The sequence below is a fragment of the Pseudoblastomonas marina genome, from assembly GCF_014641655.1.
GTDB classification, from domain to species: Bacteria; Pseudomonadota; Alphaproteobacteria; order Sphingomonadales; family Sphingomonadaceae; genus Alteriqipengyuania_A; species Alteriqipengyuania_A marina.
Genome location: NZ_BMID01000001.1, coordinates 1,553,992 through 1,607,532 on the forward strand (window position 1 = coordinate 1,553,992; position 53,541 = coordinate 1,607,532).

Consider the following 53,541-nt stretch of genomic DNA (forward strand, 5'->3'; position numbering starts at 1 on the left):
GTTTCGCGCACCTCGGCCACCGGGGCCTCGGCGCTTTCGGTGAAGGTCGCGCGCACTTCCTGGCCGCCGGCGAAATCGACCCCGTAATTGAGGCCATTCGTAGCGACCAGCGCCCAGCTCGCGACGATCAGCAGCACGCTGACCACGTAGAACGGGATGCGGTATTTCAGGAATTTGATGTTCGTGTCGTCGGGGACGAGCTTGAGCAGTTTCATGGGGCCGTCCTCCTTAAATATGCAGGTCGCTGGGGCGCTTCTTGCGCAGCCACATCGCCACCCACATGCGGGTGAGGACGACGGCCGTGAAGACGCTGGTGAAGAGGCCGATCACGAGCACGACGGCGAAGCCGCGCACCGGGCCAGAGCCGAACAGGAACAACAGCACGCCGGCGATGAAGTTCGTGACGTTGGCATCGTAGATCGCACGGCTCGCTTCCTTGTAGCCGTTCTCGACCGCAGCGACGACGCGCCTCCCTCGCTTGCGCTCCTCCCGGATACGCTCGTTGATAAGCACGTTGGCGTCCACCGCGGCACCGATTGTCAGGACGAAGCCGGCGATGCCGGGCAGCGTGAGCGTGGTGTTGAGGATCGCCATGATGCCGAGGATCATCACCACGTTGATCGCGAGAGCGACAGTCGAATACATCCCGAAGCGGCCATAGGTGACGACCATCAGCAAGATCACGAGCAGCGACCCGATTCCCATCGCGAGGATACCCGATTCGATCGAATCCTGGCCGAGGTCGGGACCAACGGTGCGTTCCTCGACGATCGCGAGATCGACCGGCAGCGCGCCGGAGCGGAGCGAGATCGCGAGGTTGTTGGCGCTTTCGACGGTAAACCCGCCCGAGATCTGCGCCGTCCCGCCGAGGATCGGTTCGTTGATGTTCGGAGCCGACAGCACCTGGTCGTCGAGGATGATCGCGAATGGCCGGTTGACGTTTTCGCGCGTCAGCTTGGCGAAGCGCTGGCCGCCCGAGCTGTCGAAGGTGATGTTGACCACCGGTTCGTTGGTCTGCGGATCGAAGCTCTGGCGCGCATCGGTGAGCGTGTCGCCCTTGATCCCGCCGAGACGGCGCACGGCGAGCGTCGCGCCTTCGTAATCGCTGCCCGGTGCGCCGGGGAGGATCTGGCTGCCCGGACGGGCGATGCCGGCCTGCGTGTCTGCGGCCGAGGCCTCGACGTCGACGAGCTTGAATTCGAGGCTCGCGGTCTGCCCGAGCAGTGCCTTCAATTCGCCCGGGTCCTGCAGGCCGGGGACCTGCACGACGATGCGGTTGTCGCCCTGGCGGATGATCGTCGGCTCGCGCGTGCCGAGCGCGTCGATACGCTTGCGCACGACCTCCACCGCGGTTTCCATCGCGTTATTGACCGCCATGTCCATCCCCGCCTCGGTCGGCGTCAGGATCATGCGCTGGCCGTCGACCACGCGGATCGTCCAGTCGCGCTGGCCGGTGAGGCCCGCGCCGGTAGTGAGTGGCTCGATCAGGTCTCGCGCCCGGTCGACGTCGACCGGGTTTTCGATCATGAAGCTGAGCCGCCCGTCACGACGCGAGACGTCGCCGATGCGGATGCGCGGATCGGCGCGCCGCATCTCGGCGGTCACGCTTTCCTCCATTGTCTCGAGACGCTGCGCGGCGACCTGGCTGCGCTCCGCCTCGAGCAGGATGTGGCTACCGCCGGCAAGGTCGAGGCCGAGATTGACCGACTGGTCGTAGGTGGCCTTGAGCGGATCGGGATAATCCTGCCCGGTAAGCGCGAAGAAACTGGGCACCGCGGCGAGGCATGCGACGAGCGTCAGCCCCCATAGCCAGATGCGCCTCCACTGGGGAAAATCGAGCATTCTTCGGTCCGTCCCTTAGTCGTTCGCAGCTTTGGCGCCGCCCGGGGGCACGATGTCGGCGATGGTGTTGCGCACCGCCTTCACCTTCGTGCCGCCGCCGAGATCGATATCGACGTAGTCGTCGTCGACCTTGATAACCTTGCCGACGAGCCCGCCGGCGGTGACGACCTTGTCGCCCTTCTTGATCGAGCTGACCTTGTCGTAATGCGCCTTCTGCTTCTTCATCTGCGGGCGCAGGATGAAGAACCACAGGATGCCGAACATCAGGATCCACGGCACCGCCGCGACGTACCAGGGCGGATCGCCCGCAGCACCGGCGGTGGCCACGAGCAGCGACAATTGATCGGAAAGCATGAAGGCTGGGCTCCCTGGCTCAGTTCTAGTCGGGTTGGACGCCGAAGCGGTCGAGCAGGGATGTGGGTGGCACGCCATCCCCTGCCAAGCCCCGTCCCGGCGAAATTTCGTGGGCCGCGACTAGCAGCATTGCCAATCGCCTGCAACGCGCTGACACACGCGTCGAGAAGCGGCGCTTGAAAAGGCGAACGACCCGGTCTAGAGGCGCGCTCGTTCCAGGTCGGGACGTAGCGCAGTCTGGTAGCGCACCACACTGGGGGTGTGGGGGTCGCTGGTTCGAATCCAGTCGTCCCGACCATCGGAACCCTCCCCCTCCCTTATTCCTGTCTCGTCATTATCCCAGCCGAAGGCGCGTGCGCGCGACCTTGCACGCTTTCCGGACCCGCCATCCACCTGACGCGTTGTGTGGGCAAAAAAGCGAACGAGGAACCGGGAATGAGCAAGACCGCGCCGAAGCTGGAAACCTTCATGGAGGGGCTGCGCGAGCGTAATCCGGGACAGGACGAATTCGTCCAGGCGGTGCACGAAGTCGCGCACGACATCTGGGGCTGGATCGCGGACAAGCCCGAATATCACGAGGCCGAGATCCTGCGCCGGATCGCCGAGCCCGACCGGATCGTATCGTTCCGCGTGTGCTGGGAGGACGACGAGCACAATATCCGGGTCGAGCGCGGGTGGCGGGTGCAGAACAACAACGCGATCGGCCCCTACAAGGGCGGCTTGCGGTTCGACGAATCGGTCAACGAAAGCGTGCTGAAGTTCCTCGCCTTCGAGCAGACCTTCAAGAACTCGCTCACCGGGCTGCCGCTGGGCGGCGGCAAGGGCGGCGCGAACTTCAACCCCAAGGGCAAGTCCGACGCCGAGGTGATGCGGTTCTGCCAGAGCTACATGACCGAGCTGTTCCGCCATATCGGGCCGCATACCGACGTGCCGGCGGGCGATATCGGCGTCGGCTCGCGCGAGATCGGCTACCTGTTCGGTCAGTACAAGCGGCTCACCAATCGCTGGGAAGGCGCGCTCACCGGCAAGGCGCTCGACTATGGCGGCTCCGAATTGCGGCCCGAGGCGACCGGCTACGGCGCGATCTATTTCCTGCGCGCCGCGCTCGAACAGGCGAAGGACGGGCTCGACGGCAAGACCGCGGTGATCTCCGGCTCGGGCAACGTCGCGCTCCACGCCGCGCGCAAGCTGGTGAGCGAGGGTGCGAAGGTGGTCACGCTGTCCGATTCGGACGGCTACATCCACGATCCCGACGGGTTCGACGACGCCAAGCTCGACTTCGTGTTCGACCTCAAGCTCGAACGGCGCGGGCGGATGTCCGAATATGTCGACCAATTCAAGGGCGCGAGCTTCCACGAGGGGGAGAACCCGTGGAACGTAGCATGCGACCTGGCGCTACCCTGCGCGACGCAGAACGAGCTCGACGAAAACGACGCCAAGACGCTGATCGAGAACGGCGCGGTCGCGATCTGCGAGGGCGCCAACATGCCGAGCACCACAGCGGCCACCGACCGCTTTCGCGATGCCGGGCTGATTTTCGCACCGGCCAAGGCCGCCAATGCCGGCGGGGTCGCGGTGTCGGGCCTCGAGATGAGCCAGAACGCCGAGCGCGTCAGCTGGGAGAGCGAGAAGCTCGACCGGATGCTCACCTCGCTCATGTGCGACATCCACGACAAATGCGCCGCCTACGGCGAACGGGACGACGGCAGCGTGGATTACGCCAGGGGCGCGAACATCGCCGGGTTCAAGAAGGTCGCCGACGCGATGCTCGCCTATGGCGTGGTCTGACGGTTAAATAGTTTTCCTACATGAACCGTTTTGGTTATCTGGTGCGCTTTTGCATTTCAGGAGCAGCACCATGGGTATCATCGAATCGCTGATCGGTCCGATCGCCGCCATCATCGACAAGGTCATCCCCGACAAGGAAGCGCGCGAACGCGCCAAGCTCGAACTTATCAAGCTCGAGGGGACGCAGGAGATGGACCTAGTGCGCGCGCGGCTGGAGGCGATCGTCGCCGAGGCCAGTTCGCGCGATCCCTGGACCAGCCGCGCGCGCCCGTCCTTCCTCTACGTGATGTACACGCTGATCCTGTTCGCGCTGCCGATGGGGATCCTCAGCGCCTTCGATGCGCGCATCGCGCTCGATATCGGCAACGGCATCGCCGCCTACCTGCGCGGCCTTCCCGACGAGCTCTACGCGCTCTTCGGCACCGGCTATCTCGGTTACACGGCCGCCCGCCAGTGGGGGAAGGTCAAGGGCGTCGAGCGCTAGCGCCCCCGCCTCGGTCCGCGCTCAATCGCAGGTCGGGGCATCGGCTTCGGGCATAATCGACACCCGCTTGCTGCGCCAGTCGACGCGGACGGTCTGCCCGGCCAGCCCCTGCGACCCGAGCTGCCCCGAATCGTAGGCCCCCGGCCACCGCACGGCGGTGATCGGCAAGGTCGTATCGCCGTATCGGACGGCGCCGGCGAGGCGGCCTTCGATCACTTCGAACGCGCCAGATACGGTCATCGCGCGGCCCTTCACCTCGGGCTCGCCCACGATCGCGAGCTTGCCGGCGGTTTCGGCGGTGACGAACAGCCGGCTCGCCAAATTGCCGGTATCGAGATGCACCTCGGCGGGCACGCCGCCGATATCGAGCGTCAGGACGGGGATGCCGTATTTGTCGAAGGGAACCGTGCTCCCCTTGTCGAGCTTTAGATCGGTCGCCTGCAGGACTCCGCGCTCGTAGTCGAACGCCGCCTGCATCTCGGCGAAGAGTCCGTTGCCGATGATCCCGTCGAACATCTGCCCCTTCGGGCCGATCTCGGGCATTTCACCCAGTCGCCGATCGCTGAAGGTGATCGCGCCGAGCGTGAACGACGCCGCGCCGTAGAACGGCACACCGCCGGTCGGGTCGTCCTCGCCTTCCGAAGGGACCGAACCGACGACCGGCAGGCCCAGTTCCTGCGCGATTTCCGGCTTGATCCAGCCATCATATTCGGCACCCGTATCGACCAGGAAGGTCAGTTCGCGTCCGTTCACGCTGGCGCGCACCAGCGGCTTGCCGGCTTCGAGCCAGGGCACTGTGGTGCAGCGGTAGGCGGTCGGCTCGACCGGGACGGTTTGCGCGGAAATCGAGGTGCAGGCGGCGAGCGCGACGAGCGCGGCGGAACTGGCAATCGGCTTCATCGACCGAACTCCGTGGTTGTCCGGAGCCGATTATGCGTGGGTCGATCGACAGGCACCTGCAATCCGCCGAACCGTCGCCGCGGGGCGACCAACCGCCCGTCCGGCGCGCGGCGGGTTTTTTGCCGACGGCCGGACGTTACCGGGGTTGTTCGACCTCGACGACGAGGTCGGTCTCGAACATCATCCCTTCGGTCGATGTCGCAACCCCGGGCTCGATCGTCGCAAGCCGATAGGTGCGGGTCTGTCCGTCCGGCAGGACGATCTCCCCATCCTTCGCGAACAGCAGGTTCAATTCGCCCTGCGCGATCTCCCGCGCCAGTTTCTCGAAGGGGATCGTGAACCCGACGGTGAACCATTGGAAATGCCCGCGCATTTCCAGCCCGATCCGATCGGGCGAGACCAACGCGATGCGATAGCGGGGAAGGCCGTCGGGTCCCTCGATGAAGGTCACCCGGGTCAGGATCGAAGGGCGCGCAGTGGCCGTGATCCCGATATTCCCGCCCACGCTTGGTCCGCAGGCGACCCGGTAATTGCCGGCGACCTGGGTTCGCCCGTCGATTTTCAGGTCGGTGCGCAAATCGAGGCCCTGTTTGGTCGGATCGATCGCAAAGCGGCCGATCTCGAGATCGACCTTGGTCGAATTGGCCTCATGGACCCATGCGCGCTTGCCGTCGCGTCGACGCCAGCCGCCGGGAATGGTGAACCGGCATTCGTGCTCGACCTCGTACACGTCGCCGTCGCGTGAGGTCTGGCGAAATTCTATCGTCCGCTGATCGCCCGGGCGTGCCGAAAAGCTCTCCGCCCAACTGACGAGCGGCCGGTAGCGCATTCGGGCCCTGATATCCTTGCCAGCGCCCCCGATATCCGCCGTCGCCTCCGTGATCTCCCGTTCGACCGACTGGACCCGGGTTTCGATACTCGCGATTTCGCGCTCGAGGCCGCCGGTGGAAGCACAGCCGCCCAGCACCGGCGCGAGCGACAAGGTGAGGACCATCAACCGTCCAGACATCTCAAATCCCCTCCACATTGGCGAATAAATGGATCCCGTTTTCGAGGAACAGGACGTTGTGAACCACGAACCGCCCCCGGATTTCCGTTGAGGGAAACGACAGGTTGCCGCGTATCCAGCTGTCACGGGTCGTCTTGATCTGCCCCGAATCCACCGAATTCGCAGGCTTGCCGAAGGCGAATTCGCGGGCCAGCGGGAGCCGGGCGGCAGGCAGCCTCTCGGTAAAGCGCGCGGCCTCCAGCGACAGCAGCGATCGCACGAACTTGCGCTTGGTGAATTCGAACGGACCCCAGCGGACCCGCGGCACGATACGGGTCGCGACAATCCGGGCCAGCAATTCGTCGGGCCGGGCAGGATCGCCTTCGATCACGAGTCGGCTGTCCATTTCCAGCTCCGCAATCAATCCGCTGCCGACATCGCGTGCCTTCGCCGCCAATTCGATTTCCGGGCTGCCCGGGCGGAAGGTCATTTCGACCTTGTCGACGGTCAGCTCGATCGGGCGGTTCGACGCGACCACCTCGACGGTATTGCCCTCAACCCCTTCCAGCAGGCGGGTGAAGACATCGGCATCCAGCGTAAGATAGAGGTCGTAGCGCGTCGGGTCGAAACTGCCCTGTTCGACACCGCCCCTGATCGACAATGCCTGTTGCTCGATCTGCAGCAGCCGATCGCGCTGCAATTCCAGCAATGCTCGATCGGTCGAACAGCCGGCCAGCGCCAATGCCATTAGGCAAATGCCAAATCTCATGCCCCATCCCCCGTGCCTGCAGGCATCGTCGCCACCTGCCCGGCCACCCTATTTCGTCTCGCATCGCCCGCCAGACGAGATCGAACCATTTCGGATCGGGAAGGCACCGCCAGATCCGCTTCATTCGGCAGAAAGCGACCGGATCACCGATGTTTCGTCTGGCAAGCTCGGGATCAGGGTAGCGCCGATCCGATATGGAACGACCGGAGATCGAGCTTTCGGCGCTGCCCCTGTTGCTTTCGCGGCGATCGGGATAAGGGACCGCATGACCAACCTCGTCTACGTCCTCAACGGACCCAATCTGAACCTGCTCGGCCTGCGCGAACCGGAAATCTACGGCTCGGACACGCTCGACGATATTGCCGGGATGCTCGAGGACCGGGCGCGCGAGCTGGGGCTCGAAATCGAGGTCCGCCAGACCAATCACGAGGGCCACCTGATCGACTGGCTGCACGAGGCGCAGGCCGAGGGGGCTAAGGCGGTGCTGCTCAATGCGGGCGGCTACACCCACACCTCGATCGCGCTGCACGACGCGATCCGCGCTATCGAAACCCCGGTGATCGAGGTCCACCTGTCCGACCCGGCAAAGCGCGAGGAATTCCGCCATCGCTCCTATGTCGGCATGGCGGCGCGCGCCTCCTTCGCCGGGAAAGGCGCGCGCTCCTATCTCGAAGCGCTGGATTCCGTAGCGGAATTCTAACCCTCCATCGGGCACGATCCGGCTCGCCCCTCTTGCCAGCACGGCGCGCACGGCGCATAGCGCCCCGCCTATCGCAGCATCCTATCGCAGCAAACAGGGACATACATGGCGAACTCCAAGCAGAGCGGCATGAATATCGACAGCAAACTCGTCCGCGAACTCGCGGAATTGCTGGGTGAAACCGGCCTGACCGAAATCGAGGTCGAGGACGGCGAACGCAAGATCAAGGTATCGCGCGGCGGCATGGTCGCCGCGGCCCCGCAGCACTTCGCCGCGCCAGCCCCGGCACCTGCACTCGCGCCCTCTTCCGCCCCGGCGGCGAGCGACGCGCCCGCGCCGGCCACCGATGGGGCCCCCGCGCACGCGATCAAGTCGCCGATGGTCGGCACAGTCTACCTCGCGCCCGAGCCCGGGGCGGACAATTTCGTCAAGGTCGGCGACAAGGTCGAAGCCGGCGACACGCTGCTGATCGTAGAGGCGATGAAGGTCATGAACCCGATCACCGCGCCCGCATCGGGTACCGTCAAGCAGCTGCTGGTCGACAATGCCCAGCCGGTCGAGTTCGACCAGCCGCTCGCCGTCGTCGAGTAAGCGATTATGTCCGTTACCCGCATCCTGATCGCCAATCGCGGCGAAATCGCGCTGCGCATCCACCGCGCCGCGCACGAGATGGGCATCGAGACGGTAGCAGTGCACTCCACCGCCGACGCCGACGCGATGCATGTGCGCCTGGCCGACCACGCGGTGTGTATCGGCCCGCCGCCCGCGACCGACAGCTATCTCAACGTCGCCAACATCATTTCCGCAGCCGAGATCGCCGGGGCGGATGCGATCCATCCGGGCTATGGTTTCCTGTCCGAGAACGCCAAGTTCGCCGAGATCGTCGAGGCGCACGACATCACCTGGATCGGGCCCAAGCCCGAACATATCCGCACGATGGGTGACAAGGTGCAGGCGAAGAAGACCGCGGGCGAGCTGGGCCTGCCATTGGTCCCGGGCTCCGACGGCGCCGTCTCCGACTACGACGAGGCGAAGAAGATCGCCGCCGAGATCGGCTATCCCGTCATCATCAAGGCCGCATCGGGCGGCGGCGGACGCGGGATGAAAGTCTGCGAGGAAGAGAGCAAGCTCGAGACGCTGATGAAGCAGGCCGGGAGCGAGGCCAAGGCCGCCTTCGGCGACGCCACCGTCTATATCGAAAAGTATCTCGGCAATCCGCGCCACATCGAATTCCAGGTGTTCGGCGACGGCAACGGCAATGCGATCCATCTGGGCGAACGCGACTGCTCGCTCCAACGCCGCCACCAGAAAGTGCTGGAAGAGGCGCCTTCGCCCGTCATCACCGATGCCGAGCGCGCGCGCATGGGCGAAGTCTGCTCGAAGGCGATGCGCGACATGGCCTATCGAGGCGCCGGCACGATCGAATTCCTGTGGGAAGACGGCGAGTTCTACTTCATCGAGATGAACACCCGGCTGCAGGTCGAACACCCGGTGACAGAGGCGATCACGGGGGTCGACCTGGTGCGCGAACAGATCCGCATCGCCGCGGGCAAGGAGCTGTCGCACACGCAGGACGAGATCGAGTTCCGCGGCCACGCGATCGAGTGTCGGATCAATGCCGAGGACCCGTTCACCTTCGCCCCTTCGCCGGGCAAGGTCACGCATTACCACCCGGCCGGCGGCATGCATGTGCGCGTCGATAGCGGTCTCTATGCCGGCTATTCGATCCCGCCCTATTACGACAGCATGATCGCCAAGCTGATCGTCTACGGTCGCTCCAGAGACAAGTGCATCATGCGCCTGAAGCGCGCGCTCGAGGAAATGGTGATCGAAGGCGTCAAGCACTCGGTCCCGCTGCACCAGGAACTGCTCAACCAGCCCGACGTGCTGACCGGCGACTATTCGATCAAGTGGCTCGAGGAGTGGCTCAAGGAGCGCGAGGGCTAGCCGAGAGAGTCCCCCTCCAGGGGGAGAGCCGCCTCAATCCAGCGGCACGCCCGGTTCGTGCTTGGTGGTCCGGATCGTCAGGCTGGTCTTCACGCTCGCCACGTTGGGGGCGTTGACGAGGTAGCCGGTGAGAAAGCTCTGGAAGGTCTGGAGGTCTTCGCTCACCACCTTGAGGATATAGTCGATCTCGCCATTGAGCATGTGGCACTCGCGCACTTCGGGCAGTGCGCCGACATGGCTCTCGAACGCTTGCAACGCTTCTTCGGACTGGCTCTTCAGGCTGACCATCGCGAACACGGTGATGCCGTAGCCCAGCGTGCCCGGATCGAGATCGGCATGGTAACCGCGAATCACGCCCGCATTCTCGAGTGCGCGCACGCGGCGCAGGCACGGCGGCGCCGTCAGCCCGACCTTTTCGGCCAGCGCGACATTCGTGATCCGTCCGTTGTCCTGCAATTCGGACAATAACTGGCGATCGATTGGATCGAGATTGGTGACCGGCTTGGTCATGCACGATTCCCCCTATTACACGGCGGCGACACATAAACGCGCTTTCGAACAATTTCCAGCAATAATATTAGCGCTCGTCAAGGTTAACGTCCCGCATTGCTACGTCGGCAAGTGAACGATCCGTCCGATGGAAACCTCATGATAACCCGCGGCGTTGCATAATCGACGCGAAGGCGTGGATATGCGCCAGATTTGATCGCAAGGACCACGCTGAAACCGCGAATGCATTTCGACGACCGCCTCGACACGGTGATGCGCACGCCCCTGCGCAGCGATGCCGCGCGGCTGACCCAATTTCGCCAGCTGATCGACATCCTCGCGCAGAAGCATGCCGAGCGGATCGATTCGGCACGGCTCGACGAGGCCTACGTCCTGCTGGCCGAGCTGAGCCAGAAGCTGCCGGTCGAGCAGCGGGCGCAGGTCATTACCGAAACCGGCTACCGCATCGAGACGCCGCGCCTGCTGTCGATGCTCGCGCTGCACGAGCCCGAGATCGCGCGCCCCGCGATGCGTGGAGCGCGGCTCGACGATGCCCAATGGCTCGCGCTGATTCCGACGATCCCGCCAGAGGTTCGCGACCATTTGCGCGGGCGCTCGGGCCTGTCGCGGCAAGTCAGCGAACGGCTCGCCCGGATCGGGGTCGAGGCCGAGGCTCCGGCGCTGCCGCCACCACCTGCCGCGCCAGAAGGAGAGAACGAGCCCGGGCCAGGCACGACCGCGGCGGAAACGCGCGGATTGCAGCTCGCCGACATCCCGCCGCCGCCGTTCATAACCCCCGCCGCGCTGGGCCTCGACGAGGAACCCGAGGACGAGCCGCTCGAACTCGACGACCCGATCGACGAGGAAGCCGCGCCCGAGCCGCAAGCCGAGGCCCCGCGTCCCGCTCCTGCCGAACCCGCGCCCGCCCAACCCGCGCCCCGGGAGGAGCCCATCCCGCTCGCACCGGTGAGGCCGGACCCGGCGCAGAATATCGGCGAGCTGGTCAAGCGGATCGAGAGCTTCCGCAAGAACCGCGAGGATGCGGGAGATGGCGCGGACCGTTCGGCCCCCGCTGCGCCGCGCCTGCCGCTCGACGAGATGCAGGGCGAAGAGACCCGCATCACCGCGATCGATTTCACCACCGATCGGGTCGGCCGGATCGTCGACGCGCCGCGTTCGGTCGCCCCGATGCTGGTCGGCTATTCGCTGTCGGGCGCGAGCGAGCGGATCGGGCGCAGCGTGCGCCGCCGCCTGCCGATCGTGGACGAGATGCTCGACATCTCGGGCGCCCCGGCGGTCGCGGGCCGGTGGCGGCTCGACGCGATGCCGGTGTTCGATCCCGATGGCGGTCGCTTCATGCATTTCCGCGGGCGCCTGCGCCGCCCGGGCAAGGTCGTCACCCGCGCGACCAAGCGCGCCGAAAAGCTGCGCCAGCTGCTCCACGAGCTGCGCACGCCGGTCAACGCGATCCAGGGGTTCGCCGAATCGATCCAGCAGCAGATCTTCGGCGACGTCCCGCACACCTATCGCGCCTTCGCCGCGACCATCGCCTCGGACAGTGCGGCGATGATGGCCGGGTTCGAGGAGCTCGAATTGTTCGCCCGGCTGACCGGGGGCGAGATCGATCTCGCGGGCGAGGGATGCGACCTGTCGACCACGATCTCGCAGACGCTCGACCAGCTCGCGACCTACACCCAGCCGCGGGTCAGCGGCTTCAAGAGCCGGATCGCCCGGCCACCGGTCCCGATCGCGATGTCGCGATGCGACGGGGAACGGCTGGCGTGGCGCCTGCTCGGCACGCTTGCGGGGGAGACCGCCCCGGGCGAATTCCTCGCCTTGCGCCTCACCGTCCAGGGCGACACCGCCCAGTTTTCGGCCGGGATTCCGCGTCGCCTGGCCGAACGCGAAGGCGAAAAGCTGTTCGAGGGCGGGATCGCCAACGGCCAGAATGCGATCAGCGCGGGCATGTTCGGGAGCGGCTTCGCGCTGCGCCTCGCCCGCGCCGAAGCACGCGCCGCGGGTGGCGATCTCCAGCGCGACAGCGACGAACTTGTCCTCAGCCTGCCGTTGACCGCCACCACATCGCCCAATAGCGACGACGAGGTGGAAGGAACGGAAGGAGCTGCCGGCAACGACGGCGGCGCCTGACGCAGCGGGAATTCAAGGGGGGAATCTTGCCGACCGACGAACATCCTGCGGTGCGTTTTCGCGACGGGTTCGGCCCGGCCTTCCTCGTCACGGTCGACGTCGAGGAGGACTTCGACTGGACCCAGCCGCTCGCACGCGAGAATACCGCGGTCGATTCGGTCGTGCGCCTGCGCAAGTTCCAGACCTTCTGCGAAGGTGCCGGGGTAATTCCCTGTTACCTCGTCGATTATCCGGTCGCCAATTCGTCGATCGCGCAGGATATCCTCGGTGGCGCGTTCCGCCGCCGCAAGGCCGATGTCGGGCTCCAGCTCCATCCCTGGGTCACCCCGCCGCACGACGAGGAGGTCAACTGCCGCAACAGCTTCGCCGGCAACCTCCCGCCCGCGCTCGAACGCGCCAAGATCGCGACGCTCGCCAAGACGGTGCGCGCGCGCTTCGGCGTCGATGCGAAGATCTATCGCGCCGGGCGCTATGGCATCGGGCCCAACACGATCGCGCTGCTCGGCGAAGAAGGTATCGCGATCGACAGCTCGGTGCGCGCCTATCACGATTACCACGCCGAGGACGGTCCCGATTTCAGCACGCGTGATTCCAGTCCGGCCTGGGTCGGGCGCGACGTGCGAATCCTCGAATTGCCGCTGACCACCGTGTTCACCGGACTCCTGCGCCGCCATGGCCCGAAGCTCTATCGCCGGTCCGGCCGGGTCGCCGCGCTGCGCGGCGCGGCGGCGCGGCTCGGCCTCCTCAACCGCGTACCGCTCACCCCGGAGGGCGTCAGCATCGACGAGGCCAAGGCCGCGATCGACCACGCGCTCGGCGACGGGCTGCCGATCCTCAACTTCGCCTTCCACAGCCCCTCGCTGGTGCCCGGCAACACCCCCTATGTGCGCGACAACGACGATCTCGACGCATTCTACGACTGGTGGCGCGAGATCCTCGCCCATCTCGACCAGCGCGGCGTGCGCGCGACCGATATCGGCGACATCATGGGTGCCGTCGAGCTCGATTAGCCTCGCGCGTACAACCGCGCTTGAATACTCAATCGGGGCGCGGTAACCGCCAGTCCAGGCGGGGGCCTGTAGCTCAGTTGGTTAGAGCTGGCCGCTCATAACGGCTTGGTCGCGGGTTCGAGTCCTGCCGGGCCCACCACCGCCGCGGTCCGCAGGCCTCAGGCAGCGAAGCGGTGGGCCGGGATTGGCCGCACGCAGCGAAGCGGTAGGCCGAGTAAAGTGTCGGGGAGTAGCGCAGCCTGGTAGCGCATCTGCTTTGGGAGCAGAGGGTCGCAGGTTCGAATCCTGTCTCCCCGACCACTTGCACCGGTCAGGAACCGGTTTCTTTCCGCACTCCCTCGAGCAAGGCTTCGTCGAGCGTCTCACCATGGAGCACGGAGACGTCTCCCGTGGTCTCGAGTACCGCCGCCCGCACCTGCGAATAGTCGGTCACATTGGCCTCGCGCAGCTTGGCGATCAGGTCGCTGCGGGCGACCCGCGTCTTTTCGAGGGCCTCGTCGAGAATTTCGCCGTCGCGCATCAGCAGGACGGGTTCATTCTGCATGATCCTTTCCATCCAGGCCGAGTTCTTGCGGATCCTCGCGCTCCCCCATTGTGCGACGAACAGCCCCACCATCCCCGCAAGCGGCTGGAGGAACTTGAGCCAACTCTCGGCCTGCGATGCCCCCGCCACGAGGCTGCCCAACGCGACCGTCATGACGAAATCGAAGCTCGTCATCTTCGACAGCGAGCGAAGCCCGTTGATGCGGATGAGCACGACGATCCAGAGCAAGGCGATGGTCGCGAGGATCACGCCGCGCAGAATCGTATCGAGAATTTCACCGGGAATGATCATCGCGCCGAATGGACCATCGCGCGACCGAGATTGCAAGTCGGGGCCGAGCCGGCCCGGCGTCAGGCGGTGGCGATCCCGCGGACGCCCGAGCGCCGATCGCCCGGCTGGTCGTCCTCCTGGCGCGCGGCAAATTCGGCCACATCGACCGTGGCGTCGACGGGATTGTCCCAGCCCTCGCCGACCACGCGATTGCGGCCGTTCTCCTTGGCCGCGTAAAGCGCCGCATCGGCGCGAGCGAACAATTTGCCGTAGCCTTCATGCGAATCCCACGCGGCCACGCCGAAACTCGCGGTCAAGCGGACGTCGCCCGAAATTCCCTCGATCGGGAGCCGTTCGAAGCGGCTGCGGATGCGTTCGGCGAGCCCCGTGGTCGGATCGGATTCGCAATCCCAGACAAGGACGCAGAATTCCTCTCCGCCGATGCGACCGGCAAGGTCGGTGGTGCGGATCGTCGAGCCGAGCAGGTCTCCGAAGGCGGCGATCGCATTGTCCCCGACCTGGTGGCCCCAGATGTCGTTGACCTGCTTGAAGTGGTCGATGTCGGCGACGATCGCCCCGACCTGTACGTTCTGTTCCTTGGCGCGGCTGAGCATGGCGATCGCCGCCTCCTCGAACGGTCCGCGCATCTTGAGCCCGGTCAACGAATCTCGCTGCGATTCCTCGCGCATGGCGTTCATCTGGTCGGTCAGCGCGGCGGCGAGCAGCGCCATCGCCATCAGCAGCGACGCGAGTGCCAGCCACACGACCATCAGCGCGTAGAACGGCGTTTCGCGATATTGCTCGGCGGTCATCGAGCCTTCGACGATGATCGCCAGCATCGGCCGGACGAAGAACTGGAACGCGCCCATGGCGAGCAGGAACAGGATCACCTTGTCGAGGAAATCCTTTTCCACCTTGCGCGCCGCGGTCTGCGTGCCGAGCGCGAGGATCAGGCCGTAACTGGCATTGGCCGCGTAGAGCCTGGCGTTGTAATCGCTCCCGTAGGTCGCGCCGACGATCAGCGCGAGGCCGAGCACGGAAATCAGGAGATAGGTCTTGAGGTCTGCCGATTGGCGGTTGCGCGCGCAGATGGCCCAGACGATCGTGATCGCACTGACCGAGTAGAACACGTGCATGGTGACGATCGCCGCCACCCCGTTCGGATTATCGGTAAAATGGAAGACGAAGAAACCGACCGCGCGCGAAGCATAGGTCGCCGCGAGGATGACGATCCAGGTCGCGCTGGTCTCGCGCCGCCAAAGCACGAAGAACGCGACAGCGAACACTGCGCACAGCATTGGATTCGCCATGGCCAGGATTTTTTCGCTCATCGACTACCCCACTCCTCCAGCGATGCCGTATAGTTAAGCGGGGTTAAAATCCCCTTTAGTAAACTCCACTGGGTCGGGGAAAACCGACCGATCGTGTCAGGGTTTGATCGGCCCTTGCTCGTTGGCGAGGATTCCGACCACCTGGGTCCACACCGCGACGTTCTGGCGCAGCTGTGCGCGGTCGATCCGGTCGAGCGTATCGTTGGGCGTGTGGTGGATGTCGAAATAGCGTGTCCCGTCCTGCTGCAGGTCGATGATCGCGGTTTCCTGGTCGCGCGCGATGTTGATGTCGGCCCCGCCGCTGGCGACTGCGGTGCTGTCCGAAACGCCGAAGCGGGCGACCGCGCGCGCGAGCCTGGCATGAAGGTCGGGATTGGCCTCGCGGAAATTGCTCTGGAATTGCCAGATGCGATCGGCGCCGAAATCGCTCTCGAGCCCGACCGCGATCGGCTCGTCGATATGCGCGTCGGAATAGGCGCGGCTGCCCCACAGCCCGGTTTCCTCGGCGCCCGCCATCAGCACGCGGATCGTGCGCAGCGGCTGCCCGGTGGCGGCGACGTGCTTGGCCGCGGCGGCGACGATGCCGCAGCCCGCCCCGTCGTCGAACGCGCCGGTGCCGTTCCACCAGCTGTCGATGTGGCAGGCGACGAGCACCGGCGGCAGCGAGGGATTGCGACCGACGATCTCGCCGACGACATTGCCGCTCTGCGTCTGGCCGAGGCGGCGCGGGGTCAGCGTGAGCTTCATCGTGATCGGCTTGCCATCAGCGCGTTCGAACATGCGTTCGAGGTTGATTGCATCGGGCACCGACAGCGCGCCCGCCGGGGTCGGCGCGACCCCTTCGGGGAAGGAGGTCCCGCCGACATGCGGCAGGCGGTTGCGATCGGTGCCGACCGACTTGATCACGGTCGCGACTGCGCCCTTGCTCGCGGCGATCCCCGCGCCGACCCAGCGCGCCGGCCCGGCGAAGCCGTATTGCGACCCATCCTGCGTCGGGGTCATCGCATGGCTGACGAAGGCGATCTTGCCCTTCAGGCTGCCGTCGGGCGCCTCGCGCAGTTCGGCGACGGTCGGGAAATAGACCACCTCGGCGGTGATCCCGTCGGGCCCGGTCGAAGCCGAATTGCCGAGCGGCTGGACCACCAGCGGCTGCGCGAAGGGGGCGAGGATCTCGGCCTCGTGCGTGTCGCCCGGCACCCAGGTGTCCATCATGAAGGGTTCGTCGGCGACCTTGGTGAAGCCCTGCGCGCGCAGCCAGGCCATCGCCCATTCGCGGCCGCGTTTCTCGGCCTCGGTCCCGGCCTGGCGCGGTCCGACCTCGGTGGTGATCCCTTCGACGAAGTCCCACGCCAACTGGTCGCCTTCGAGCGCGGCATCGGCGCGCTGCTCGAGCGTGCAGCTGTCCTCGCACGGTCCAGGCCCCGACTGGGCGGCGGCGGGTGTGGAGAGCGCGAAATGCGGGAGCGAAAGCGCGGCGAGCGCGAAGAGCGTCTTGTTCATGGCGCGAGGGGCTACCGCGCTCCCCGCGCTTTGTGAAGTCCGGTTAGACGAACTCCACCGGCGTGCCTGTTTTCAGCGCCTTGGCGAAGGCCGCCGCATCCCAGTTGGTCAGCCGCACGCAGCCGTGGCTCGCTTCCTTGGCGACCATCTGCGGGTTGGGCGAGCCGTGAATGCCGTAGCCATCCTTGCCGAGATCGATCCACGTCCCGCCGACCGGGTTGTTCGGCCCCGGCGGGAGGATGAAGGTCTCGTCCGGGCCCCAGTCCTGGTCGTCGGGATCGAAGGTGTAATTGGGCTCGGGCGCGATCGCGGCGACCTTCATCCGGCCGCTCGGGCTGGGAAAGTCGGAACTGCCGATCGTCGCCGGGAAGCTCACCAGCACCTTGCCCGCCTGGTCGAGCCCGACCACGGTGGCTTCGCCCTTGCGGACCTCGACCTTGGCGATATCGGCATCGATCCGGTCGTCGCCATGGCTGACGATCACCAGCTTGGTGCCCGCCTTGGCAAAATCGGCATCGGGGTTGAGCGCGGCGAGGAAATCCTCGTCCATGTGGAACCGCTCGGCGAGCATTTCGCGCGCGCTTTCGTAGCCCAGCGCGTCCTTCTTCGCCATGTCGGGGAATTCCTCGGGCACGTCCGAAAACTCGGTCGCGGCGTCCTTCTCGGTGACCGTGTAGGTGCGGAAGACGTCGCCACCGTGATTGTCGAGCAGCGCGGAAATCAGCTCGCCGTCGATTCCCTCGCCCGCAGGGAGCCCGTTGGCCTCGCGGTAGTAGCGGATCGCGCGATTGGTGTTGGCGCCCTCTCGCCCATCGATCACGCCGGGCGAATGGTTGCTCTTGTCGAGCAGCACCTGCACCGCGATCATCCGCTTGGTCCGCTCGCCCAGCATCGCCTGGGTCACGCCGTCGGGCAGCGTCAGCGAGAGCGTGCCGCCCTGCTCGCTCGCTTCCTCGCGGCTCGCCTCGGCATCGCTGTCGTAGCCCTCACGGCTTGCCCAGTTGGCGCCGATCTCGTCATCGGCGGAGGTATCGACCGCGGCGGTGCCGGTCTCCGTCGCGGCGTCGGTTTCGGCATCGTCCGAGCCCGAGCAGGCGGTGAGGGTCAGCGCCGAGACGGCGAGCGAGGCAAAAAGCAAATGTTTCATGGTCTTTCGAACGCAAGCCGCGTGCGACATGTTCCCCGTTGTCACGCCCGCTTGCCCGCGCGCGCCGCAACGCCTATCTCGCGCCCGAACTTTTCTTCCACATCGCCCGATTCAAAGGACACGCTCGATGTCAGCGCAATACGCCTTCGTCATGAAGGACATGACCAAGACCTTCCCCGGCGCCAGCAAGCCGGTGCTCAGCAATATCAACCTGCAGTTCTACCAGGGTGCCAAGATCGGCATCGTCGGTCCCAACGGCGCGGGCAAGTCGACGCTGATCAAGATCATGGCCGGGATCGACACCGACATCACCGGCGAGGCCTGGCCGGGCGAGAACATCACGGTCGGCTATCTCGAGCAGGAGCCCGAGCTCGACGAGAGCAAGACCGTGCTCGAAAACGTCAAGGACGGCGCGCGCCACATCGCCGACAAGGTCGAGCGGTTCAACGCGATCAGTGCCGAAATGGCCGAGCCCGACGCCGACTTCGACAAGCTCGGCGAGGAAATGGCCGAGCTCCAGACCGAGATCGACGCGGTCGACGGGTGGACGCTCGACAACCAGCTCGAGATCGCGATGGAGGCGCTGCGCTGCCCGCCCGGCGAGGCGAGCGTCGAAAACCTCTCGGGCGGCGAGAAGCGCCGCGTCGCGCTCACCCGCCTGCTGATCCAGAAGCCCGACATCCTGCTGCTCGACGAACCGACCAACCACCTCGACGCCGAAAGCGTCCAGTGGCTCGAAAACCACCTCAAGGAATATGCCGGCGCGGTGCTGATGATCACCCATGACCGCTATTTCCTCGACAATGTCGTCGAATGGATCCTCGAATTGGATCGCGGCTCCTACTATCCCTACGAGGGCAATTACTCGACCTACCTGGAAAAGAAGGCCAAGCGCCTCGAACAGGAATCGCGCGAGGAAAGCGGCAAGCAGAAGGCGCTGCAGCGCGAACTCGAATGGATCCGGCAGACGCCGGCCGCGCGCCAGACCAAGTCGAAGGCGCGTATCCGCAAGTTCGACCAGCTCCAGGAAGACATGGGCAACCGCAAGCCGGGCAAGGCACAGATCGTCATCCAGGTGCCCGAGCGCCTCGGCGGCAAGGTGATCGAAGCCAAGAACATCACCAAGGCCTATGGCGACAAGCTGTTGTTCGAAGACCTCTCCTTCATGCTGCCCCCGGGCGGCATCGTCGGCGTGATCGGCCCCAACGGCGCGGGCAAGTCCACGCTATTCAAGATCCTCACCGGGCAGGAAGAGCCGGACTCGGGCAAGGTCGAGATCGGCGAGACCGTGCGCCTCGGCTATGTCGACCAGAGCCGCGCGCATCTCGATCCGAAGAACAACGTGTGGGAGGAAATCTCCGACGGGCTCGACTACATGAAGGTCAACGGCCACGACGTCTCGACCCGCGCCTATGTCGGCGCGTTCAACTTCAAGGGCCCCGACCAGCAGAAGAACGTCGGCAAGCTCTCGGGCGGCGAACGCAACCGCGTCCACATGGCCAAGATGCTCAAGCAGGGGGGCAACGTGCTGCTGCTCGACGAACCGACCAACGACCTCGACGTCGAAACCCTCGGCGCGCTCGAAGAAGCGATCGAGAACTTCGCCGGCTGCGCCGTGGTCATCTCGCATGACCGCTTCTTCCTCGACCGGTTGGCGACGCACATCCTCGCCTTCGAGGGCAACAGCCACGTCGAATGGTTCGAGGGCAACTTCGAGGCGTATGAAGAGGACAAGCGGCGCCGTCTGGGCGATGCCGCGGATCGGCCGAGCCGCGTGAGTTACAAGAAGCTGACTAGGTAGGACGAGGTGTCGGGTCGTAAGCGGAATGTCCGCTTACGCCCCGGTTGCTGACATTAAGGGCCTGTGCGAAACATGGGCCATGCGCTTCCTGCTGATACTGTGTGCGGCTTCGCTCACTGGTTGCTCTTCCGGATTTATTCCAAGTCGACCAACAGAGCAGACTATTGACCGACTGGAGCAACGGCTGAGCAAGGTATCATGCATTGGCTCTCTAGATAGCTGGGAGCGTCATTATACCTTTATGTCCGAGCCTTTCTTGGGCTGGGACTACGATTGGTATGATTATGGAAAGATCGATGTGGATCTGCGGGAAGCAGGTTTCGAAGAGTTCAAAGGCGGGCGACATATCCATGCTCGCGTGCCGGAACATCAACGGATGTTGGACGACAGGCCCTACAAGGTAGCGTTTGGCGAATACGACGTCTCAGAAGATCGACTATCCCTCACCCACTGCGGCGCAAACATCTGACTAACTGTCCGCTTCCCACCCCATTGTCGTCATTCCCGCGCAGGCGGGAATCCAGTCTGGCTTGGTGCCTGTTCGCCCTGGATCCCCGCCTTCGCGGGGATGACGATGAGGCTTGGGGAAGACCAAAAGGGGGATGACGGGTCGCGGGCAGTGCCTTAGGCCTCGGTCATGCCGTTCGAACGCACGCCTTGCGTCTATATCCTCGCTTCGAAGCGCAACGGTACGCTGTATATCGGCGTGACGTCCGATCTCCCGGGTCGCATCCATCGGCATCGCGACGGGACCTTCGAGGGATTTTCGAAGCGCTACGACGTGAAAATGCTCGTCTGGTTCGAAGTCCATGCGGAGTTGGAAGCGGCGATCCGGCGCGAGAAGCAGTTGAAGAAATGGGAGCGCGGCTGGAAGATCAGGCTGATCGAGGACGCCAATCCCGGGTGGCGCGACCTGGCGGAAAATTTCGGGTTCGAGGCTATGGACCGACCGGGTGAGTCCGGAACCGCGGCATGTTAGAGACCTCCGCATGACCGCCCGTCACCTCAACATCCATGGCCGCGTGCAGGGCGTGTTCTACCGCGACTGGACGGTCGAGACCGCGCGTTCGCTGGGCCTTGCCGGCTGGGTCCGCAACCTGCCCGACGGGACGGTCGAGGCGCAGGTCGAGGGCGAGCGGCAGGCGGTCGAGCGGATGGTCGCGGCGATGGAAGGCGGCCCTCCCCGCGCGCGGGTCGAACGGATCGATGCCCGTGCCATCGACGGCGAAGGGCTGGACAGTTTCGAGCGGCGGTGATCGATCGGGGGTGTCATCTCCCGTTCATTCCGTGGTCCTAGCGTGCCGGGCGTACAACGTTGAGGGGGACCATCATGCACCGATCGATCGCCGCGGGCCTTGCCGGGCTCGGCCTCGCGCTCGCCGCTCCGGCAGCGGCGCAGGAGGACGCGACACCTGAAGTAGCCACGACGATCGGCGAGCGGATCTCGGCCGCGTTCGCGGCGGAGCTCGAAACGCTCGGGGCGATGGACTGCGCCGACGACGACATCGCCTGTCTCTCCGCCGAACTGCTCGAGCGCTACCGGGTCGACCAGTGGGCGCGCGGGGAAGTGATGGGAGGCGCTTTCTGCGCGGACTATTCCGGCGAGCTCGCGCAGAGCTGTTTCGGGCAGGCGATGGGAGCGACCGCGTTCAAGGTCGACATGCCCAACACCGCGCGTCTCAAGCAGGTCATCGCGCTGCACGGCTGGCCCAAGCCGCCGCTCTTCAGCGAAGAGGCGCAGAACGCCGCCTGGTACCTCGCCCAGCACGCCATGGCGCTCGACGGCGACGGCAACCTCGCCTGGGATGTCGCATTGGCCGAGAGCGTCCTCCCGCAGGTCAAGGAGGCCGCCGAGGCCGGGCAACTGACGCCGTGGCACTATGCCGCGATGTTCGATCGCATCGCCCGCGCCCGCGGCAAGCCCCAGCGCTATGCGACCCAGATCGGCTGCGCGGAGGGCAAGGCGGATTTCGGCGAGGTCGAGGATATCGACCGGGTCACCGAGTTTCGCGCCGAGATCGGGATGAAGGCATTCGACCCCGATGCCTACGACGCCTATTGCGTCAGGGCGTCCGGCTCCGAGCAGGGCTGACACGCAGCCCCGCGGCGCACGGAAATGCGGCCGGACGCCTAGACGGACTTGCCCGCAGACAGGCCAATTCACGGTTAATTCGACCCGACGACCCGTGGCCTATCATCGACGAGATGATTTGCTTATTGCGTGAACAACCCCTAACACGATGCATTCAATCACAGAAAGGGCGGACTATGAAATTTTCCAAAGCCTTGGTCGCGGGTACAGCGGCTGCCACCCTCGTCGCCGCCCCGGTCGCGGCGCAGCAAGCGGCTCCTGTCGCACCGCAGGAGGAAGAAGCCGCGTTCGGCGGCAATGCCGGTGCGCTCGCAGCTGCCTTCGCGCTGTTCGTGCTCGTAGTGTTCATCGTCGCCGATAGCGAGGACGATCCGGTCAGCCCGTAACCGTTTCGCAAATTCCGGCACCAGCCGGACAGAGGCCAGCGCACCCAGTGTGTCGCTGGCCTTTTCTTTTCCGGAACTGGGACCGGGCGGTGCGCGCTGTCCTACATCGAGTGCGCGCGGTATGATCGCGCCATGCCCGCCCCATCTCCATCGCCGCGCGTCCGCCCGCGTGAAAGGTTACACCGCGGGACGCGAATCCGAGCGCAAGCGGTTGGAATTGCAGACTTCTAAAGTGCCCGAGAGTTTTTCAAAACCCCGCGATCGGTGGTCCACGCCGCGCCGCGATCAGGCCGCTTCGGCCTCGTCCTGCGCGCGATCGAACGTCTCGCGGTGGGCGTGGATCGTCGGCAAATTGGCGAAGGTCCAGCCGACCAGCGCCATCACCGGCTCCGCGAGCGAGCGGCCGAGATCGGTCAGCGCGTATTCGACCCGCGGCGGGATCGTGGGGTGGACGGTGCGCGCGACCATCCCGTCGCGTTCGAGCGCGCGCAGCGTGCGGGTGAGCATCTGCTGCGAGATCCCGCCGACGTGGCGCTTGAGCTCGTTGAAGCGCAGCGTCTCCTCGGCGAGCGCCTCGACCACGAGCACGGTCCACTTGTCGCCCACCCGGCTCAGCAATTCGCTGACCGCGCGGCAATCGGGATTGGCGTGCGGATGGTCTGAAGGGGGGTGATCGGAAGGAGCAGTCATAGAGGTGTGACCTGGTCAGGAAGTTTTGCGTTCTTGCCGGTTCTAGATGGTCGCATAGATGGGCCTGGTCAACATTTCTGACCGGAGACCCTAACCATGACCATCCTGCACATCGATTCCTCCATCAGCGGCGAAGCATCGGTCAGCCGCGAACTCAGCGCGGCGATCGTCGAGGCGCTCGGCAACGCGGACGTGACCTATCGCGATCTTGCCGCCGAGCCGCTCGACCACCTCACCCTGCCCGCCTTCGGCGAGGCGGATTCGCTCGATGCGCTCGCGCAGTTCAAGGCCGCCGACACGGTGGTGATCGGCGCGCCGATGTACAATTTCACCATTCCCACCCAGCTCAAGGCGTGGATCGACCGCGTGCTCGTCGCCGGGGAGACCTTCCGCTACCGCGAGGACGGCAGCGTCGAGGGGCTGATGGGCGGCAAGCGCGTGATCGTCGCGATCGCCCGCGGCGGGCTCTATGGCGAGGACAGCGCCCAGCGCAGCGTCGAACATGCCGAGCGCTACCTTACGAGCGTGCTTGGCTTCATCGGGATCGACGACCCGGTCTTCGTGATCGCCGAGGGCCTCAAGGTCAGCGAGGAGACCAAGGCCGAGGCTGTGGCCGCCGCGCATGCCCGTATCGCCGAGCTCGCGGGCTGAAGCGTGCAGGCCGCGCTACCGCTTCGTTTGACTCGCCCGGGCAGCCTTGCGACAATGGAACCTCGGCGCCTGCAACACGGCGACTTCCCCCGGCGGCCCATTTCGCGCCGCACACACGAGATTCCAAGAGGACAATATGGCTACTGCAAAGCAGGGTGACACCGTCACCATCGATTACGTCGTGAAAACCGAAGACGGCACCGTCGTCGGCAACACCCAGGAAAGCGGCCCGCAGCAGGTCGTGCTCGGCCAGGGGCAGATCATGCCCAAGATCGAGGAAGCGCTGACCGGCATGGAAGTCGGCGCGGAGAAGACCGTCGAGGTCGACAGCGACAACGCCTTCGGGCCGCGCCGCGATGAAATGGTGATCGACATCCCGCGCGCCAACCTGCCGCCCGAGCCGGCCCCGCAGCCGGGCATGCAGCTTCAGGCGCAGGGCCAGGACGGCCAGCCGCTGATGCTGCACATCGTCGAAGTGGGCGAGGAATCGGTCAAGGCCGACGGCAACCACCCGCTGGCGGGCAAGGACATCACCTTCGATGTCACCCTGCGCGAGATCAAGCAGGCGGCCTGATCCCCGCTACGCGGCGGATCGGGCGCTGACAGCGGCCGGTGGCGGAACGGGTGTTCCGCCCCGGTCGTTGCGCAGCGTGGTACCCCGAAAGGGCTCCGCCACCCCGATACACGCGTTGGTCCCACAAAGTATTGTCACGGAAGCACGTGACTGTCCCTCCGGTAGCTGAACGTTATCGGGTCCGGGCATCGCTGGTTGTCGTCCGGAAGGCGACAGCCGCCGCAAACGGGGGAATTCGAAAGCTGGGACTATGACGAATTCCGTAAATCCGTGGGTCGACATCTCGATCCAGTCGCTGGTCAAGGCGCTTTCCACCGCCCCGCGGAAAGCCACGAGTTTCGAACTGGCACGAGGGATCCTGAAGGCGTCGCGGCGGCTCGGCGCCATTTCACTGAGCTATCACCTGGTGCCGCAGTTCTCCTCGGTGATCGGGTGCCGCAGCTTCACCTATTTCGCCTCCGAGCGTGCGCTATCACATTCGCAACCGAGCGAGGAAATCGCAGCGGCGGTATCGACCTGCCACCGCTACGTCATTTCGTGCGGGCGACCGGTTTCGCTCGCCGTCGCGACCGAGCATTTCCGTTCCGACGAACCCGAGTTGATCGCGAAGATCACGGACAAGGTCTCGGACAAGGGCGTGATCGACGAATTCATGGTCCCGGTGTTCGGCCCTTACGGCCTGAACGCGGTGATCTCGTTCGGTTTCGACTGCAGCGTCGCCGAGGTCGACCCGACCACGCTGGTGCTGCTCGAATCCTTCTCGAGCGCGGTGCATAACGGGCTGGTCGCCTATTACAGCGATGCCACGGTCGAGAAGGCCGGCCTGTCCGACCGCGAGAACGAGGTCCTCAAATGGATCGCGCGGGGCAAGTCGAGTTCTGATATCGCGACCATCCTCGATCTCAGCGCGAGCTCGATCGACACCTACACACGGCGCGTGTTCAAGAAGCTCGGTGTACACGACCGCGTCTCGGCCGCGATCAGCGGGATCTCCCAGGGCGTGATCGCCGCCTGAGCGGACTTCGTGTTGCGCCGCTAGGGCGCGATCCAGCGAGCACTGTCGGCGGTGACGAGCGCGCGCCGATGCCCGTCCTTGGACAGGCTGAACCAGTCGATCTCCTCGAGCGCGACGAGCAGGATGGCAAAGTTCGCACGCGCCGGCGCGAGCTCGCTCTCGCTCGGCTCGACGCCTTCGAACTGCGTCGGCAAACCAGATGTCGGTCCTTCCGAGGGCGCGCCCGGTGCCGCTCCGAGATAGCAGCGCCGAGCGAAATTCTCGCTTTCAGCCCATGCCCGGTCGGCTGTCGGGCCTTCACTTTCGATCCGGCCAATCCCGCGACCGCGGATCTGGACCTTGGCCTCTTTGTCGTAGAACAGCACGCCGACCCGCGCGCCCTCGCCGACCGCAGCGGACTTCGGCGCGCGCGCATCGGTATGAAAGCGCAAGGTGCGGTTCGCCGGATCCCAGCCCCGCAGCACCATCACCCGCGCATCCGCATCCTCGGTCGCCACCACCGGCGTGTGCATCGGCGCACGGCGATCGCGCACCGCTTCGACCAGCCGCCGATCGATATCCTCGCGGATCGCTTCGAAGGTCTCCAGCATCGCTACCGTCCTGCCCCAGCTGCGCCTTTCCCGCAAGCAAAGCGCCATTCACGAAAGGTTATCCGAAACTGAACAGCACGCAACAGGCCAGTTCAGTCTGGTGTCACGCTCGACCGGTTACAAACAGATAGATAATCCGCCACAAGGGGTGACGGAGGAATGGAGGGAAGCAGAACATGGAAAGCAACAAGCTCCTCAACCAGACCGCGCTCGCCGCGCTCGCTGCGGCGCTCGCTTTGATGGCGATGCCTACCGCCGCCATGGAAGCGACCGCCGAAGCGGGGCTGAGCAATGCCGCGTTTGAACAGGATCGCCAGCAGGCGCGGCAGGAGCGTCGCGAACGACGTGCCGAGCGACGCGGCTCCCGGAGCGAACGCCGCAGCGGCGGGCCGCGCGGCGCCCAGCGCGCACCGCGCGAAGAGACGGCCCCGATCCAGCGACGTGTCGAGCGCCGCCAGGAACGACGAGCCGAGCAACGGCAGGAGCGCCGCGCCGAACAGCGCCGCGATCGCCGAAGCGAGCAACGTCGCGACCGCCGGGTCGAACGGCGCCAGGAGCGCCGCGCCGAGCAACGTCGAGACCGCCGCGTGGAACGCCGGCAGGAACGTCGTGCCGAGCAACGCCGCGACCGTCGCGTAGAACGGCGTCAGGAACGCCGCGCTGACCAGCGTCGCAGTCAGCGCGAGGCTTATCGCGAGGGGCGCAGCGCCGGCACCCGCGACGCCTATCGCGACCAGCGCCGATATCGCGATCAGCGCCGGGCGCGCGACTATCGCGGGGGCGACTATCGCCGCTGGAACCGTCGCTGGCGCGACCAGCGCCGTTACGACTGGCGCCGCTATCGCGCGCAGAACCGCCGCTACTTCCGCGCGGGCCGCTATTACGCGCCCTACCGCAATTACAGCTATCGCCGGTTGAGCATCGGATTCTTCCTCGAATCGATTTTCTTCGGCAATCGCTACCGGATCGTCGACCCGTGGCGCTATCGACTGCCCGCCGTCTACGGCCCCTATCGCTGGGTCCGCTATTACGACGACGTGCTGCTGGTGAACATCTACACCGGCGAGGTGCACGACGTGATCTACGACTTTTTCTACTGATCGTCCCCGAAACGGGTCCTCGGGGACCAGACTGGCCCCTGCCTCCATCGCGAGGCGGGGGCTTTTTTCATGCCCGTCCGACGCTGCCAGAGCAGTCTGGAAATGACGTTTCGCGTTGGGTAGGTGTGGCGCGATGAACGACACCGTCCAATCGCACGCCGCCAAGGCTCCCGCCGCCGACAAGTCCGCGCTCAAGAAGCTCGGTGCCAAGGTCCGCAAACGGCTCGCCGCCAACCCGCGGGTGCAAACCGTGATGGAGGACCGAGCGGAAATCTTCGCGGTCGGCGAGTTCCTCAGCGCGGCCGAATGCGATCGCATGATCGCAATGGTCGACGGGGTCGCCAAGCCCTCGACCGTGTTCGACATGAACTACCAGGACCAGTACCGCACCAGCTATTCGGGCGACGTCAATTTCGCCGATCCCTTCGTCCGCTCGATCAATCGCCGGATCGACGACCTGCTCGGGATCGACACGAGTTTCGGCGAGAACATCCAGGGCCAGCGCTACCTGCCGGGCCAGCAGTTCAAGGAACATTGCGACTGGTTCTATACCGCGGCCGATTACTGGGCCGAGGAGAAGGCGCATGGCGGTCAGCGCAGTTGGACCGCGATGGCCTATCTCAACGAGGTCGAGGAAGGCGGCTCGACCGATTTCACGCGGATCGGCGTCTCGGTCCCGCCGCAGCGCGGCGCACTGCTGATCTGGAACAACGCCACGCCCGACGGCCTGGTCAATTACGACACGATGCACGCCGGGACGCCGGTGACCCAAGGGGTCAAATACGTCATCACCAAGTGGTATCGCACCCGCCGCTGGGGCTGAGAGCCCCCCGGCGCGAACGTCTTCAGCCCAGCGCCCGCGCGATCAGCCTGCGGGTGTTGTCGATCCCGTAGAGCGCGATGAAACTGCCCATGCGCGGCCCCTGCGAGGAACCGAGCAGGATTTCGTACAGCGCCTTGAACCAGTCGCGCAGGTTCTCGAAGCCGTAGCTTTCGTCCTTGCCGATCTCGTAGACCATCGTCTGCAGCTCCTCGGCGCTGGCCTCGGGCGCGACATCGGCCAGCCGCGCATCGAGTTCGCGCAGCGCCGCCGCCTCGCTGTCGGTCGGCGCGCGCTTTTCGAGCGTCGGGGCGATGAAGTCGCGGTTGTAGGCGACCGCATTGGTCACCAGCGCATCGAGCGCGGGATGCTTGGCCGGATCGGCATCGTCGACATAGTTGCCGAGATAGGACCACACCTGGTCGCGATCGGCCTCCGCGCCGAGCACGCCGACGAGGTTGAGCAGCAGCGAATAGGTCACCGGCAGGCTGTCGCCCGCGCCCGGTGCCTCGCTGCCCTCGAACCCGCCATTGGCGCGCGCGAGGTGCCACACCGGGTTGCCCAATTGCTTGTCGAGTTCCTGTTCGGCCAGCCGCTCGCGGAAGGCCCAGTAATCGTCGACCGCGCGCGGGATCACCCCGGCATGCAATTGCTTGGCGCTCTTGGGATTGGGAAAAATGTAGAAACCGAGGCTCTCTTCCGAACCGTAATCGAGCCATTCCTCGATCGTCAGCCCGTTGCCCTTCGACTTCGAGATCTTCTCGCCCTTCTCGTCGAGGAACATCTCGTAGATCAGCCCGTCGGGCTTGCGTCCGCCCAGCACCTTGACGATCCGGCCCGACTGGACGCCGCTGTCGGTCAAATCCTTGCCGTACATCTCGTAATCGACGCCGAGCGCGTACCAGCGCATCGCCCAGTCGACCTTCCATTGCAGCTTGGACTGGCCGCCGAGCGCGCTCTGTTCGACCACCTTGCCGTCCTCGTCGGTGAAGCGGATCGTGCCGGCCTCTGCATCGACCACCTCGACCGGCACCTGCAGCACCTTGCCGGTGGCGGGCGAGACCGGGAGGATCGGCGAATAGGTCTGTCGCCGCTCCTCGCGCAGCGTCGGCAGCATGATGTCGAGAATGTCCTGGTTCTTGCGCAGGACCTGCCTGAGCGCCTCGTCGAAGCGGCCCGAGTTGTAGCGATCGTTGGCGGCGATGAATTCGTAATCGAAGCCGAAGCGGTCGAGGAACGCGCGCAGCATCGCGTTGTTGTGCGCGGCGAAACTCTCGTGGCTCGTCCCGAACGGGTTGGGAACGCGCGACAGCGGCTTGTGGAGGTTGGCCTCGAGCAGTTCGCGGTTGGGCACGTTGTCGGGCACCTTGCGCAGCCCGTCCATGTCGTCGCTGAAGGCGACCAGCCGGGTCTTGCCGTCTTCGGGCTTGGCGCCGATCATCGCTTCGAACGCGCGGCGCACCAGCGTGGTGCGCAGCACTTCCTGGAAGGTGCCGATATGCGGCAGGCCCGAGGGACCGTAGCCGGTCTCGAACAGCACCGGCGAGCCGTCCGGCTTGGTCCCTTCGGGATAGCGTTTGAGCAGGCGCTGCGCCTCCTGGAACGGCCAGGCTTTCGAAGTGCGGGCGGCGGCGATCAGGTCTTCCATGCTCATGGGCATTGCCTTTGCCGACTCGCTGCGATGTTGCAAGTGCGAACAGGGCGCGATGGACCGCCGAAGCCGCCCCTTTGCAAAACTGTCCGCTCACCCGCCAGCCGCCCGAAACCGCGGGCTCGACGTCCATTGAACAGCGTCGAAGTGTAACCTTCGGGTCGGCGAGGACAGCGGGCGACTGGCATCCGGGCAAGATACGCCCGGCGCAGGATGTAGGACAGCGCTTCGATCGGGCTCGACAGGATTGGGGGGCGCCCCTCGCGGGACGCCCCCCGGCTTCGTCTTCTGCGACCAAGCCTAACCGTTGGCGGGTTTCCAGCCGCGGAGTTCGGGCCAGACATTGGTGTACTGGCTCAGGTCGATCCGCGGCTTGCGATCGCGGAAGCTCTGCCCGATCGACTGGAGGATCAGGCGTGCGCGCTTGGCCCGGGCCTTGGGCGAACGGAACGGATTGGCCCGGTCCGGCTTGGCCTGCACCATCCGCCTCAGCAGGCTGTCGCGCTGCTCGAAATCGGCGGGCAGTTCGCGCGGGAGTTCGACCGCCGCGCCATCGCTGCGGGCGAAGGCACTGGGCGCGAAACCGGCAGCGTTGGTTCCGCCGGCAAGTGCGCGGTCCTGGCGTTCGCGGAGCGGCGCGGCGGTACGCGGCGCGGGGCTGGCCGCGACTGCGGCGGCAGGTGCGGCGATCGGACGCTCGATTTCAGGCACCGACTGGGCACGCTTGCGGCGACGCATCAGCAGGAACACGATCAGGCCGAAGCCCCCGAGCCCGAGCAACAGGGCGAGCAGGGCGAGCAGGGCGAAGTTGGTCGCCCCCTCATCCGAAGCTGGACTGGTATCGAAGTCAGACACTACCGGCTGGGACGCATCGACCGTCGGCATCGCGGCGGCAGCGGCGACCGGCTCGTCGGCGCTTTCCGTGAATGGAGCCGTCTCGGCCTCGGCGACCGACTCACTCGCCGGGGCGGTCGTGGCGACATCCATACGCGGCTGGGTGCGCGCCGCAGGAGTGGCGGCGCGCGGCTCGGCGGGGCGCTGTGCGCTGGTACGAGCCGCGGGTTCGCTGGTCGGCTGCGCAGCGCTCTGGCCCTGCACTTCGGGTTCGAAGTCGGGGATAACGAGCGGTGCCGGGCTGGCGGTCGGCTGCGGCTCGGGCAGCACGATCGGGGGCGGCGACTGCGGGACGGTATCTTGCACCGGCGGCGCGGCCGCCGGATCGGCCGACTGCGCCGCGAGCGGGGTGGTGGAAAGCGCGGCCATGGCGGCAATCGCGATGGGGGCGCTGGCGAGCATATGGCGTGTCTTGGTCATGCCCTAAAAACGGGCACATTTTCGTCACAGTTCCCGTAATCCACGGTTCAGATTTCTACAACACGTTGAATTAGTTTCTCATTCAAGAATCGTTTCGCGGCTAGCCGCCGAGTCCTTGCGACGAACGGAACGGCCCTCGGCACATTCTCGCTTACCTTTGTTTACTTTTCGTTCCGAGCCCATCATGGTCCGTTCGGTGACCGCGCCGCTCGACCTGCCAGCCCTTCACGCCTCGCATGCCGGCACCTGGATGTGCGGCCCCGACGGGGCCGTGCGCGAGGTGGCCAAGGGCGAGGCGGTGATGGCGGTGGCCGACACCCCGCTGCTGATCCTCAACGCACCGCTGGTCGCGACCCGCCTGGGCTATCCCGACCTCTCGGGGCTCGACCTGCTCGAACTGTTCGCCTTCGTTCATCCGGCCCAATTCTGCGTACCGACGCCCAAGGGGCTGGCCGAAGTGCTCGGCCTTCCCGTCCCCGCGAGCGATGCCGAGGTCCCCGCCCTGCTGCGGCAGGCCGCCGCCGAACTGCTCGATCGCTGCGAGGTCGAGGAATGGGGTGAGCGCGAGGGCGCGTGGTCCTCGCTGCAATCGCTCGCACGTTTGCGCTGGCCGTGGGCGCAACTCCTGATGCCGAAAATCCGCCAGCCCGAGCGGGCGGAGAAATGGCTCTTCTCGCGCCTGCCGCAATGGGAGGAAAACGAGGACCGCCCGCAGCCGAAACAGGTCGACCTGTCGCGCGCCGAAATCGAGGCGCAGCTCGATGCGCTTACCGGCGATGCGGCCGAGCGGCGCGACGGCCAGCGCCGATATGCTGGCGAAGCCGCGCATGTCTTCGCCCCGCGTGCGCGCCGCGACGCGCCGCACATGCTGCTCGCGCAGGCGGGCACGGGAATCGGCAAGACGCTGGGCTATCTCGCCCCCGCCTCGCTGTGGGCGAAGGAGAGCGGCGGTACGGTGTGGGTCTCGACCTACACCAAGAACCTGCAGCGACAGCTCCGCAGCGAGAGCGCGCGCGCGTGGCCCGCCGCGCGCGAGGACGGCACCCCGCCCGTGGTCGTGCGCAAGGGGCGCGAGAACTATCTCTGCCTGCTCAACCTCGAAGACGCGTTACAGGGCGGCTTCGGCGGACGCCCCGCCGTGCTCGCGCAACTGGTGGCGCGCTGGGCCGCCTATACGCGCGACGGCGACATGATCGGGGGCGATCTGCCCGGCTGGCTCGGCACGCTGTTCCGCCGCCGCGCGATCCGCTCGCTCACCGACCAGCGCGGCGAGTGCGTCTATGCCGGTTGCCCGCATTACCGGAAGTGCTTCATCGAGCGCGCAGCGCGGCAATCGGCGCAGGCCGACCTCGTGATCGCCAACCACGCGCTGGTGATGGTCAACGCCGCGCGCGGGCGCGATGCGGCGAACAAGCCGAGCCGCGTGATCTTCGACGAGGGCCATCACGTCTTCGATGCGGCGGACAGCACCTTCGCCGCCGCCCTGTCGGGCAGCGAGGCGATCGAATTGAAGCGCTGGATCCTCGGTCCCGAGCGCGGTTCCAAAGGCCGCCGCCGCGGACTCGCCGCGCGGCTCGCCGATATCGCCAGCTACGATGAAGGCGGCGGCCAGGCGATCGACGCCGCGACCGAGGCAGCGCAGGCCCTGCCCGCGAGCGGCTGGCTCGGGAGGCTCGCCGAAGGCGCGCCGCTCGGTCCGATCGAGCAATTGCTCGCCGCGGTTCGCGCGGCGACCTATGCCCGCGACGAGAGCGGCGGGATCGAGGCGGGCTACGGGATCGAAACCGAGGCCGCGGGGCTCGACGGCGCGATCGTCGAGCAGGCGGCCAACGCGGCAGACGCCCTCGCCGCGATCCGCAAGCCGCTGCTGAAACTCGCCGGGCGGCTTGAGGCGGTGATCGAGGACGCGCCCGACTGGCTCGACGCGCAGGGGCGCGCACGGGTCGAGGGCGCGCGCTACTCGCTCGGCTGGCGGATCGACCTGCTCGCGGCGTGGGAAGCGATGCTCGACCGGCTCGGCGGCCCCGGCGACCCCGAATTCGTGGACTGGCTGGCGGTCGAACGCTCGGACGCGCGCGAATTCGATGTCGCGATCCACCGCCACTGGCTCGACCCGATGAAGCCGTTTGCACGCACCGTGCTCGACGGCGCGCACGGCGTGATGCTGACCAGCGCGACGCTGGCCGAGCGCGATGAGGAAGGCGCGCCCGAATGGCCCAGCGCGGTCGCGCGCAGCGGAGCGCCGCACCTCGAGGTCAAGCCCGCGCTGTTCGCGGCGCAGAGCCCGTTCGACTATGCCACCCAGGCCGAAATCCTGGTCGTCACCGATATCCGCAAGGGCGACATCCCCGCCCTCGCCGGCGCTTATGCGCGGCTGATCGAGGCGGCGGGCGGCGGGGTGCTCGGCCTGTTCACCGCGATCCGCCGGTTGCGCGCGGTGCATGGCCGAATCGCAGACCGGCTCGCACGCACAGGCCTGCCGCTTTACGCCCAGCATGTCGATCCGATCGACACCGGCACGCTGACCGACATTTTCCGCGACGATCCGCGCGCCAGCCTGCTCGGCACCGACGCGCTGCGCGACGGAGTCGACGTGCCCGGCGATTCGCTGCGTTGCGTGGTGATGGAACAGGTGCCGTGGCCACGGCCGACGATCCTCCACCGCGCGCGGCGGCTGGCCGCGGCCGAGACGGAAGGCGGGGCCAAGGCCTATGACGACCACCTGATTCGTGCGCGGCTCGCGCAGGCGTTCGGGCGGTTGGTGCGCCGAGCCGACGATCGCGGCCAGTTCGTGATGCTTTCGCCCGCCTTCCCGAGCCGTTTTCTCACCGCATTTCCGCAAGGTACGCCGGTAATCCGCTGCCCGCTCGACGAGGCGATCGCGCGGGTCGCGGCCGCCGAGGTTAACAAAAAGCAATCAAAAGCTGGAACGTCCCACTATTCGCGTGCGTAGCAGGGGGCATGAAGACCCTCGCCCTACTGCGCCATGCCAAGTCCGATTGGGATGCCGGTGCCCCGAGCGATTTCGATCGCCCGCTGAGCAGGCGCGGGATCGTGGCAGCCGCGAAAATGGGTGAATACATGCGCCGCGAACGCGGCGAGTTCGAGCGCGCGCTCGTCTCCCCGGCGCGGCGCTGTCGCGAAACCTTCGACCAGGTCAATGCTGGCTATGGCGGCAGCCTGTCGCCCCAGTTCGAGGAGCGGATCTATCTCGCCAGCGCCGGCGACCTGCTCGACCTCGTGCAGGCGCAGGACGATGCCTTCAGTCGGTTGCTGCTTATCGGGCACAATCCGGGTCTGACCTATCTCGCGCTCGAGCTGATCCGCGAGGACGCCGCGGCGGTCGAGCGCGAGCGCATCGCCGAAAAATTTCCCACCGGAGCCTATGTCCAGCTCTCCTGCGAGGTCGATCGCTGGGCCGACCTCGGAAAGGCGGCGTGCAACCTCGAGGTGCGCCGCTATCCGGTCGAAGAGTTGGCTTGAAAGTTGGCCTGAACGAAAATCAGTGCTGGAGCGCCGCGGCGAGCCGATCGCGGATCGCGCGCAATTGCGGGACCAGCGCGGGGGCCGGCGTTCCGGGACGCTCATCCTGCTGCTGCGGATGCGGCGCGGCGATTGCCTCGCCCACCGGCTCGACCTTCTTTGCCAACGCCTTCTTCGCGCCCTTGAGCGTATAGCCCTGCGCGTTCACCAGGTCGTCGATCCGGCGCACCAGCGCGATATCCTCGGCGCGGTAATAACGCCGACCGCCGGCGCGGGTGGTCGGCTTGAGCATCGGGAACTGCTCTTCCCAATAGCGCAGGACGTGGGGCTTGATCCCGAGCGCATTCGACACTTCGCCGATCGTGCGCAGCGCCTGCGGATCCTTGCCGTCGTCGAAGAGAGAGGCGCTTTCGCTCATGCTTTGGAGACTTTGTCCCGCAAGGCCTGGCTGGCGCGGAAGATCAGAACCCGGCGCGGGGTGATCGGAACTTCGACGCCCGTCTTGGGATTGCGGCCGACGCGTTCCGCCTTGTCGCGCAGGAGGAAGGTGCCGAACCCGGATATCTTCACGTTCTCGCCCGAAATCAGAGCTTCGGTCATCAGGTCGAGGACATCCTCGACGAGTTGTTGGGATTCGCTTTTCGGATAGCCGGTCTTCTTGTGGACGGCCTCGCATATATCGGCTCTGGTCAGCGTATTCGTCGAACGCATTCGGTTCTACCTATCTTTCGCGACCCTGTTATTTTCGTAGTCGAATTTCTCAAAAATGCAACGGAACCGGACCTTTTGAAGCCCGGATATTTCGCCGATACCATATTTCGATCATAATTTCAGCAGGCTGGCACCCCACGTAAATCCACCGCCCATCGCTTCGAGCATCACCAGGTCGCCCTGCTTGATGCGGCCATCGCGGATCGCGGTGTCGAGCGCGAGCGGCACCGAGGCCGCCGACGTGTTGGCGTGGCGGTCGACCGTCACCACCACCTTTTCGGCCGGCAGTCCCAGCTTGCGCGCGGTCGCGTCGAGGATCCGCGCATTGGCCTGGTGCGGCACGACCCAGTCGATCTGCTCGACCGCGACGCCCGCTTCCTCGAGCACTTCGCCGAGCACCTCGGCGAGATTGACCACGGCGTGACGGAAGACCTCGCGCCCCTTCATCCGCAGCTTGCCGACCGTGCCGGTGCTCGACGGCCCGCCGTCGACGTAAAGCAGTTCCTTGTGCTCGCCATCGGCGTGGAGCTTGCTTGCGATCACGCCGCGTTCCTGTTCACCCTCGCGCGCTTCGAGCACCACCGCACCCGCGCCGTCGCCGAACAGCACGCAGGTCGTGCGGTCTTCCCAGTCGAGGATGCGGCTGAAGGTTTCGGCGCCGATCACCAGCGCGCGCGATCCGAGCCCGTTCTTGAGCATCGAATCGGCCACGCCCATCGCGTAGAGGAAGCCGGTGCAGACGGCGTGCACATCGAACGCGATCCCGCCGCGGCAGCCGAGGCGCTTCTGCACCTGGGTGGCGGTGGCGGGGAAGGTATGATCGGGAGTCGCGGTGGCGAGCACGATCAGGTCGATATCGCACGGTTCGACACCCGCCGCCTCGCACGCCTTGCGCGCGGCTTCGGTGGCGAGGCTGGCGGTGGTTTCTCCCTCGCCCGCGATATAGCGCTGGCGGATGCCGGTGCGTTCGACAATCCATTCGTCGGTCGTGTCGACCCGCTCCGCCAATTCGGCGTTGGTGACGCATTTCGCCGGGAGGGCCGAGCCCGTTCCGAGGAGTACCGAGCGACGCATCAGCGCTGCCCGCCCTTACGCCAGTCGCCTTCGCCGAGCCGCTCGAGGTCGGCCTCGATCCGGGCCGTGAGATCGTTTTCGAGCAGGCGCGCGGTCAGCGCGACGGCATTCGCGACGCCCTTGGCATTGGCACTGCCATGGCTCTTCACCACCACCCCGTTGAGGCCGAGGAAGACCGCGCCGTTGTGATTGTTGGGATCGAGCGAATGCTTGAGCAGCTCGGTCGCGGGCTTCGAGACGAGGAAGCCGAACTTCGAACGCAGCGAGCTGGTAAAGGCGCGCCGCAGCAGATCGGTGACGAAGCGCGCCGCGCCCTCGACCGCTTTCAGCGCGATATTGCCGGAAAACCCGTCGGAAACGATCACGTCGACTTCGCCGCGATTGATCTTGTCGGCCTCGACATAGCCGTCGAACGAGATCGACAGGTCGGCCGCCGCTTCCTTCAGCCGGGTCGCGGCATCCTGCAAATCGTCGGTACCCTTGGTTTCCTCGGTCCCGATATTGAGCAGGCGGACGCGCGGTTCGTCGACCCCGGTCGCGATGCGGAAATAGGCCGCGCCCATCACCGCGAACTGGACGAGGTTGCGCGCATCGCATTCGGTGTTGGCACCGAGATCGAGCATCACGACGTCATGCTCGCCGAGCGTGGGCAGGAGCGCGGACAGCGCGGGGCGATCGATCCCCGGCATCGTGCGCAGGGCGAGCTTGCTCATCGCCATCAGCGCGCCCGTATTGCCGGCGGACACCGCGGCCCCGGCCTTGCCTTCCTTCACCGCATTGATCGCCAAGCCCATCGAGGTGGTCTTGGCGCGGCGGATCGCGCGGCTCGGCTTCTCGTCGCCGGCGATCGTATCGGGGGCGTGGAGGATTTCGGACGCGGCGGCGAGGTTCGGGTGAGCCTCGAGCGCTTTCCTGATCCGCGTCTCGTCGCCCACCAGCAGGAACTGGAATCGATCATGGCGGTGCCGCGCGAGCGCAGCTCCGTCGATCATCACACGCACGCCTTCATCACCGCCCATCGCATCGATGGCGATCCGCGGCAGGCTCATGCGTTATTCTCCCGCTGGCGGGTAAGAGGGATCAGATGCCCTTGGGCTCGGCCACGAGGCGGCCGTTATAATGGCCGCAGGCCGCGCACATGTTGTGCGGGCGCTTGAGTTCGCCGCAGTTCGAGCATTCGTGGAACGCTTCGACCTTCAGCGAATCGTGGGCGCGGCGATTGCCACGGCGATGCGGCGATACTTTTCTTTTGGGGACTGCCATCTCGGCACCTTACTTTCGCATAATCAGTAATTTCGGATGCCGACCTAGGCCATGCCTCCCGCGCGCGCAAGGGCGCGGAACGACTGGGCCTCGGATGCGGCGAAGGCGCGCCCTATAGCGGATTCTCGTTGCGTTGCAAGCGTTGCGAGGGCGCGCTAGCAACGCCGCCGCCACGGGTCGCGCCGGAGGGAAGACCCGATATGCCGATTATCCTGCCCATCACCTTGTGCGCCTGCGCTGCTGCCGCGATTCTCAATTTCTGGCTCGCCTGGCGGGTCGGCCAACTGCGCGGGAAACACAAGGTACTGCACGGCGACGATGGCGGCGGCCCGCTCACCCGGCGGATGCGCGCGCAACTCAATTTCGTCGAGAACACACCCTTCGTGTTGCTGCTGGTGGCCGGAATCGAACTTGCCGGTCACGGATCCACCTGGCTTGCCGCGGTGGTCGGCGCCTACATGCTCGCCCGCATCGCGCACGGAATCGGGATGGATGCCGACACCCCGCACAAGGCGCGGATGATCGGAGTCCTGGTCACCATGCTGACCCTGATCGGCCTCGCCGTGTACGCCGCGCTGATCGCGGCGCGGATCGTCTAGGCCAGCGCGGCGTCGCCCACGAAAGGATTGCTCTGCCGCTCGCGCCCGAAGGTGCTCACCGGCCCATGTCCCGGCACGAAAGTGGTGTCGTTGCCGAGCGGCCAGAGCTTCTGCACGATCGCGTCAAGCAGGTCCTGGTGGTTGCCCATCGGGAAGTCGGTGCGCCCGATCGATCCCTGGAACAGCACGTCGCCGACGATCGCGAACTTGCTCGGCGCGTGGTGAAACACGACGTGGCCGGGCGTGTGGCCGGGGCAGTGATAGACGTCGAGCGTAAGATTGCCGACCGTCACCTGGTCGCCATCGTCGAGCCAGCGATCGGGCTCGAACACCTGTCCGCGAATGCCGTATTTCCTGCCGTCCTCGTCGAGCCGCGATATCCAGAAGCGATCGGCTTCGTGCGGACCCTCGATCGGGAGCGACAATTCCTGCGCCAGCACACCCGCCTCGCCGCAATGGTCGATATGGCCGTGGGTGATGAGGATCTTCTCGAGCTCGACGCCGGCCTTGGCGACCCCTGCCTTCAGTTTGTCGAGATCGCCGCCGGGATCGACCAGCGCGCCCTTCATCGTCTCGGTGCACCAGACGAGCGAGCAATTCTGCTGCAGCGGCGTGACCGGCAGCAGCGCGACCTTCATCTTGGGTTCGTTCGGTATATTGGCTTGTTCGGACATGAGGGCGATGTGGCGGTTGATCGCGATCAATGCAACGCGCGTCTGCTTGCCTAGGGAGAGAGATGCCGCGATAATAAGAGAAGGCAAGAGGGAGGCCGGAGATGACGGGACCAAAGGCAGCGATCGCAACAGGAATCGCCCTGGCGCTTGCCTCCTGCGCCACGACCCAGGAGGCCCAGCGCGAGGAGCCCCGCGAACTGGCCGAGCCGCCGGTGCTCGTGCAGGCCACCTGCATGAGTTGCCACGCGGTGACACCGGGCAGCTTCTCGCCGATCCCGCAGGCGCCGACCTTCGAGCATATCGCCAACCTCGACGGGCTGACGCGCGAAACGCTGATCGCCTTCCTCGCCGACTCGCACAATTATCCCGACATCATGGATGTCGATTTGAGCCGCGCAGATGTCGAAGTGGTGGCCGATTACATGCTCACGCTGCGCCGCGACGACTACAAGCGCTTCCCCTCCTAGCGCAGCCGCCCGGCCTTCCACACCACGCGCCCGATCACCTCAACCTCTTCGGGCTCACATTCGAGCGGCGGGTAGACCGCATTGTCGCTGATCAGCCTGCCCGGGCGTTCGGCCTGGAGGCGCTTGACCAGCAACTGGTCGTCGACGCGCACGACATGGACCCCGCTGCGCAGGGAGGCGGGACGGGTATCGACGAGGATCTCGTCGCCTTCGGCCAGGGTCGGCTCCATCGAATCGCCGCGAACCGCGATCGTCGAAAGGTGCGCCGGGTCGAGCCCCTGCGCGCGCAGCCATCCCGGGGCGAAGCCGAGCTGGCCGATCGCCTCGTCGCCCCCTTCGGCACCCGCACCAGCGGCGGCCTCGGCGTCAAGGCGCGGGATAGCGAGATAGCGATCGGCATGGATCGAGGAAATATCCGCCGGCGCACCCAGCCGTGTCTCGTCGACACCGAAGAACTTGGCCAGCGTCCGCCGGTCCTGCTCCTCGAGCTTCTTGGGACTGCCCTTTCGGATATATTGCTGGAGATACGAGGCATTGCGCCCGATCAGCGTGGACAGGCCGGCAAGGCTCGCCCCGCGTTCGTTGGCGAGATCGAGAAGGTTGGCGCGCGCGTCGGAATTTCCCATGAAAATCCTATAGACGAAAGATTTTTCCTAGACAAGTAGGATTTCACGCGGGACATATCCTTCATCGATTCGCTGCCTGCCGATGGAGAGACCGCCCGATGCTGATCCGAAAGATCGAGATTTTCCTGCGCGAGACGGGAATGCCGTGGACCAAGTTCGGTCGCCTCGCGGCGCATGATCCGCGCTTCGTCGAAGATTTGCGCAATGGCCGCATCCCGCGTTCCGCGACCGAAGCACGCATAGAACATTTCATGAACAAGTACCGCGACGGAGCCGCCCATGTACGTTGATCCGATCCGTCCCGAGCCGATTCCGCGCGCCGCCGAACGCGCGGGGAAGCGCGTGGCCTGTGCCCTGCAGGAGATGGTCGGCGGCATCGCCGAACTGCTCGCGATGGAGGAACGCGCCTGGGCCAGCGCGACCTTCTCGGGCGCGCGGCACACCGTCACGTTGCGTTTCCACGGTACGGATGATTGCGAGACGGCCGATCGGTTTATCGAGGCGCTGCCCGAGCACGAATTCGCCCTTCCCGGATTGCTCGTGGCCGATGCGCAGGTGCGCGCCGTGACCTATGACAGCCTGCCCGGGCCGGTGATGACGGTCGAGGCCGAGCTGCTGGTGCTGAACGAGGACTAGTAGCCGAGCGTGAGGTCGAATTGCGGCTGCAGCGGCTCGCCGCGTTCGTAGCGGTCGAGATTCTCGATGAAACGGTCGGCCGAGCGCTGGAACATCTGCGATTGCGCGCGGCCCGATAGGTGCATGGTGATATGCGCGTTGTCGAGCTCCCACAGGGGATGGTCTGCGGGCAGCGGTTCGGGCGTGGTGACGTCGAGGAAGGCCGCGCCGATCGTCTTGTCCCCGAGCGCGGCGACCAGCGCGTCCTGGTCGACCACGCTGCCGCGCGCGATGTTCACCAGCACCGCGTCTTCCTTCATCGCCGCCAGCTCGTCCGCGCCGATCATGCCTTCGGTCTCGGGCGTGGCGGGCACGGCGAGGATGACCCAGTCGAAGGTGCCGAGACGCGCGCGCCACTGGTCCGGCCCGAGCGCGTTCTCGCCGCCCGAGCGCCGCACCACGGTTACTTCGACGTCGAACGCCGCAAGCCGCTGTTCGACCAGCTTGCCGATCGCGCCATAGCCGAGCAGCAGCGCCTTGCTCTCCGCCAGCTCGCGCTTGCCGGGGCTGTCGAGCAGCCATTCCTTGCGGTCCTGTGCGCGGACAACCTCGCGATAGCCCTTGGCGATGTCGAGCATCCCCATCAGCACGTATTCGGCGATGGTGATGGCGTTGATCCCCGCGCCGTGGGTCACCGTGACCCCACGCTCGCGCAGGATATCGTGCGGCAGGAAATCGAGCCCGGCATAGATCGAATTGAGCCATTTCAGCTTCCCGGCGCGCTTCACGCCCTCGATCATCGGCTCCTTGTCGTTGAGATCGAACCAGCCGATCTCGGCCTCTGGCGCGAGTTCGTACAGTTCGTCGATCGAGGCGAACCACAGCGGCTCGACCCAGTCGGGCAGGCGCGGCTCGACCAGCGGTCGGATCAGCGCGGACAGGACGGCCTTGGTCATAGCTTCCACTCCCAGCCGAGCGGGTCGCCGTCCATCACCTCGACCCCGGCGGCGGCAAGTTCGTCGCGGATCGCGTCGGAGGTGGCGAAATCCTTGGCCTTTCGCGCGTCGACCCGCGCGGCGAGGCGCGCTTCGATGGTCGCCTCGTCGATCTCGGCATCCTTCGGACGCACGCGCAATTGCTCGCGGGTCAGTTCCATCAGGCCGAGTCCGAGCACCTCGTCCATCCGCTCGATCACCGCGCGCTTCACCCCGGCATCGACCTTCTTGACCGCCAATGCTTCCTCGAACGCGGTGAGCGCGATCGCGGTGTTGAGATCGTCGGCGATCGCGGCCTCGAACTTGTCGAGCAGTGGGGCGAACTTGGGATGCGAGGGATCGCCCGCTTCGGCGTCCTTGAGCCGCTCGGCTTGCATCACCATCCGCTTCAACCGCGTGAGCGCCGCGCCGAGTCCGTCCCACGAGAATTCGAGCTCGCTGCGGTAATGCGCCTGCAGGCACATCATCCGGTAGGCGAGCGGATGATAGCCCTTGTCGAGCAGCAGCTGGAGGCGGAGGAATTCACCCGCCGACTTGCTCATCTTGCCGCTGCGCTCGACGAGGAAATTGTTGTGCATCCAGATCCGCGCGCCCGAATTGGTCGCATCGGACAGCCCCGCGCAGCCGCAGAACGCCTGGTTCTGCGCGATCTCGTTGGGGTGGTGGATTTCGCGGTGGTCGATCCCGCCGGTATGGATGTCGAACGGGAAGCCGAGCAGTTTCTCGCCCATCACCGAGCATTCGAGGTGCCAGCCCGGCGCGCCCTTCCCCCACGGCGAATCCCATTCCATCTGCCGCTTCTCGCCCGGCGGGGTCTTGCGCCAGATCGCGAAGTCCTGCGCGTTGCGCTTGCCCTCGACGCTCTCGATCCGGCCCTCGCCCTCTTCGGTGACGGCACGCGCGAGCCGGCCGTAATCCTCGACCGTCGAAACGTCGAAATAGAGCCCGCTCTCGATCTCGTAGCAGTGCTCGTCGGCGATCCTCTTCGCGAAATCGAGCATCTCGTCGATGTAATCGGTCGCGACCGACCAGTGCGCCGGCTGGCGGATGTTGAGCGCCTTCACGTCGTCCCAAAAGGCCTCGGTATAGTGCTTCGCGATGTCCCAGATCGAGCGCTCGGATTTCGCCGCGGCCTTTTCGAGCTTGTCCTCGCCCGCATCGGCATCGTCGGTCAAATGGCCGACATCGGTGATGTTGATCACGTGGGTCAGGTCGTAGCCGTGATGGCTCAGCGCGCGGCCCAGCACGTCGGCGAAGACATAGGCCCGCATGTTCCCGATATGCGGGTAATTGTAGACCGTCGGCCCGCAGGTATAGACGCGCGCCTCGCCCTCGTGGACGGGGGTGAACGTCTCGATCGTTCGGGTGAGCGAGTTGAACAGCTTGAGCGGGTGGTCGGTCATCGTGAGAGCCCTTGCCAAGCGCGGGGGCGCGAGGCAAGCGGAAGGCATGACCGGTCGCTCACTCACGATACTCCTCTGCGCACTCCTGCTCACCGCCTGCGGCAGCCGCGAGGCCGAGGCGCCCAAGTCCGAGCAGCAAACCGCGCAGGAATACGAGGCCAAGGTGCGCGGCGGCCTGCTCGACAAGTCGATCCCGACCGCGCGCGCCACGCCGGTGCCCGCGCCGCCGCCGAAACCCGAGGTCCAGCCCGGCACGCAGGTAAATCCCGAGGTGGCCGCGCGACAGGGCAAGGCGCCGCCGCGCCCGAGCTGGTCGGCGAACTGCGGGATCAGGACCGGCAAGCAGGAATACCAGGGCCCGTGCGCCTTCTATCCCGAAGCCAATGGCGATTTCTCGCTCGCGCGCAGCGACGGCGCGCCGATGATGCCCGGCATCGCCTCGATCAGCGTCGGACTGGTGGGCGATGGCCGCGCCGAAGTGGTCAGCCGCACGCCATCGGGCCAGACGCGCCGCTGGGGCTATGCGACCCAGCCGGAAGGTTATCCCGATTGCTGGCAGGGACCCAATTTCAGCGTGTGTGCGAGCTAGGGGCTATTCCCAGCCTTCCCAGCGGACGCTTTCCTCGAGCGGGGCGCGCTTGACGTCGAAATTGTTCACCGGCGCGTCTGCGTCGCGATAGCCGATCGCGAGCCCGCAGAAGAAGATATGGTCGTCGGGAATATCGACCACTTCGCGGATCTGCGGGGCATAGACCGCCCAGGCCTCCTGCGGGCAGGAATCGAGCCCCTCCTCGCGCAGCAGCAGCATGATCGACTGCAGCCACATGCCGATATCGGACCATTGCGGCGGGCCCATATATCTGGGCGTGTGGACCAGCATAAGAACCGGCGCCCCGAAGGCGCGGAAATTCTCCGCGAACCACATGAGCCGCTTGCCCTTTTCCTCGCGCGAGATGTCGAGCGCGCCGTACAGATCCTCGCCCACGCCGAAGCGGCGCTCCTCATAGGCCCCGTCCAGTTCGGGCGGATAGATATGATACTCGGGCGCATGCGCCGCGCGGCCCTTGGGAAATTCCTGCTGGATGCGGCCGATGAGCTTTTGCAGCGGATCGCCGGTCAGCACGATCCCGTGCCACGGCTGCGTGTTCCCGCCCGACGGCGCGCGCTGTGAGCGCTTGAGCACGCTTTCGAGCAGCTCGCGATCGACCGGCTGGTCGGTGAACTTGCGGATCGAGCGGCGGGTCTGGAGGGCTTCGGAGACTGTCATTTCATCCGTTCAGTAAGGTCGTTTGCGATTAGCGCTCAACGCCGCAACTCCGGCACAGGGTGCACTCAACAGCATGAGCAGAAGTATCCCGACGACAATCAATGGACCATTCCCCGAAACGGCAAGCATGACCGGCAACATCGCCATCACTACTAAGGCACCAGCCAGCCAAGCAGACCCTTTCGCGATTGCGCCAAGCCCTATCGAAATTAACAGAGCGGAAACGTACGCTAGGATGAAATAGGGATGGTCCCACGGCTCGGGTGTATGGGTGACCTTTATGAACAGGCCCCAGAACATGAGGCCAACAACGAACCCGAGCACAGCTAGCTGGAGGGTGCCGAGTTTCGCCATCACCCCTCCTCCTCGAACAGCCCCGCGAGCTGCTCGATCATCGTGCCGCCGAGCTGTTCGACGTCCATGATCGTCACCGCGCGCTTGTAATAGCGGGTCACGTCGTGGCCGATGCCGATCGCGACCAGCTGGACGGGCGACTGGTTCTCGATCCAGTCGATTACGCCGCGCAGGTGCGCTTCGAGATAGCCGGCGTGGTTCACGCTGAGCGTGGAATCGTCCACCGGCGCGCCGTCGGAGATCACCATCAGGATGCGGCGTTCCTCTGGCCGCGCGATCAGGCGGCGGTGGGCCCAGACGAGCGCCTCGCCGTCGATGTTTTCCTTGAGGATGCCCTCGCGCATCATCAGGCCGAGATTGGTCTTGGCGTGGCGCCACGGCTCGTCGGCCTGCTTGTAGACGATGTGGCGCAAATCGTTGAGGCGCCCGGGATGGGGCGGCTTGCCGTCGGCGAGCCACGCCTCGCGCGACTGGCCGCCCTTCCACGCGCGGGTGGTGAAGCCGAGAATCTCGGTCTTCACCCCGCAGCGTTCGAGCGTGCGCGCGAGCACATCGGCGCTGATCGCGGCGATGCTGATCGGCCGCCCGCGCATCGAACCCGAATTGTCGATCAGCAGCGTGACGACGGTGTCCTTGAACTCCTGCTCGCGCTCGATCTTGTAGGAGAGCGAATGGCCGGGACTGATGACCACGCGGGCGAGCCGCGCGGCGTCCAACAGGCCTTCCTCCTGGTCGAAATCCCAGCTGCGGTTCTGCTGCGCCATCAACCGGCGCTGGAGCCGGTTGGCGAGCTTGGTGACGACGCCCTGGAGGCCCTGCAGCTGCGAATCGAGATAGGCGCGCAAGCGGCCCAGTTCCTCGTTGTCGCACAGTTCCTCGGCGTGGACGATCTCGTCGAAGCGGGTGGTGAAGACGCGGTAGTCGAGCCCACCGGGCGGCTCGTCGGCAGGCCGGTTCGGGCGGACGGGCATCATGCCCTCCTCGCCGTCGTCGGCGGGCTCGCCCTCGGCTTCGGAATCGGACATCTCGCCCTCGGATTCGCCGTCCTGCTCCTCGCCGCGCGCATCCTGCTTCTGGTCGGGCGACGGCTGGGCATCGCCCTCGTCGGGAGCGTCGGTGTCTTCCTCGGGCGTGTCTTCCTCGCCGTCCTCGTCCTCGCCCTCGTCGCCCTCGGGATCGGCGTCGTCGTCGGGCATCTCGAGCTGGAGGTGGCGCAGCATGTCGAGCGACAGTTTCTGGAACGCTTCCTGGTCGTCGAGGCTCAGCGCCAGCGCCTCGAAATCGCCGCCCGCCTGCGCCTCGATCCGCTCGCGCATCATATTGACGCCGTGCTGCGCGGCCTCGGGGATCGGGCGCCCGGTCAGCTTCTCGCGCAGCATCAGCGACAGCGCGGTCGACAGCGGCACCTCGTCGGGCGAACCGGCGCGGGTGATCGGGTCGCGCGCGAGGCGATCGTCGAGCGCGGCGTCGAGATTTTCGCCGATCCCGGCATAATTGTTCGCGCCGAGCGCCTCGTAGCGGACCTGCTCGACCGCCTCGTACGCCATCCGCGCGAGAGGATCGCGGGGCATGCGGCTGGCGTGGAGCGATTCGTCGTGGTGCCGCAGCCGCAATGCGAAGCCATCGGCCGCGCCGCGCGCTTTCCTCGCCGCACGCGGTTCGAGATCGCGCCCCGGCATCGGCACCCGCATCGACTTGCCGCTGGCCGACGCCTGGTCGGAGGTCCAGGCGAGCTCGACCTCGTGCTCGCGCGCCACCGCCCGCGCGGCACCGGCGAGCGCGCTGCGAAAATCGTCGAGCGGGGAACGGTCTTTCATGATGCGGTCGTTACAGGATCGGGCGTTACAGGATCGACTGGCCGGTCGCCTTCCAGTCCTTGAGGAAGCCCTCGATGCCCTTGTCTGTGAGCACGTGGTTGAACAGGCCGAGGATCACCTTGGGCGGCGCGGTCATCACGTCGGCGCCGATCAGCGCGCTTTCGAGCACGTGGGTGGCATGGCGCACGCTGGCGACGAGGATCTCGGTGTCGAAGGCGTAATTGTCGTAGATCGTGCGGATGTCGCGGATCAGCTCCATGCCATTGGAGCCATTGTCGTCGTGGCGGCCGACGAAGGGCGAAACGAAGGTCGCACCGGCCTTGGCCGCGAGCAGCGCCTGGTTGGCCGAGAAGCACAGCGTCACGTTGACCATCGTGCCGTCGTCGGTGAGCGCCTTGCAGGTCTTGAGACCGTCCACGGTCAGCGGCACCTTGATGCAGACATTCTCGGCGATCTTCCGGAGCTTGTCGGCTTCCTTCATCATCGTGGCATGGTCGAGCGCGACGACCTCGGCACTGACCGGGCCATCGACGAGGCCGCAGATTTCCTTCGTGACCTCGATGAAGTCCTTGCCTTCTTTCGCGATCAGCGAGGGGTTGGTGGTGACGCCGTCGAGCAGGCCGGTGTCGGCAAGCTCGCGAATGGCGGCAGTATCGGCGGTATCGACGAAGAATTTCATGGCGGCGCTCCGCAAGAGGGTTGAGTCGGGACGGCTATAGGGAGGCCGCCCGCTCATTCCCACCCCGCAGGGCATGCTTTCGTCAGCGGCGGCCCGCTCCGAACACGCCGATGATCAGCGGATCGTTGGTGGCGTAGGGATCGCGGCGGATCTCGGTCTCCTCGAAGCCGATCTGGCGCCAGATCGCGTCGTCGACATCGCGCGAGAAATCGCTCGCAATGCGCGACACGTCGACGCCCACCAGCGCATCGAGCGCGCGGCCGACCAGCGGATCGCTAGCCACGCGCATCGCGCCCCCGAGCTCGGGGATCATCGCCTCGACCAGCGTCGCGCCCATCGAACTGCGCAGGTAGCTCGTCGCCGCGGTCGGGCCGCCATTGACGAGGTCGACCGCGTTGCGGATGCCGATCGTGCGGACCGCGTCGGTCACCAGCGGGGCGGCGCGTTCGGCGCCTTCATAGGCGATATCGTTGAAGGCGCGCTGGAGCCGGTCCTTGAACACCACCGAGGTGAGGATGCCGGACAGCACGTCGCCGCGCGAGCCGATCACGCCGGGCAGGTCGAGCCGCGCGACCTGGCTGTTCCAGAACCCGTCGTCCGACAAGAGCTGCGCGAAGGCGCGCTCGCTCGAGAGGAACAGGATGCGCTGGATCGCATCGACCAGCCCGAAGCCGCCGAATGCCGAACAGCCCGGCAGCGTCGCCAGGGCGCCGAGGCCGGCACCGCCGACCAGCGTGTTGCGGATGAAGCCGCGGCGCCCGAGCGGTTTGGCGAGCGGCGCGTCCAAAGTCTTTTCCATCGAATCTACTCCCCGAATTCCGGAACGCGCGACTGGCGTTCCGTCGTTTGCGACCGATATACCAGAGCGAACATGAACCGCGTCCGTGTCCTCGTCTTCAATGCCGCGCTCGGCGCGCTGGATTATGCCGTGCCCGAAGGCATGCGGGCGGAACCGGGGGCGGTGGTCGAAGTGCCGCTCGGCCCGCGCCGCATCATCGGCGTGGTATGGGAAGAAGAACGTCTCCCGGCGAAGGGCGTTCCGGCCGAGCGGCTGCGGCCGATCCTCGGCGTGCTGCCGGTCCCCCCGCTGGCGGCACCGCTGCGCCGGCTGGTCGAGTGGACAGCGGATTATTACGTCGCGCCAATGAGTTCGGTCGCGCGGATGGTGCTGTCGAGCGGCAATGCGCTGAAGGGCGCGCGCACGATGACCGAGTACCGGCTGGTCGACGGTGCCGAACCGCCGCGCCTGACCCCGCAGCGCAGGAAGGCGCTCGAACGGCTCGACGGCGAACAGGCTACGATCCGCGAGCTAGCCGAAATCGCCGAAGTCTCCGAGGGCGTGCTGCGCGGCATGGTCGGCGCGGGGCTGATCGAGCCGGTCGAGGTCGATATCGACCGCCCCTACCGCCCCGCCGATCCCGATTTCGACCAGCCCACGCTCACCGACGACCAGCAGGCCGCTGCGGCGCGCATGATAGAGCTGGTGCGCGCGGGCGAGTTCGCCCCGCTGCTGCTCGACGGGGTGACCGGGTCGGGCAAGACCGAGACCTATTTCGAGGCCGTCGCCGAGGCGATCAGGCTCGAGAAGCAGGTGCTCGTTCTGCTCCCCGAAATCGCGCTGACCGAGAATTTCCTGCGCCGGTTCGAGGATCGCTTCGGTGCCAAGCCGGTGCTGTGGCACTCCTCGCGCAGATCGACCGAGCGGCGGCGGGCGTGGCGTGCGGTCGCCGATGGTGGCGCGCAGGTGGTGATCGGCGCGCGCAGCTCGCTGTTCCTGCCGTTCCGCAATCTCGGCCTGATCGTGGTCGACGAGGCGCACGAAACCTCGTTCAAGCAGGAAGACGGGGTGCGCTACAATGCGCGGGACGTGGCGGTGATCCGCGCGCAGTTGGAAGGCGCGCCGGTGGTGCTGGCGAGCGCGACACCGGCACTCGAATCGATGCACCTTGCGGCCAACGGCACGTACGAAAAGCTCGAACTGCCAAGCCGCTTCGGCGGGGCCACCCTGCCCGACATCGCGGTACTCGACCTGCGCGAAAAACCGCCCGAGCGCGGTCGCTGGATCGCGCCGCCGCTGGTCGAAAAGCTCGAGGAACGGCTCGAGCGCGGCGAGCAGTCGCTGCTGTTCCTCAATCGCCGCGGCTATGCCCCGCTGACGCTGTGCCGCACCTGCGGCTATCGCTTCCAGTGCCCCAATTGCAGCGCCTGGCTGGTCGAGCATCGGCTCTCGCAGCGGCTCGCCTGCCATCATTGCGGCCACGAAGTCCCGCCGCCCGCCGCCTGCCCCGAATGCGGCGAGCCCGACTGCCTCGTCGCCTGCGGCCCCGGGGTCGAGCGGATCGCCGACGAGGTCTCCGAACTGTTCCCCGAGGCGCGCATCGCGCTGGTCACCTCGGACACCCTGACCAGCCCCGAGAAGATCGCCGAATTCGTCGAGAGCGCGGAGGGCGGCGCGATCGACATCATCGTCGGAACGCAATTGGTGACCAAGGGCTACCACTTTCCCGAACTGACGCTGGTGGGCGTGATCGACGCCGACCTCGGGCTCGAGGGCGGGGACCTGCGCGCGGCCGAACGCACCTTCCAGCAGGTCGCGCAGGTCGCGGGCCGCGCCGGACGCGCGAGCAAGCCGGGCGAGGTGCTGATCCAGACCCGCCACCCCGATGCCCCGGTGATCGAAGCGCTCGCCGCCAACGATCGCGATGCCTTTTACGAGGCCGAAACCGAGGCGCGCCGCGATGCGGGCGCCCCGCCCTTCGGCCGCTGGGCCGCGATCATCGTGTCGAGCGAGGACGAGGCCGAGGCGCGCGATGCCGCCCGCGCGCTGGGCTCGCAGCGCCCCGACCATCCCGACATCGCGGTGTTCGGCCCCGCTCCCGCCCCGCTCTCGCTGCTGCGCGGGCGCTACCGCTATCGCTTCCTGATCAACGCCCGGCGCAGTGCGAAGCTGCAACACGCGATCCGCGACTGGGTGGGCGGCTTCCAGTTCGGTCCGGGCGTGCGCGTGGGAATCGATATCGATCCCTACAGCTTCGTCTAGCGAGCGATTGCATCCGCTCCGCCGGGTGGATAGCCTTCCGGCAGGTCGCAGGGGGGAGCAGGATGTCTCGCAGGTTTCTGACAGCAATGGCTGCGCTGCTGGGCGCGCTATTTTCCGCGCAACCCGCATCCGCCCAATGGCTTCAAGCCGAAACGCAGAATTTCGTCATCCATGCCGAGCTGGACGAAGAGGAGCTTCGCGACGTCGCGCTGCACATGGAGGAGTTCAACCGGCTGCTCCAGCGCCAGATGCCCGCCCAACTGCGCCCAGGCCGCAAGTTCCATATCTGGCTGGACGGCGGGATGAACCGCATCTCCGGCCTGTTCGGCCACCGCATCTTCAGCGCGGCGCGCGACTGGCACGACCTGCCGGGAGCCTTCGCGCAATACGATCCGGGAGAGAACCCGCGATATCGCTACTACCCGCTATATTCCGCCGTGGGCCGGTTTTACCTGTCCAACGGGTTCGTGCGCACCCTTCCCTACTGGTTGGCGGACGGCCTGCCGATCTATTTCGCGACCGCCTATGTCGATGAAGGACAGTTCCTGCTGGGAGCGCCTGACAACCCGCGCATGATGAACGAGCCCATGAGCGTCAGCCGGATCGAGGAATTGCTGACCACGCGCCAGAAGCCGGAAAGCTTCGGCAGGTTCAGAACGCTTCAAAGTGCAAACGCCGTGTTCACGAACCTGCTCTTGTCGGATCCTGCCAACGATGCGCTCATCGGCCGGTACCTTGCGCTCTTCAATGCCGGCAAATCGTACGAAGAAGCGATGGCGGTCTTCGGCGACCTTCGACCGCTTACCGTGGACATGCGCAACAAGATGGGCCGCAAGGTCAAGCTGCGGGCGGTTCCGATCGACCCCGAGGCGCCGAAACAGATCTTCATCCGGCCGATGGGGCAGGACGAGGTGGCGCTGATCGTTCCGCGTTTCCGCCGCCTGATCGACGAAGATCGCGAAGACGTGGCGAAGGACCTGCGCAAGCTGACCGAACGGTTTCCCGACAGCGCCGAAACCTGGTATCAATATGCGGCCGCCGAGTTCGCGCTGACCAAGGGCCGCGAACGCGATGGCGAGCCCGCATTCGGCGGGCTGGGCTTTGCCGACAACGTACTTGTGATCAAGGCGTGGCACTACTCGGACAGGGAGGCATGGGCGGCGGTGAACCGCGCGCTGGCGCTCGATTCCGGTCATCCCCATGCGAACCGCCTGAAGGCCGAGATCATGCTCGCGCGCATGCTGAATGCCGGCGACGGGGACGATGCGGAACAATTCGCCGAAATTCGCGCGCTGCTCGGTACGCTGGTCGAACGGCCGGAGGAGTTCCCTTTCGCCGCCGTGTTCAATTACCAGACCTATATCGAACAGGGCCTACGCGCCCCGCAGGAAGCCTTCGATGCTTTCGGTCGCGCTTTTCTCGGTAGCGCAGGCGTGCGTTCGTTTCGTTATGCCTATGCGGCAGAACTGGTCCGCCGAGGCGAACACGCAATCGCCCGTCGCTTGCTCGAATCCATGCTCAACGATCCGCGCTACAGCGAGGCGGCGCAACGCGCGCTCGACCAGATCCCGGACCCACCGGTCTGAGCGGTGCTGGCCATCGGGATGAACGCCGCCCCGCCTTGCCGCTAGCTGCACCTGCATTGTCGAGCAGGCCGGTTTCGATCCAGTGCCGATTCCTTCGTTTGACCCCTCGGCAGACTTGTCATACGCTTTGCGACAGGGAATCACGGATGGATCGCAGGGGCGATCCGCTTTCCGGATATTTATGGGGACTGGGTCATGCGCATCATCGCATCGTTATTCGCCGCGTTCGCGGTTCTGTTTTCCGCGCCGGCAATGGCGGCGGAATGGTACGTCGTCGATACGAAGCACTTCACGGTGTACACCAAAGACACCAAGAAGAACGCCGAAGAATACGGCAAGGAACTCGAGCGGCTGGACGAAGCGCTGAGGATCATCAGCGGAGTCGGCCCGTCCGACGATGATTTTCCCGCTTCGTCCAAGGTGACCGTCTTCCGTTTCGGTGAGACCAGCGACATGGGCAAGTTGCTCGGGCGCCGTGGCGTCGGCGGATTCTTCCGCGGTGACGCGGTCGGCTCGGTCGCCTTCGCCCCCCGCCGTGACGATGTCCGCCGCGAACGTGGTTTCGAGCGCACTGCCGGGGATATCCCGATCAACCCGAAATACATCGTGTTCCACGAATACACGCACTATTTCATGTTCCACCACCGCGATGCGCCCTACCCGCTGTGGTACAGCGAAGGCTTCGCCGAACTGTTCGGCACGATGACCTTCGAAAAGGATCGTTTCGTTATCGGCGACGTACCGCCCGAGCGCAGTATCGCGCTCAAGGTCGTGGATCTCGATCTCGAAGAAATGTTCGCGCCCGGCGAAGAACCGAGCCGCGAATACACCTCGCGGGTCTATGCCCATGGCTGGCTGCTCGCCAGCCTCCTCAACCTGACGCCCGAACGCCGGAGCCAGATCGGCCCCTACCTTATGGCGATCAACGAGGGCGTCGATCCGCTCGAAGCGGCCAAGAACGCATTCGGCGATCTAGACGTGCTGGAAAAGGAACTCGACGACTATCGTGGCGGCGCCGCGAAGGTGCTCAAGGTCCCGTTCCTGACCAAGCAGGATCCCGAAGTCTCGGTACGCCGGATGACCGAGGCCGAGGAAGCGCGGATGGACGTGCTGATCCGTGCCAAGGCCGGTGTCGACGAAGACCAGGCGAAAAAGCAGGTCGATCCCGCGCGCGATCTGGTCTCGCGTTATCCCGAGAGCGTTCCGGTCCTCCTCACCGCGGTCGAAGCGGAATTCGACGCCAAGAACTGGAACGAGGCCGAATCGCTCGCCGAGCGCATCCTCGCCATCGATCCGGACAATGTCGACGCGGCGATCTACTACGCCCGCGTGGCCCTGATGCGCGGGTATGAAGACAAGTCGCAGATCGCGGTTGCGCGCGAGCGTTTCGCGAAAGCCAACAACCTTCAGCCCGATCACGCCTATCCGCTCTACGGCTACTACCTGAGCTTTCTCTATTCGGACGAAACGCCCCCGGACGATGCGATCGCTTCGCTCGAGCGCGCCTTCGTGCTGGCCCGGTACGACAATTCGATCCGCAACACGCTCGCCTACCGGCTTGCCAAGGAGGAACGCTATTCGGTGTCGCAGGGCCTCCTGCGACGCACGCTGATCGGTGCCGGCAAGTATCCGCGCGAGCTTTCGGCCTGCTACACGCTGGCCGAAGCCGGCGACAACGAGCTGCTGCTCGACATGTTGCGCCCGGATCACCCGATGGACGAAAGCGAGAAGGAATGGGACGACAAGTCGGACGAGGAGAAATGGCCTTGCCTGACCAAGGTCGAAGCCACCGCCTGATCAGATAGTCTGAACCAATCGAGCGGGGCCGCGTTGCGCTTGCATGGCAAGCATCAGCGACGGCCCCGTTCTCGTTCCCATCCTCGGCGACCAGCTGACGCGCAACCTGGCGAGCCTTCGTGGGCGGACCAAGGATGACACGGTCGTCCTGATGATGGAGGTGTGGGACGAGGCAACCTACGTCAGGCATCACAAG

Annotated in this window: 58 protein-coding genes and 3 tRNA genes (2 of these 61 cut by a window edge); 32 read left to right on the top strand and 29 right to left on the bottom strand. The window is 65.9% G+C overall.

The genetic code is table 11. From position 1 onward, the window contains the following. The 3 genes in view from secF to yajC are tightly spaced (at most 15 nt apart) and all read right to left on the bottom strand, a layout consistent with a single transcriptional unit that may run on beyond the window. Positions 1–215, bottom strand: partial view of a protein translocase subunit SecF gene (gene secF, locus IEW49_RS07530; protein WP_188642091.1) — the beginning only. The gene continues 763 nt to the left of window position 1, outside the view; 215 of the gene's 978 nt are visible here — the first part of the coding sequence; it begins with the start codon at positions 213–215; its stop codon lies beyond the left edge, outside the window. 13 nt (positions 216–228) lie between these two features. After that, entirely contained in the window at positions 229–1,842 is a 1,614-nt protein-coding gene (gene secD / locus IEW49_RS07535) for a protein translocase subunit SecD (RefSeq protein ID WP_188642092.1), read from the bottom strand. Positions 1,843–1,857: 15 nt separating this feature from the next. Then, positions 1,858–2,196: a preprotein translocase subunit YajC gene (yajC, locus tag IEW49_RS07540; protein ID WP_188642093.1), complete on the bottom strand. Its 339-nt coding sequence runs from the start codon at positions 2,194–2,196 to the stop codon at positions 1,858–1,860. 221 nt (positions 2,197–2,417) lie between these two features. Here yajC and IEW49_RS07545 point away from each other — a divergent pair. From IEW49_RS07545 to IEW49_RS07555, 3 genes are all read left to right on the top strand, one after another. After that, positions 2,418–2,494, top strand: a tRNA-Pro gene (locus tag IEW49_RS07545). A 137-nt stretch (positions 2,495–2,631) separates the two neighbouring features. Next, the gene (gdhA, locus tag IEW49_RS07550) at positions 2,632–3,984 is read left to right on the top strand and encodes an NADP-specific glutamate dehydrogenase (RefSeq protein WP_188642094.1); all 1,353 of its coding nucleotides are present in this window, start codon (positions 2,632–2,634) and stop codon (positions 3,982–3,984) included. 70 nt (positions 3,985–4,054) lie between these two features. Further along, a complete protein-coding gene (locus tag IEW49_RS07555) occupies positions 4,055–4,468 on the top strand; it encodes a holin family protein (RefSeq protein WP_188642095.1) in 414 nt (137 codons plus the stop codon). A gap of 21 nt (positions 4,469–4,489) precedes the next feature. On the opposite strand, the gene IEW49_RS07560 is transcribed toward IEW49_RS07555, so the two are convergent. The 3 genes from IEW49_RS07560 to IEW49_RS07570 form a co-directional block, all read right to left on the bottom strand. Further along, positions 4,490–5,368 (bottom strand): pepsin/retropepsin-like aspartic protease family protein, encoded by an 879-nt coding sequence (locus tag IEW49_RS07560; RefSeq protein WP_188642096.1) that lies wholly within the window; start codon positions 5,366–5,368, stop codon positions 4,490–4,492. Positions 5,369–5,504: 136 nt separating this feature from the next. Then, positions 5,505–6,377: a hypothetical protein gene (locus IEW49_RS07565; RefSeq protein ID WP_188642097.1), complete on the bottom strand. Its 873-nt coding sequence runs from the start codon at positions 6,375–6,377 to the stop codon at positions 5,505–5,507. 1 nt (position 6,378) lies between these two features. After that, positions 6,379–7,125, bottom strand: a complete 747-nt coding sequence (locus tag IEW49_RS07570) for a hypothetical protein (protein WP_188642098.1) — start codon at positions 7,123–7,125, stop codon at positions 6,379–6,381. Positions 7,126–7,390: 265 nt separating this feature from the next. On the opposite strand from IEW49_RS07570, the gene IEW49_RS07575 reads away from it, so the two are divergent. The 3 genes from IEW49_RS07575 (at position 7,391) to accC (ending at position 9,772) form a co-directional block, all read left to right on the top strand. Further along, positions 7,391–7,825: a type II 3-dehydroquinate dehydratase gene (locus IEW49_RS07575; RefSeq protein WP_188642099.1), complete on the top strand. Its 435-nt coding sequence runs from the start codon at positions 7,391–7,393 to the stop codon at positions 7,823–7,825. 129 nt (positions 7,826–7,954) lie between these two features. Next, positions 7,955–8,416: an acetyl-CoA carboxylase biotin carboxyl carrier protein gene (gene accB, locus IEW49_RS07580; protein ID WP_188643143.1), complete on the top strand. Its 462-nt coding sequence runs from the start codon at positions 7,955–7,957 to the stop codon at positions 8,414–8,416. A 6-nt stretch (positions 8,417–8,422) separates the two neighbouring features. Continuing rightward, complete coding sequence (accC, locus tag IEW49_RS07585; RefSeq protein WP_188642100.1) at positions 8,423–9,772, top strand: acetyl-CoA carboxylase biotin carboxylase subunit; 1,350 nt, start codon at positions 8,423–8,425, stop codon at positions 9,770–9,772. Positions 9,773–9,805: 33 nt separating this feature from the next. Here accC and IEW49_RS07590 read toward each other — a convergent pair whose 3' ends face one another. Then, positions 9,806–10,282, bottom strand: coding sequence for an Lrp/AsnC family transcriptional regulator (locus tag IEW49_RS07590; protein WP_188642101.1), 477 nt, complete (start codon positions 10,280–10,282; stop codon positions 9,806–9,808). Positions 10,283–10,504: 222 nt separating this feature from the next. Here IEW49_RS07590 and IEW49_RS07595 point away from each other — a divergent pair, with 222 nt between their 5' ends. From IEW49_RS07595 to IEW49_RS07610, 4 genes are all read left to right on the top strand, one after another. Then, positions 10,505–12,409: a sensor histidine kinase gene (locus IEW49_RS07595; protein ID WP_188642102.1), complete on the top strand. Its 1,905-nt coding sequence runs from the start codon at positions 10,505–10,507 to the stop codon at positions 12,407–12,409. 26 nt (positions 12,410–12,435) lie between these two features. Further along, the gene (locus tag IEW49_RS07600; RefSeq protein ID WP_229658128.1) at positions 12,436–13,419 is read left to right on the top strand and encodes a polysaccharide deacetylase family protein; all 984 of its coding nucleotides are present in this window, start codon (positions 12,436–12,438) and stop codon (positions 13,417–13,419) included. 62 nt (positions 13,420–13,481) lie between these two features. Beyond that, positions 13,482–13,558 (top strand) — tRNA-Ile (locus tag IEW49_RS07605). An 84-nt stretch (positions 13,559–13,642) separates the two neighbouring features. Further along, positions 13,643–13,719 (top strand) — tRNA-Pro (locus tag IEW49_RS07610). A 10-nt stretch (positions 13,720–13,729) separates the two neighbouring features. Here the strand turns inward: IEW49_RS07610 and IEW49_RS07615 are convergent. From IEW49_RS07615 to IEW49_RS07630, 4 genes are all read right to left on the bottom strand, one after another. Further along, positions 13,730–14,254: a DUF421 domain-containing protein gene (locus IEW49_RS07615; protein ID WP_188642103.1), complete on the bottom strand. Its 525-nt coding sequence runs from the start codon at positions 14,252–14,254 to the stop codon at positions 13,730–13,732. A gap of 59 nt (positions 14,255–14,313) precedes the next feature. After that, entirely contained in the window at positions 14,314–15,564 is a 1,251-nt protein-coding gene (locus tag IEW49_RS07620; protein WP_188642104.1) for a GGDEF domain-containing protein, read from the bottom strand. A gap of 96 nt (positions 15,565–15,660) precedes the next feature. Then, positions 15,661–17,064, bottom strand: a complete 1,404-nt coding sequence (locus IEW49_RS07625) for a M20/M25/M40 family metallo-hydrolase (RefSeq protein WP_188642105.1) — start codon at positions 17,062–17,064, stop codon at positions 15,661–15,663. 43 nt (positions 17,065–17,107) lie between these two features. Continuing rightward, positions 17,108–18,211, bottom strand: coding sequence for a L,D-transpeptidase family protein (locus IEW49_RS07630; protein WP_188642106.1), 1,104 nt, complete (start codon positions 18,209–18,211; stop codon positions 17,108–17,110). Positions 18,212–18,338: 127 nt separating this feature from the next. Here IEW49_RS07630 and ettA point away from each other — a divergent pair, with 127 nt between their 5' ends. From ettA to IEW49_RS07660, 6 genes are all read left to right on the top strand, one after another. Beyond that, entirely contained in the window at positions 18,339–20,012 is a 1,674-nt protein-coding gene (gene ettA, locus IEW49_RS07635; RefSeq protein ID WP_188642107.1) for an energy-dependent translational throttle protein EttA, read from the top strand. A gap of 79 nt (positions 20,013–20,091) precedes the next feature. Beyond that, entirely contained in the window at positions 20,092–20,481 is a 390-nt protein-coding gene (locus IEW49_RS07640; RefSeq protein WP_188642108.1) for a hypothetical protein, read from the top strand. A gap of 168 nt (positions 20,482–20,649) precedes the next feature. Continuing rightward, complete coding sequence (locus IEW49_RS07645; RefSeq protein ID WP_188642109.1) at positions 20,650–20,991, top strand: GIY-YIG nuclease family protein; 342 nt, start codon at positions 20,650–20,652, stop codon at positions 20,989–20,991. A gap of 10 nt (positions 20,992–21,001) precedes the next feature. Next, positions 21,002–21,268 (top strand): acylphosphatase, encoded by a 267-nt coding sequence (locus IEW49_RS07650; RefSeq protein ID WP_188642110.1) that lies wholly within the window; start codon positions 21,002–21,004, stop codon positions 21,266–21,268. A 74-nt stretch (positions 21,269–21,342) separates the two neighbouring features. After that, the gene (locus IEW49_RS07655; protein ID WP_188642111.1) at positions 21,343–22,104 is read left to right on the top strand and encodes a DUF6624 domain-containing protein; all 762 of its coding nucleotides are present in this window, start codon (positions 21,343–21,345) and stop codon (positions 22,102–22,104) included. Positions 22,105–22,280: 176 nt separating this feature from the next. After that, positions 22,281–22,490: a hypothetical protein gene (locus IEW49_RS07660; protein ID WP_188642112.1), complete on the top strand. Its 210-nt coding sequence runs from the start codon at positions 22,281–22,283 to the stop codon at positions 22,488–22,490. Between the two features lie 285 nt (positions 22,491–22,775). Here IEW49_RS07660 and IEW49_RS07665 read toward each other — a convergent pair whose 3' ends face one another. Further along, positions 22,776–23,180, bottom strand: coding sequence for a winged helix-turn-helix transcriptional regulator (locus IEW49_RS07665; RefSeq protein ID WP_188642113.1), 405 nt, complete (start codon positions 23,178–23,180; stop codon positions 22,776–22,778). A 96-nt stretch (positions 23,181–23,276) separates the two neighbouring features. On the opposite strand from IEW49_RS07665, the gene IEW49_RS07670 reads away from it, so the two are divergent. From IEW49_RS07670 to IEW49_RS07680, 3 genes are all read left to right on the top strand, one after another. Beyond that, positions 23,277–23,831 (top strand): FMN-dependent NADH-azoreductase, encoded by a 555-nt coding sequence (locus IEW49_RS07670; protein WP_188642114.1) that lies wholly within the window; start codon positions 23,277–23,279, stop codon positions 23,829–23,831. 136 nt (positions 23,832–23,967) lie between these two features. Next, complete coding sequence (locus IEW49_RS07675) at positions 23,968–24,405, top strand: FKBP-type peptidyl-prolyl cis-trans isomerase (protein ID WP_188642115.1); 438 nt, start codon at positions 23,968–23,970, stop codon at positions 24,403–24,405. A gap of 250 nt (positions 24,406–24,655) precedes the next feature. Further along, positions 24,656–25,420, top strand: coding sequence for a helix-turn-helix domain-containing protein (locus IEW49_RS07680; protein ID WP_188642116.1), 765 nt, complete (start codon positions 24,656–24,658; stop codon positions 25,418–25,420). 20 nt (positions 25,421–25,440) lie between these two features. On the opposite strand, the gene IEW49_RS07685 is transcribed toward IEW49_RS07680, so the two are convergent. After that, positions 25,441–26,010 carry a PNPOx family protein gene (locus tag IEW49_RS07685; RefSeq protein WP_188642117.1) on the bottom strand — a complete coding sequence of 190 codons (570 nt, stop codon included), beginning with the start codon at positions 26,008–26,010 and terminating at the stop codon, positions 25,441–25,443. 176 nt (positions 26,011–26,186) lie between these two features. Here IEW49_RS07685 and IEW49_RS07690 point away from each other — a divergent pair, with 176 nt between their 5' ends. Together IEW49_RS07690 and IEW49_RS07695 are read left to right on the top strand one after the other, a co-directional pair. Beyond that, the gene (locus IEW49_RS07690; RefSeq protein WP_229658129.1) at positions 26,187–27,110 is read left to right on the top strand and encodes an RcnB family protein; all 924 of its coding nucleotides are present in this window, start codon (positions 26,187–26,189) and stop codon (positions 27,108–27,110) included. Between the two features lie 133 nt (positions 27,111–27,243). Beyond that, positions 27,244–27,933, top strand: coding sequence for a prolyl hydroxylase family protein (locus IEW49_RS07695; RefSeq protein WP_188642118.1), 690 nt, complete (start codon positions 27,244–27,246; stop codon positions 27,931–27,933). Positions 27,934–27,955: 22 nt separating this feature from the next. Here IEW49_RS07695 and IEW49_RS07700 read toward each other — a convergent pair whose 3' ends face one another. Together IEW49_RS07700 and IEW49_RS07705 are read right to left on the bottom strand one after the other, a co-directional pair. Beyond that, positions 27,956–29,584 (bottom strand): lysine--tRNA ligase, encoded by a 1,629-nt coding sequence (locus IEW49_RS07700; RefSeq protein ID WP_188642119.1) that lies wholly within the window; start codon positions 29,582–29,584, stop codon positions 27,956–27,958. Between the two features lie 297 nt (positions 29,585–29,881). Next, complete coding sequence (locus tag IEW49_RS07705; protein WP_188642120.1) at positions 29,882–30,895, bottom strand: hypothetical protein; 1,014 nt, start codon at positions 30,893–30,895, stop codon at positions 29,882–29,884. A gap of 184 nt (positions 30,896–31,079) precedes the next feature. On the opposite strand from IEW49_RS07705, the gene IEW49_RS07710 reads away from it, so the two are divergent. Together IEW49_RS07710 and IEW49_RS07715 are read left to right on the top strand one after the other, a co-directional pair. Continuing rightward, positions 31,080–33,848, top strand: a complete 2,769-nt coding sequence (locus tag IEW49_RS07710) for an ATP-dependent DNA helicase (RefSeq protein ID WP_188642121.1) — start codon at positions 31,080–31,082, stop codon at positions 33,846–33,848. Between the two features lie 8 nt (positions 33,849–33,856). Then, positions 33,857–34,378: a SixA phosphatase family protein gene (locus IEW49_RS07715; RefSeq protein WP_188642122.1), complete on the top strand. Its 522-nt coding sequence runs from the start codon at positions 33,857–33,859 to the stop codon at positions 34,376–34,378. 19 nt (positions 34,379–34,397) lie between these two features. Here IEW49_RS07715 and IEW49_RS07720 read toward each other — a convergent pair whose 3' ends face one another. From IEW49_RS07720 to rpmF, 5 genes are all read right to left on the bottom strand, one after another. After that, positions 34,398–34,796: a MerR family transcriptional regulator gene (locus IEW49_RS07720; protein WP_188642123.1), complete on the bottom strand. Its 399-nt coding sequence runs from the start codon at positions 34,794–34,796 to the stop codon at positions 34,398–34,400. After that, entirely contained in the window at positions 34,793–35,089 is a 297-nt protein-coding gene (locus tag IEW49_RS07725) for an integration host factor subunit alpha (RefSeq protein ID WP_188642124.1), read from the bottom strand. The genes IEW49_RS07720 and IEW49_RS07725 overlap by 4 nt, the downstream gene beginning before the upstream one ends. A gap of 111 nt (positions 35,090–35,200) precedes the next feature. Then, a complete protein-coding gene (locus IEW49_RS07730; RefSeq protein ID WP_188642125.1) occupies positions 35,201–36,163 on the bottom strand; it encodes a beta-ketoacyl-ACP synthase III in 963 nt (320 codons plus the stop codon). Then, positions 36,163–37,212 (bottom strand): phosphate acyltransferase PlsX, encoded by a 1,050-nt coding sequence (gene plsX / locus IEW49_RS07735; RefSeq protein ID WP_188642126.1) that lies wholly within the window; start codon positions 37,210–37,212, stop codon positions 36,163–36,165. Before plsX ends, IEW49_RS07730 begins: the two co-directional genes overlap by 1 nt. 31 nt (positions 37,213–37,243) lie before the next feature. Next, positions 37,244–37,426: a 50S ribosomal protein L32 gene (gene rpmF / locus IEW49_RS07740; protein WP_160615644.1), complete on the bottom strand. Its 183-nt coding sequence runs from the start codon at positions 37,424–37,426 to the stop codon at positions 37,244–37,246. Positions 37,427–37,626: 200 nt separating this feature from the next. On the opposite strand from rpmF, the gene IEW49_RS07745 reads away from it, so the two are divergent. Next, positions 37,627–38,025: an MAPEG family protein gene (locus tag IEW49_RS07745; protein WP_188642127.1), complete on the top strand. Its 399-nt coding sequence runs from the start codon at positions 37,627–37,629 to the stop codon at positions 38,023–38,025. On the opposite strand, the gene IEW49_RS07750 is transcribed toward IEW49_RS07745, so the two are convergent. After that, the gene (locus tag IEW49_RS07750) at positions 38,022–38,663 is read right to left on the bottom strand and encodes an MBL fold metallo-hydrolase (protein ID WP_188643146.1); all 642 of its coding nucleotides are present in this window, start codon (positions 38,661–38,663) and stop codon (positions 38,022–38,024) included. The two genes, IEW49_RS07745 and IEW49_RS07750, sit on opposite strands and share 4 nt — an antisense overlap. Positions 38,664–38,800: 137 nt before the next feature. On the opposite strand from IEW49_RS07750, the gene IEW49_RS07755 reads away from it, so the two are divergent. Continuing rightward, complete coding sequence (locus tag IEW49_RS07755) at positions 38,801–39,166, top strand: hypothetical protein (RefSeq protein ID WP_188642128.1); 366 nt, start codon at positions 38,801–38,803, stop codon at positions 39,164–39,166. On the opposite strand, the gene IEW49_RS07760 is transcribed toward IEW49_RS07755, so the two are convergent. Beyond that, the gene (locus IEW49_RS07760; RefSeq protein ID WP_188642129.1) at positions 39,163–39,792 is read right to left on the bottom strand and encodes a S24 family peptidase; all 630 of its coding nucleotides are present in this window, start codon (positions 39,790–39,792) and stop codon (positions 39,163–39,165) included. The two genes, IEW49_RS07755 and IEW49_RS07760, sit on opposite strands and share 4 nt — an antisense overlap. Before the next feature lie 98 nt (positions 39,793–39,890). Between IEW49_RS07760 and IEW49_RS07765 the strand changes: the two genes are divergently transcribed. Then, complete coding sequence (locus IEW49_RS07765) at positions 39,891–40,082, top strand: hypothetical protein (RefSeq protein WP_188642130.1); 192 nt, start codon at positions 39,891–39,893, stop codon at positions 40,080–40,082. Further along, positions 40,072–40,428: a hypothetical protein gene (locus IEW49_RS07770; protein ID WP_229658130.1), complete on the top strand. Its 357-nt coding sequence runs from the start codon at positions 40,072–40,074 to the stop codon at positions 40,426–40,428. The genes IEW49_RS07765 and IEW49_RS07770 overlap by 11 nt, the downstream gene beginning before the upstream one ends. Here IEW49_RS07770 and IEW49_RS07775 read toward each other — a convergent pair. Continuing rightward, complete coding sequence (locus IEW49_RS07775) at positions 40,425–41,363, bottom strand: D-2-hydroxyacid dehydrogenase (protein WP_188642131.1); 939 nt, start codon at positions 41,361–41,363, stop codon at positions 40,425–40,427. The two genes, IEW49_RS07770 and IEW49_RS07775, sit on opposite strands and share 4 nt — an antisense overlap. Beyond that, positions 41,360–42,805 carry a cysteine--tRNA ligase gene (gene cysS, locus IEW49_RS07780; RefSeq protein WP_188642132.1) on the bottom strand — a complete coding sequence of 482 codons (1,446 nt, stop codon included), beginning with the start codon at positions 42,803–42,805 and terminating at the stop codon, positions 41,360–41,362. Before cysS ends, IEW49_RS07775 begins: the two co-directional genes overlap by 4 nt. A gap of 46 nt (positions 42,806–42,851) precedes the next feature. Here cysS and IEW49_RS07785 point away from each other — a divergent pair, with 46 nt between their 5' ends. Continuing rightward, positions 42,852–43,394 (top strand): hypothetical protein, encoded by a 543-nt coding sequence (locus IEW49_RS07785; RefSeq protein WP_188642133.1) that lies wholly within the window; start codon positions 42,852–42,854, stop codon positions 43,392–43,394. A gap of 3 nt (positions 43,395–43,397) precedes the next feature. Here the strand turns inward: IEW49_RS07785 and IEW49_RS07790 are convergent, their stop codons facing one another. The 5 genes from IEW49_RS07790 to IEW49_RS07810 form a co-directional block, all read right to left on the bottom strand. Next, a complete protein-coding gene (locus IEW49_RS07790; RefSeq protein WP_188642134.1) occupies positions 43,398–44,072 on the bottom strand; it encodes a nitroreductase in 675 nt (224 codons plus the stop codon). Positions 44,073–44,081: 9 nt separating this feature from the next. Next, positions 44,082–44,426, bottom strand: coding sequence for a hypothetical protein (locus IEW49_RS07795; protein WP_188642135.1), 345 nt, complete (start codon positions 44,424–44,426; stop codon positions 44,082–44,084). Next, positions 44,426–46,243, bottom strand: a complete 1,818-nt coding sequence (cobT, locus tag IEW49_RS07800) for a cobaltochelatase subunit CobT (RefSeq protein WP_188642136.1) — start codon at positions 46,241–46,243, stop codon at positions 44,426–44,428. Before cobT ends, IEW49_RS07795 begins: the two co-directional genes overlap by 1 nt. 25 nt (positions 46,244–46,268) lie before the next feature. After that, on the bottom strand, positions 46,269–46,922 hold the full coding sequence (fsa, locus tag IEW49_RS07805; RefSeq protein WP_188642137.1) for a fructose-6-phosphate aldolase: 654 nt from the start codon (positions 46,920–46,922) through the stop codon (positions 46,269–46,271). 82 nt (positions 46,923–47,004) lie between these two features. Beyond that, positions 47,005–47,721, bottom strand: a complete 717-nt coding sequence (locus IEW49_RS07810) for a DUF4197 domain-containing protein (protein ID WP_188642138.1) — start codon at positions 47,719–47,721, stop codon at positions 47,005–47,007. Between the two features lie 72 nt (positions 47,722–47,793). On the opposite strand from IEW49_RS07810, the gene IEW49_RS07815 reads away from it, so the two are divergent. The 4 genes from IEW49_RS07815 to IEW49_RS07830 form a co-directional block, all read left to right on the top strand. Then, the gene (locus IEW49_RS07815; protein ID WP_188642139.1) at positions 47,794–49,962 is read left to right on the top strand and encodes a primosomal protein N'; all 2,169 of its coding nucleotides are present in this window, start codon (positions 47,794–47,796) and stop codon (positions 49,960–49,962) included. Between the two features lie 86 nt (positions 49,963–50,048). Continuing rightward, positions 50,049–51,548 (top strand): hypothetical protein, encoded by a 1,500-nt coding sequence (locus IEW49_RS07820; protein WP_188642140.1) that lies wholly within the window; start codon positions 50,049–50,051, stop codon positions 51,546–51,548. A 195-nt stretch (positions 51,549–51,743) separates the two neighbouring features. Continuing rightward, positions 51,744–53,345 carry a tetratricopeptide repeat protein gene (locus IEW49_RS07825; RefSeq protein WP_188642141.1) on the top strand — a complete coding sequence of 534 codons (1,602 nt, stop codon included), beginning with the start codon at positions 51,744–51,746 and terminating at the stop codon, positions 53,343–53,345. Positions 53,346–53,388: 43 nt separating this feature from the next. After that, positions 53,389–53,541, top strand: partial view of a cryptochrome/photolyase family protein gene (locus tag IEW49_RS07830; RefSeq protein ID WP_188642142.1) — the beginning only. It continues 1,419 nt past the right edge of the window; only the first 153 of its 1,572 coding nucleotides appear in the window; its start codon is at positions 53,389–53,391; its stop codon lies beyond the right edge, outside the window.

Bases quoted from the DNA above. Each gene is read 5' to 3' on its own strand.
- fsa (WP_188642137.1), bottom strand. From the start codon at position 46,922: ATGAAATTCTTCGTCGATACCGCCGATACTGCCGCCATTCGCGAGCTT.
- IEW49_RS07765 (WP_188642130.1), top strand. From the start codon at position 39,891: ATGCTGATCCGAAAGATCGAGATTTTCCTGCGCGAGACGGGAATGCCG.
- IEW49_RS07685 (WP_188642117.1), bottom strand. From the start codon at position 26,010: ATGCTGGAGACCTTCGAAGCGATCCGCGAGGATATCGATCGGCGGCTG.
- cysS (WP_188642132.1), bottom strand. From the start codon at position 42,805: ATGACCGACCACCCGCTCAAGCTGTTCAACTCGCTCACCCGAACGATC.
- secD (WP_188642092.1), bottom strand. From the start codon at position 1,842: ATGCTCGATTTTCCCCAGTGGAGGCGCATCTGGCTATGGGGGCTGACG.
- gdhA (WP_188642094.1), top strand. From the start codon at position 2,632: ATGAGCAAGACCGCGCCGAAGCTGGAAACCTTCATGGAGGGGCTGCGC.
- IEW49_RS07695 (WP_188642118.1), top strand. From the start codon at position 27,244: ATGAACGACACCGTCCAATCGCACGCCGCCAAGGCTCCCGCCGCCGAC.
- yajC (WP_188642093.1), bottom strand. From the start codon at position 2,196: ATGCTTTCCGATCAATTGTCGCTGCTCGTGGCCACCGCCGGTGCTGCG.
- IEW49_RS07660 (WP_188642112.1), top strand. From the start codon at position 22,281: ATGAAATTTTCCAAAGCCTTGGTCGCGGGTACAGCGGCTGCCACCCTC.
- IEW49_RS07680 (WP_188642116.1), top strand. From the start codon at position 24,656: ATGACGAATTCCGTAAATCCGTGGGTCGACATCTCGATCCAGTCGCTG.
- IEW49_RS07775 (WP_188642131.1), bottom strand. From the start codon at position 41,363: ATGACCAAGGCCGTCCTGTCCGCGCTGATCCGACCGCTGGTCGAGCCG.
- IEW49_RS07725 (WP_188642124.1), bottom strand. From the start codon at position 35,089: ATGCGTTCGACGAATACGCTGACCAGAGCCGATATATGCGAGGCCGTC.
- cobT (WP_188642136.1), bottom strand. From the start codon at position 46,243: ATGAAAGACCGTTCCCCGCTCGACGATTTTCGCAGCGCGCTCGCCGGT.
- IEW49_RS07705 (WP_188642120.1), bottom strand. From the start codon at position 30,895: ATGACCAAGACACGCCATATGCTCGCCAGCGCCCCCATCGCGATTGCC.
- IEW49_RS07690 (WP_229658129.1), top strand. From the start codon at position 26,187: ATGGAAAGCAACAAGCTCCTCAACCAGACCGCGCTCGCCGCGCTCGCT.
- IEW49_RS07555 (WP_188642095.1), top strand. From the start codon at position 4,055: ATGGGTATCATCGAATCGCTGATCGGTCCGATCGCCGCCATCATCGAC.
- IEW49_RS07745 (WP_188642127.1), top strand. From the start codon at position 37,627: ATGCCGATTATCCTGCCCATCACCTTGTGCGCCTGCGCTGCTGCCGCG.
- IEW49_RS07575 (WP_188642099.1), top strand. From the start codon at position 7,391: ATGACCAACCTCGTCTACGTCCTCAACGGACCCAATCTGAACCTGCTC.
- IEW49_RS07710 (WP_188642121.1), top strand. From the start codon at position 31,080: ATGGTCCGTTCGGTGACCGCGCCGCTCGACCTGCCAGCCCTTCACGCC.
- plsX (WP_188642126.1), bottom strand. From the start codon at position 37,212: ATGAGCCTGCCGCGGATCGCCATCGATGCGATGGGCGGTGATGAAGGC.
- rpmF (WP_160615644.1), bottom strand. From the start codon at position 37,426: ATGGCAGTCCCCAAAAGAAAAGTATCGCCGCATCGCCGTGGCAATCGC.
- IEW49_RS07730 (WP_188642125.1), bottom strand. From the start codon at position 36,163: ATGCGTCGCTCGGTACTCCTCGGAACGGGCTCGGCCCTCCCGGCGAAA.
- IEW49_RS07565 (WP_188642097.1), bottom strand. From the start codon at position 6,377: ATGTCTGGACGGTTGATGGTCCTCACCTTGTCGCTCGCGCCGGTGCTG.
- IEW49_RS07700 (WP_188642119.1), bottom strand. From the start codon at position 29,584: ATGAGCATGGAAGACCTGATCGCCGCCGCCCGCACTTCGAAAGCCTGG.
- IEW49_RS07625 (WP_188642105.1), bottom strand. From the start codon at position 17,064: ATGAACAAGACGCTCTTCGCGCTCGCCGCGCTTTCGCTCCCGCATTTC.
- IEW49_RS07595 (WP_188642102.1), top strand. From the start codon at position 10,505: ATGCATTTCGACGACCGCCTCGACACGGTGATGCGCACGCCCCTGCGC.
- IEW49_RS07750 (WP_188643146.1), bottom strand. From the start codon at position 38,663: ATGAAGGTCGCGCTGCTGCCGGTCACGCCGCTGCAGCAGAATTGCTCG.
- IEW49_RS07790 (WP_188642134.1), bottom strand. From the start codon at position 44,072: ATGACAGTCTCCGAAGCCCTCCAGACCCGCCGCTCGATCCGCAAGTTC.
- IEW49_RS07655 (WP_188642111.1), top strand. From the start codon at position 21,343: ATGCACCGATCGATCGCCGCGGGCCTTGCCGGGCTCGGCCTCGCGCTC.
- IEW49_RS07645 (WP_188642109.1), top strand. From the start codon at position 20,650: ATGCCGTTCGAACGCACGCCTTGCGTCTATATCCTCGCTTCGAAGCGC.
- IEW49_RS07815 (WP_188642139.1), top strand. From the start codon at position 47,794: ATGAACCGCGTCCGTGTCCTCGTCTTCAATGCCGCGCTCGGCGCGCTG.
- IEW49_RS07615 (WP_188642103.1), bottom strand. From the start codon at position 14,254: ATGATCATTCCCGGTGAAATTCTCGATACGATTCTGCGCGGCGTGATC.
- IEW49_RS07795 (WP_188642135.1), bottom strand. From the start codon at position 44,426: ATGGCGAAACTCGGCACCCTCCAGCTAGCTGTGCTCGGGTTCGTTGTT.
- IEW49_RS07675 (WP_188642115.1), top strand. From the start codon at position 23,968: ATGGCTACTGCAAAGCAGGGTGACACCGTCACCATCGATTACGTCGTG.
- IEW49_RS07590 (WP_188642101.1), bottom strand. From the start codon at position 10,282: ATGACCAAGCCGGTCACCAATCTCGATCCAATCGATCGCCAGTTATTG.
- IEW49_RS07650 (WP_188642110.1), top strand. From the start codon at position 21,002: ATGACCGCCCGTCACCTCAACATCCATGGCCGCGTGCAGGGCGTGTTC.
- accB (WP_188643143.1), top strand. From the start codon at position 7,955: ATGAATATCGACAGCAAACTCGTCCGCGAACTCGCGGAATTGCTGGGT.
- IEW49_RS07755 (WP_188642128.1), top strand. From the start codon at position 38,801: ATGACGGGACCAAAGGCAGCGATCGCAACAGGAATCGCCCTGGCGCTT.
- IEW49_RS07785 (WP_188642133.1), top strand. From the start codon at position 42,852: ATGACCGGTCGCTCACTCACGATACTCCTCTGCGCACTCCTGCTCACC.
- IEW49_RS07720 (WP_188642123.1), bottom strand. From the start codon at position 34,796: ATGAGCGAAAGCGCCTCTCTCTTCGACGACGGCAAGGATCCGCAGGCG.
- IEW49_RS07770 (WP_229658130.1), top strand. From the start codon at position 40,072: ATGTACGTTGATCCGATCCGTCCCGAGCCGATTCCGCGCGCCGCCGAA.
- IEW49_RS07630 (WP_188642106.1), bottom strand. From the start codon at position 18,211: ATGAAACATTTGCTTTTTGCCTCGCTCGCCGTCTCGGCGCTGACCCTC.
- accC (WP_188642100.1), top strand. From the start codon at position 8,423: ATGTCCGTTACCCGCATCCTGATCGCCAATCGCGGCGAAATCGCGCTG.
- IEW49_RS07560 (WP_188642096.1), bottom strand. From the start codon at position 5,368: ATGAAGCCGATTGCCAGTTCCGCCGCGCTCGTCGCGCTCGCCGCCTGC.
- IEW49_RS07665 (WP_188642113.1), bottom strand. From the start codon at position 23,180: ATGACTGCTCCTTCCGATCACCCCCCTTCAGACCATCCGCACGCCAAT.
- ettA (WP_188642107.1), top strand. From the start codon at position 18,339: ATGTCAGCGCAATACGCCTTCGTCATGAAGGACATGACCAAGACCTTC.
- IEW49_RS07825 (WP_188642141.1), top strand. From the start codon at position 51,744: ATGCGCATCATCGCATCGTTATTCGCCGCGTTCGCGGTTCTGTTTTCC.
- IEW49_RS07810 (WP_188642138.1), bottom strand. From the start codon at position 47,721: ATGGAAAAGACTTTGGACGCGCCGCTCGCCAAACCGCTCGGGCGCCGC.
- IEW49_RS07620 (WP_188642104.1), bottom strand. From the start codon at position 15,564: ATGAGCGAAAAAATCCTGGCCATGGCGAATCCAATGCTGTGCGCAGTG.
- IEW49_RS07760 (WP_188642129.1), bottom strand. From the start codon at position 39,792: ATGGGAAATTCCGACGCGCGCGCCAACCTTCTCGATCTCGCCAACGAA.
- IEW49_RS07570 (WP_188642098.1), bottom strand. From the start codon at position 7,125: ATGAGATTTGGCATTTGCCTAATGGCATTGGCGCTGGCCGGCTGTTCG.
- IEW49_RS07820 (WP_188642140.1), top strand. From the start codon at position 50,049: ATGGCTGCGCTGCTGGGCGCGCTATTTTCCGCGCAACCCGCATCCGCC.
- IEW49_RS07670 (WP_188642114.1), top strand. From the start codon at position 23,277: ATGACCATCCTGCACATCGATTCCTCCATCAGCGGCGAAGCATCGGTC.
- IEW49_RS07640 (WP_188642108.1), top strand. From the start codon at position 20,092: ATGCGCTTCCTGCTGATACTGTGTGCGGCTTCGCTCACTGGTTGCTCT.
- IEW49_RS07715 (WP_188642122.1), top strand. From the start codon at position 33,857: ATGAAGACCCTCGCCCTACTGCGCCATGCCAAGTCCGATTGGGATGCC.